Annotated in this window: 36 protein-coding genes, 1 tRNA gene and 1 pseudogene (1 of these 38 only partly in view); 14 read left to right on the plus strand and 24 right to left on the minus strand. The window is 60.6% G+C overall.

Going from position 1 to position 44596, the window contains the following annotated elements; translation table 11 throughout:
- Nucleotides 1–845, minus strand: the 5' portion of a protein-coding gene (locus tag ABID58_RS31435) for an LLM class flavin-dependent oxidoreductase (protein WP_354036754.1). 613 nt of this gene lie to the left of the window's left edge; only the first 845 of its 1458 coding nucleotides appear in the window; it begins with the start codon at nt 843–845; the stop codon falls past the left edge of the window.
- Nucleotides 846–1359: 514 nt separating this feature from the next.
- Between ABID58_RS31435 and ABID58_RS31440 the strand changes: the two genes are divergently transcribed.
- A complete protein-coding gene (locus ABID58_RS31440; RefSeq protein ID WP_354036756.1) occupies nt 1360–2583 on the plus strand; it encodes an acyl-CoA dehydrogenase family protein in 1224 nt (407 codons plus the stop codon).
- 77 nt (nt 2584–2660) lie between these two features.
- Nucleotides 2661–4031: a styrene monooxygenase/indole monooxygenase family protein gene (locus ABID58_RS31445; RefSeq protein WP_354036757.1), complete on the plus strand. Its 1371-nt coding sequence runs from the start codon at nt 2661–2663 to the stop codon at nt 4029–4031.
- 84 nt (nt 4032–4115) lie between these two features.
- Here the strand turns inward: ABID58_RS31445 and ABID58_RS31450 are convergent.
- The 4 genes and pseudogenes from ABID58_RS31450 to ABID58_RS31465 all read right to left on the minus strand — a co-directional run.
- Nucleotides 4116–4258 (minus strand): annotated as a pseudogene (locus tag ABID58_RS31450) (transposase); the annotation flags it as partial.
- Between the two features lie 173 nt (nt 4259–4431).
- Nucleotides 4432–4860 (minus strand): NlpC/P60 family protein, encoded by a 429-nt coding sequence (locus ABID58_RS31455; protein ID WP_354036759.1) that lies wholly within the window; start codon nt 4858–4860, stop codon nt 4432–4434.
- Nucleotides 4861–5029: 169 nt separating this feature from the next.
- Nucleotides 5030–5572 carry a 2'-5' RNA ligase family protein gene (locus ABID58_RS31460; protein ID WP_354036760.1) on the minus strand — a complete coding sequence of 181 codons (543 nt, stop codon included), beginning with the start codon at nt 5570–5572 and terminating at the stop codon, nt 5030–5032.
- A 754-nt stretch (nt 5573–6326) separates the two neighbouring features.
- Nucleotides 6327–6860, minus strand: coding sequence for a TonB-dependent receptor domain-containing protein (locus ABID58_RS31465; RefSeq protein WP_354036817.1), 534 nt, complete (start codon nt 6858–6860; stop codon nt 6327–6329).
- Between the two features lie 191 nt (nt 6861–7051).
- On the opposite strand from ABID58_RS31465, the gene ABID58_RS31470 reads away from it, so the two are divergent.
- Genes ABID58_RS31470 through ABID58_RS31490 form a run of 5 tightly spaced genes read left to right on the plus strand, consistent with a single transcriptional unit; the run spans nt 7052 to nt 11531 of the window.
- Complete coding sequence (locus ABID58_RS31470; RefSeq protein WP_354036761.1) at nt 7052–7624, plus strand: carboxymuconolactone decarboxylase family protein; 573 nt, start codon at nt 7052–7054, stop codon at nt 7622–7624.
- Nucleotides 7621–8730: an acyl-CoA dehydrogenase family protein gene (locus tag ABID58_RS31475; RefSeq protein WP_354036762.1), complete on the plus strand. Its 1110-nt coding sequence runs from the start codon at nt 7621–7623 to the stop codon at nt 8728–8730. Before ABID58_RS31470 ends, ABID58_RS31475 begins: the two co-directional genes overlap by 4 nt.
- Nucleotides 8727–9521: an ABC transporter ATP-binding protein gene (locus ABID58_RS31480; RefSeq protein WP_354036764.1), complete on the plus strand. Its 795-nt coding sequence runs from the start codon at nt 8727–8729 to the stop codon at nt 9519–9521. The genes ABID58_RS31475 and ABID58_RS31480 overlap by 4 nt, the downstream gene beginning before the upstream one ends.
- Entirely contained in the window at nt 9511–10701 is a 1191-nt protein-coding gene (locus ABID58_RS31485; protein ID WP_354036766.1) for an ABC transporter substrate-binding protein, read from the plus strand. The genes ABID58_RS31480 and ABID58_RS31485 overlap by 11 nt, the downstream gene beginning before the upstream one ends.
- Nucleotides 10698–11531, plus strand: coding sequence for an ABC transporter permease (locus tag ABID58_RS31490; RefSeq protein WP_354036768.1), 834 nt, complete (start codon nt 10698–10700; stop codon nt 11529–11531). The genes ABID58_RS31485 and ABID58_RS31490 overlap by 4 nt, the downstream gene beginning before the upstream one ends.
- A gap of 188 nt (nt 11532–11719) precedes the next feature.
- Here ABID58_RS31490 and ABID58_RS31495 read toward each other — a convergent pair whose 3' ends face one another.
- A complete protein-coding gene (locus ABID58_RS31495; RefSeq protein WP_354036770.1) occupies nt 11720–12484 on the minus strand; it encodes a phosphate/phosphite/phosphonate ABC transporter substrate-binding protein in 765 nt (254 codons plus the stop codon).
- A 66-nt stretch (nt 12485–12550) separates the two neighbouring features.
- On the minus strand, nt 12551–13582 hold the full coding sequence (locus ABID58_RS31500; protein WP_354036771.1) for a fatty acid desaturase: 1032 nt from the start codon (nt 13580–13582) through the stop codon (nt 12551–12553).
- 363 nt (nt 13583–13945) lie between these two features.
- Here ABID58_RS31500 and ABID58_RS31505 point away from each other — a divergent pair, with 363 nt between their 5' ends.
- A complete protein-coding gene (locus ABID58_RS31505) occupies nt 13946–14461 on the plus strand; it encodes a hypothetical protein (RefSeq protein ID WP_354036772.1) in 516 nt (171 codons plus the stop codon).
- A gap of 65 nt (nt 14462–14526) precedes the next feature.
- Here ABID58_RS31505 and ABID58_RS31510 read toward each other — a convergent pair whose 3' ends face one another.
- The 4 genes from ABID58_RS31510 to ABID58_RS31525 form a co-directional block, all read right to left on the minus strand.
- Complete coding sequence (locus ABID58_RS31510) at nt 14527–14907, minus strand: DUF3363 domain-containing protein (RefSeq protein WP_354036774.1); 381 nt, start codon at nt 14905–14907, stop codon at nt 14527–14529.
- Nucleotides 14908–15052: 145 nt separating this feature from the next.
- A complete protein-coding gene (locus ABID58_RS31515; RefSeq protein WP_354036775.1) occupies nt 15053–15997 on the minus strand; it encodes an amino acid ABC transporter permease in 945 nt (314 codons plus the stop codon).
- 129 nt (nt 15998–16126) lie between these two features.
- Nucleotides 16127–17236, minus strand: a complete 1110-nt coding sequence (locus tag ABID58_RS31520; RefSeq protein ID WP_354036777.1) for an ABC transporter permease subunit — start codon at nt 17234–17236, stop codon at nt 16127–16129.
- A 96-nt stretch (nt 17237–17332) separates the two neighbouring features.
- Entirely contained in the window at nt 17333–18292 is a 960-nt protein-coding gene (locus tag ABID58_RS31525) for an amino acid ABC transporter substrate-binding protein (RefSeq protein ID WP_354036818.1), read from the minus strand.
- 1217 nt (nt 18293–19509) lie between these two features.
- Between ABID58_RS31525 and ABID58_RS31530 the strand changes: the two genes are divergently transcribed.
- Nucleotides 19510–19585, plus strand: a tRNA-Arg gene (locus ABID58_RS31530).
- Between the two features lie 239 nt (nt 19586–19824).
- Here the strand turns inward: ABID58_RS31530 and ABID58_RS31535 are convergent.
- The 10 genes from ABID58_RS31535 to ABID58_RS31580 form a co-directional block, all read right to left on the minus strand.
- Entirely contained in the window at nt 19825–21474 is a 1650-nt protein-coding gene (locus ABID58_RS31535; RefSeq protein ID WP_354036779.1) for an ABC transporter permease subunit, read from the minus strand.
- A 97-nt stretch (nt 21475–21571) separates the two neighbouring features.
- On the minus strand, nt 21572–22681 hold the full coding sequence (locus ABID58_RS31540) for an ABC transporter substrate-binding protein (protein ID WP_354036781.1): 1110 nt from the start codon (nt 22679–22681) through the stop codon (nt 21572–21574).
- Complete coding sequence (locus ABID58_RS31545) at nt 22671–23756, minus strand: ABC transporter ATP-binding protein (protein WP_354036783.1); 1086 nt, start codon at nt 23754–23756, stop codon at nt 22671–22673. The genes ABID58_RS31540 and ABID58_RS31545 overlap by 11 nt, the downstream gene beginning before the upstream one ends.
- Before the next feature lie 9 nt (nt 23757–23765).
- Nucleotides 23766–24920, minus strand: coding sequence for a M24 family metallopeptidase (locus tag ABID58_RS31550; protein WP_354036785.1), 1155 nt, complete (start codon nt 24918–24920; stop codon nt 23766–23768).
- Nucleotides 24921–25280: 360 nt separating this feature from the next.
- Complete coding sequence (locus tag ABID58_RS31555) at nt 25281–26450, minus strand: SfnB family sulfur acquisition oxidoreductase (protein ID WP_354036787.1); 1170 nt, start codon at nt 26448–26450, stop codon at nt 25281–25283.
- Between the two features lie 68 nt (nt 26451–26518).
- A complete protein-coding gene (locus tag ABID58_RS31560) occupies nt 26519–27457 on the minus strand; it encodes an arginase family protein (protein WP_354036789.1) in 939 nt (312 codons plus the stop codon).
- On the minus strand, nt 27454–28581 hold the full coding sequence (locus ABID58_RS31565; protein ID WP_354036791.1) for an ABC transporter substrate-binding protein: 1128 nt from the start codon (nt 28579–28581) through the stop codon (nt 27454–27456). The genes ABID58_RS31560 and ABID58_RS31565 overlap by 4 nt, the downstream gene beginning before the upstream one ends.
- Nucleotides 28582–28592: 11 nt before the next feature.
- The gene (locus ABID58_RS31570; RefSeq protein WP_354036794.1) at nt 28593–29372 is read right to left on the minus strand and encodes an ABC transporter permease; all 780 of its coding nucleotides are present in this window, start codon (nt 29370–29372) and stop codon (nt 28593–28595) included.
- Between the two features lie 47 nt (nt 29373–29419).
- Nucleotides 29420–30223: an ABC transporter permease gene (locus ABID58_RS31575; protein ID WP_354036796.1), complete on the minus strand. Its 804-nt coding sequence runs from the start codon at nt 30221–30223 to the stop codon at nt 29420–29422.
- A gap of 83 nt (nt 30224–30306) precedes the next feature.
- Nucleotides 30307–31434, minus strand: a complete 1128-nt coding sequence (locus ABID58_RS31580; RefSeq protein WP_354036798.1) for an ABC transporter ATP-binding protein — start codon at nt 31432–31434, stop codon at nt 30307–30309.
- A 564-nt stretch (nt 31435–31998) separates the two neighbouring features.
- On the opposite strand from ABID58_RS31580, the gene ABID58_RS31585 reads away from it, so the two are divergent.
- Nucleotides 31999–32766 (plus strand): MBL fold metallo-hydrolase, encoded by a 768-nt coding sequence (locus ABID58_RS31585; RefSeq protein ID WP_354036800.1) that lies wholly within the window; start codon nt 31999–32001, stop codon nt 32764–32766.
- A gap of 76 nt (nt 32767–32842) precedes the next feature.
- On the opposite strand, the gene ABID58_RS31590 is transcribed toward ABID58_RS31585, so the two are convergent.
- Together ABID58_RS31590 and ABID58_RS31595 are read right to left on the minus strand one after the other, a co-directional pair.
- The gene (locus ABID58_RS31590) at nt 32843–33412 is read right to left on the minus strand and encodes a TetR/AcrR family transcriptional regulator (RefSeq protein WP_354036802.1); all 570 of its coding nucleotides are present in this window, start codon (nt 33410–33412) and stop codon (nt 32843–32845) included.
- A 174-nt stretch (nt 33413–33586) separates the two neighbouring features.
- Nucleotides 33587–34558 (minus strand): helix-turn-helix domain-containing protein, encoded by a 972-nt coding sequence (locus ABID58_RS31595; protein ID WP_354036803.1) that lies wholly within the window; start codon nt 34556–34558, stop codon nt 33587–33589.
- A gap of 276 nt (nt 34559–34834) precedes the next feature.
- Between ABID58_RS31595 and ABID58_RS31600 the strand changes: the two genes are divergently transcribed.
- The 4 genes from ABID58_RS31600 to ABID58_RS31615 all read left to right on the plus strand — a co-directional run bounded on the left by ABID58_RS31600 (nt 34835) and on the right by ABID58_RS31615 (nt 43548).
- Nucleotides 34835–36325: an MFS transporter gene (locus tag ABID58_RS31600; protein WP_354036805.1), complete on the plus strand. Its 1491-nt coding sequence runs from the start codon at nt 34835–34837 to the stop codon at nt 36323–36325.
- A gap of 675 nt (nt 36326–37000) precedes the next feature.
- Nucleotides 37001–38242: an aldehyde dehydrogenase family protein gene (locus tag ABID58_RS31605; RefSeq protein ID WP_354036806.1), complete on the plus strand. Its 1242-nt coding sequence runs from the start codon at nt 37001–37003 to the stop codon at nt 38240–38242.
- Nucleotides 38239–39891 carry a thiamine pyrophosphate-binding protein gene (locus ABID58_RS31610; protein WP_354036808.1) on the plus strand — a complete coding sequence of 551 codons (1653 nt, stop codon included), beginning with the start codon at nt 38239–38241 and terminating at the stop codon, nt 39889–39891. The genes ABID58_RS31605 and ABID58_RS31610 overlap by 4 nt, the downstream gene beginning before the upstream one ends.
- 21 nt (nt 39892–39912) lie before the next feature.
- The gene (locus tag ABID58_RS31615; RefSeq protein ID WP_354036810.1) at nt 39913–43548 is read left to right on the plus strand and encodes a LodA/GoxA family CTQ-dependent oxidase; all 3636 of its coding nucleotides are present in this window, start codon (nt 39913–39915) and stop codon (nt 43546–43548) included.
- A gap of 208 nt (nt 43549–43756) precedes the next feature.
- Here ABID58_RS31615 and ABID58_RS31620 read toward each other — a convergent pair whose 3' ends face one another.
- A complete protein-coding gene (locus ABID58_RS31620) occupies nt 43757–44446 on the minus strand; it encodes an IclR family transcriptional regulator (protein ID WP_354036812.1) in 690 nt (229 codons plus the stop codon).
- Between the last annotated feature and the right edge of the window lie 150 nt (nt 44447–44596).

A 44596-nucleotide genomic window follows, 5' to 3' on the forward strand; every position in this document is an offset into this window, starting at 1 on the left:
GTGACCAGAGTGTAGGTCAGAATCTTACGTGGATCGCGGCCGGCTTCAGCCGCGAGCCGTCGTACCTCCGCCACGTAGGATTTCAGAACCTGCTTGATCGGCGCGGCAACGAACACGCATTCAGCGTGTTCCGCCGCAAAGGCTTTGCCGGCCCCAGACGCACCGGCCTGGTAGAGGACCGGCGTCCGTTGCGGCGACGGCTCGCAGAGATGATAGCCCGGCACCTCAAAGTATTTTCCCTTGTGCTCGATCTCGTGGACCTTCGAAGGATCGGTGAATATCCGCTTCCCGGCATCACGCAGGACGGCCCCCTCCTCCCAGCTGCCTTCCAGCAATTTGTAGAGAACCTCGACATATTCGGTCGCCACCTCGTACCGATTGTCGTGGCGGCGCAACCCGCCCTGGCCGATGTTCTTGGCCCCGCTCTCCAGATAAGAGGTCACGATGTTCCAGCCGAGGCGTCCCTTGCTGTGGTGATCCGCAGTCGAGAGCCTGCGCGCGAAAGTATAGGGATGCTCGAACGACGTCGATGCGGTGATGCCGATGCCGAGATGCTCGGTCGCGAGCGCGATAGGCGCCACCAGCTGCAACGGATCGTTGACGGGGATTTGTGCCGCCTGCTCGAGCGCATGGGATAGCGAGTTCTTGTAGACGTCATAATACCCGATGACATCGGCAATAAAGATGCCGTCGAAGACTCCCCGCTCCAGCGTTCGCCCGAGATCCTGCCAATAGTCGAGGTCCTTGTACTTGTAGGAACGGTCGCGCGGGTGCGCCCAGACGCCGGGAGACTGATGGCCGACACAATTCATGTCGAACGCATTGAACCGAATCTGTCGCGCCATTCACACGTCTCCGTCGCGTCGCCCTTGTTCATCCACGCAGCCATCTCGCCACAAGACGCAATCGATCGTCCATCGCGTTTATCGGTCGTTTTCGAGACGCATCTTTCGTCGCATCTCGTTGCGGGATGAGAAACCAGCTCTTGGCCCAGTCTCATTCGCTGCCGCAAGCTCTGGTCATGCAGCACACTCGATGCGGTCCAAGGCAACAATTAAGCTTCGATCCGATCGCGTCTCGACACGATTCGCCGCATATATCGCACCTCGGAGAACAGTCCTTTCGAGTTGGAAGCGATTGCGAGCATCGCGATCTTCTGCAAGCGGCGTTGACCTCATTTCTCGAAACATCGACCGGCAGGATCGCGCAGCAGATTTTTCTTCGTGCGATGTTCCGCTGCAAACGATCGTGTTCTATCCAAGCAAAAATACAGTCTGGCTCTCGCGGGAGAGCAGACTATTCTTCGAGACAACAAACTCTGTCCATCCAAGGACGCAAAGAACGAGCGGACGCAGTGCGATGACCATTCACTCTGGCAGACCGAGCATCAGCGATGACGAACTTCACAAGCGCTTCGCTCCGGTCTTTGAGACGATCGCGGCAGGTGCGGTGGCGCGCGAACGAAGCCGCACGCTGCCGATCGAGGAGATCAGACTGTTGAAGGAGGCTAGCTTCGGAGCGCTGCGTGTGCCGATCGAGTTCGGAGGGCTCGGCGCCACGCTCCGCCAGACGTTCGACCTCCTTATCGAGCTTGCGGCCGCGGATTCCAACCTGCCACAGGCGTTACGGGCACACTTCAACCTGGTCGAGGACTTGCAGCTGAACAAGGATGAGGCAGTCAAGGCGCGGTGGCTCGGAGCCATCGCGAACGGCGCGCTCGTCGGCGTCGCCGTTACCGAGCCGGGCCTTGGTGCGGTCGATCGCTACCGGACCGCCGTCACATCGGAAGGAGCTGCGCTGCGGCTCGACGGGCTGAAGTATTACACGACTGGCACACTTTATGCCGATCACCTGCTTGTCGCGGCCGACCGGGATGGCAAACGAATTACCGTCCTTGTCGACACCAGCCAGTCTGGCGTCAACGTTGAGGACGACTGGGACGGCTTCGGCCAGCGGCTCACGGCAAGCGGCACAGCAACGTTCAAGGATGTCACGGTCACCCAGGACCGGATCATCGGTCCCGGCTATGGAACGGAAGGCCGGGTGTTTGGAACGGCCCACGTTCAGCTGATCCTGCTCGCCACGCTCGCGGGGATTGCGAAACGTGCCGCGGCGGATACGACCGACTGGATCAAGGCGCGAACCCGCACGTTCACCCATGCTGTCGCTGACCTGCCACGCAACGATCCCCTGGTACAGCAGGTCATCGGTCAGCTCTTCAGCGCGGCCTTTGGTGCACGGGCAACGGTCCTCGCCGCGGTCGACGAACTCGCGCGGACGCTTGATGGTGGCCACCAGGACCCGCAGCGGCTCGATGCCTCCGAACTTGCGGCGGCGCAGGCGCAGGTGACCGTCATCAAGCTCGTGCTCGACGCCGTGACCACGCTTTTCGAAGTAGGCGGCGCCTCTCTCAGCTCGGAGAAGCTCGCCATCGATCGGCACTGGCGTAACGCGCGTACCATCGCTTCCCACAACCCCGCGATCTTCAAGCTCCGCGCAATCGGTGCGTACGAGTTGAATGGCGACACACTTCCGTATGCTTGGAGTGCCGGCGTTCGTCAGACCGGACAACAGGGCAGCTAGCACCCCACCTTCTAGCGAGCTTCGTGCGTCAAGATCCCGCCTTCGGCGCCGAGTCATTCTTCCTTCAGGAGAGCCACGTGTCCAACACCAAACGCAAAGTCGCGATCATCGGCGCTGGTCTTGCCGGGACAACCGCCGGGCTTGGCCTTGTCAATGCGGGATTTGACGTCACCATTTACAGCGATCGAGACCGCGCGTCGCTGCGCAACGATGTGCCTCCGACGGGGACGGCTGTCTATTTCGGCAAATCCCTCGAATACGATGCCGAGGTCGTCGAGGATCTTTATGACATCGGGACAAGCACCGGGATGAGCGTCCGGATCTTCTCCGGCACCGGCGAGACCCGAACTCCCGTTATCGAATTCGACAGTGCCTTCAACTATCGGGCTCAGGCGGTCGATACCCGGCTCCGCGCCGACGACCGCCTCAGTCGTTTCCTGGCGCGAGGCGGCAAATTCGTCGTGCGCGCGGTCAGCCCGGAAGACCTGGACGCGATTGCGGCGGACTCCGATCTCACGCTCGTGGCGACAGGCAAGGGCGGCTTGTCGGCCCTATTCCCCGTTGACCCGGATCGCACTGTTTACGCCGAACCGCAGCGGCACCTGCTGCTCGCAACATTCAAGGAGCTGGATCGTGCCGATCATCAGTTGGCCTATCGCAGCTCGGACGGCGCCAGGCACAACTGGTTCAACATCCATGCCGATTTCGGCGAGACCTTCTTCGGACCTTATCTGCACAAGGATCTCGGCGCCACGCGGGCGTTCATTGGGTTCGCCAAGCCTGGCAGCCCGTGGCTCGACATCTTCAACACCGTGACCGATCCACAGAGCGCGCGTGACGCCGTGGTGAAACTGTTCGCGACTTATTTTCCAGAAGATGTGGAGCTGATCGATCAGCTGGAGCCTCTGCACGAGGATCCGCACTCCTGGCTCCTCGGCGCAGTCCCGCCGACTGTTCGACGCGCCGTAGCCCGCACCAAAAGCGGACACGCTGTTGCTGCAATCGGAGATGCCGCAGTCTCCTTTGATCCGCTTGGCGGCCAGGGCGCGCAAAATGCAATCGTCCAATCCGTGCTTCTGATCCGAGCGCTCAGGGAGCAGAAGGGCAAGATCACCTACGAATGGCTGCAGGATCAATTCAACAGGCATTGGGACCATCGCGCCGAGGCAGCGACGGAAGTTACCAGGCTGTTTTTGGGTGATGAAAAATACAAGACGCATGCCGAGCTGCTATTCCCGGCCGCGGCCGTCAACGCAAAGATCGGAAGCGCGTTCTTCGATTTCCTCTCTGAGCCACAGCCCTTGCTCGGTATCCAGAGCCGAGAGCAGATAGACAACTTCATCGCGAATTTGGCAGGAGAAGCGGCCGAAACCGTCCTGGCGAGGTTCAAGGCACCGAGCCAACTTGCGCGGGCGAAAGCGCTCGAGCGTGTGATTGTGGTGTCTTAAGCCACCTGGTCGTAACAACGCTCATGTGCATATCCTTGCATGGAACGAACAGCTTCCGGCGACCGATTACGTGCGGCGTGAACCATCCCGCCACGGTGCTCCGGATCGTAAGACCCAGAAGATGCCATTGAGCACACGGCGTCGTTTGCCCGAGGAACGCCGCGCGGCTTGTTGGGCAGCATCGGCTTTATGGCAGCCCATTCAAAATCGGCGAGTTCATAGCGCATGATTCGAGCCCCCAGTTTGGGAATTTGAATCACAAGCGTCCGGATGCTCCTTGCCAGCGCGGTTCTGCACCTACTGGGCAAAAGCGGACATAAATGGGCCGATGGTCTCCGCTGAATCCGTCGAAAATGCCCCTCGTCGGATACTCACCGACATCCGCACTTCGGGAAAGATTCTAGTTTGTTCCACCGAATTTCCGTAGTCGCTTCGCCCCGATGAAAATCTGATATTCGGCAAGCGTCTGGAATTGGGCGGATGGCCAGATTACGGCCGTTGATTCTTTCTTGCTTAGATGGATTGCCTTGCCGCCGCCCAGGTAGAGCGCAACGTGCGCTCCCCAAGGGCTGGATGTCCGATTGAATAAAAGCAGGTCCAGTGCCCGTAGCTCCCCCGTTACGACGACAGTTTCCTCGACGTCTTCCCAAAGGTTGCTGGAGCGAAAAGGCGAGATTTCGTGGCCGAAGTGCTTAAGCAAAGCGTATGCAAAGTTCTGGCAATTTGGGCTCTCTGAAATGCTCGGTAGAAGCGGCGCACTACCATCGTGATCTTGATCGTATTTGATGCGCCAGAACTGCGCCGGTATCGTATCGGTCGTGTATTCCATCTAAAGCCTCCCCGCCCAACCTTGGCCTTCTCGGTTAGCGGTCGCTGCTATATTAAGTCAAGCCAGCAATGTCGGCTAGCGTGAAGGTTTGCGGATGCCGGCCCCGTGCGCGCGGCGCCACCGTCATGGGGCCGGCATCCGAAAACCTTCACAGAAGCGGCCCTCATGCCTAGGGCACGGCAGCCCGCAGCTTCTGTTTTGCAATTACCCGCACGGGTGGGAAAACGACGCAGTCCGCAACGTCAAACAACACCGAGATGCTTCGGTTGAACGAGTCCGCGAATGCCATGGCGTCATGGCACCGTTCATCAATGATGCGAGTGCCAAGCGTACAATGAGGTGTCCATTGTCCCGGCCGATAATGGGGCCGGCAATAGGCTGGGTCGATAGCTGCGCTGACCGAAGCGTGCCACCTCCTGAGGGCTGCATCGTCCACAGGCTTCATCCAAAGGACAAGGGGCGGCCCTACAAACCATCGAACGCACCTAAACTCGATGCGCAATTGCACTTCGCTCGCGGCGACGCGCAGCATTGCTTGCCGTGCGGTCTCCTCCTCAATTTCAGGCGAGTCATAGATCGCGAACGTAAAATGTGGCCGGTAGCCGAGAGTGCGCATTGAGGGCTCGTCTTCGAATGCTGCAACCTGGTCCCACAGCTGTTCGACCTCACTTGCGGAGTCGCCATCGGCTCGTATGTTGATCGCGATTGCCATCGATCGCTCTGCCCGTAGAAATTCTTACAACTTTACCTGCGCGTCTGAGGTCTGCAATGGTAGAGTCGAGGATGGGCGCGGTAGCTTGGGGCCTATGGCCAACGCCCCGTTTCCCATCCCCGCTCATCAAACCGGGCGTGCCGATTTCCGGCACCCGGCTTTCCGACTGGCTTCACCGCGCGGTCACGGAAAGCACACTAACCGCACGCGGCTTTGGCACGGTCAGTAGCTCTCCTTTGCCGCTCGACACAGCAATCTCCGGCGGCGCCTGTCATTGATGGTGTTTGCAGGCTCATCGCCAATCACCACGACCTCGCCATCTTCAAAAGCGCGCCAGAAGTCGGGGCCCTTTGCTCCACCGGCGTTACCCGGCATCAACGCTCTTACTGCCCCGTCCGACTCCCGCCATGGCCGCCGCCTTTCGCGACGTTGAGGCCGCTACCCTCGCCCTTGACGGGTCTCCCCCTGTAACTACGAACCACCTTTCCGACGTGCCGTGCCCACTACCCCGGCGGATCGCGTGGGTGCGCGTGTCGATTGCTTCCCCACGCGTGCGGCCTTCCCCAAATGACCGGAGGGTCAGCATCCGCATTAGAACTTTCGAGGCCTGCTCGGGCTTCACTTTGTTACGGCCCATCGGATCGCTCAGCAGCCCAAGGCCGCCTTTGTCGCAGGGCTCCGACCCACCAGTTACCCCGTCGTGCCGCCTGCCAGCTTCCGGACCAATCGACAATTATCCGGGTGAGACCCTCCCTCACTGATAGTTCGTGCCCTCGGGGCGCACGGTCATTCGCGTCGATCTGCCCTGATTCGCGACTTCCGGGCTACCCCCGGCTGCGCCGGTCTCGTAGGTCCGCGATGTCGTCAGCAGCAACGGCACCGACGGCGCCAGGATGAAGATGTTAGCGACCGTCGGATCGGCCGCGGTCGCATACTGGCTGTACAGCATCACGCCGGGCGCGATGTCCCAAGTATAGCCGATGCGGCCGGTGATGGGATTGAACGTCGTCGAGAAAGGATATCTCTTGGCAGATTCCAGGACGCCATTGGGATCGAACCGGGTCCGGTCTAGCTTGATATTCTCGAACCGGATGCCGCCGATCAGCGCGAAAGTCGAGGTCAGCTTGAGGCGGTCCTCGAACGACAGCGAGCCGGTGTCGAGGTGAGTGTAGATCTTTTCGTCGCTGCGGGGACCGTAGAGCCCGCGGGCCGGGTTGAGCAGATCGACGTAATCGTTGAAGAACAGCATGTCCTGCCAGACGTTGAACTGGTTGCTGCTCGGCGCCACCGAAGGCAATCAGCCTCCCAACCGCCCTCTCAGCAGAGGAATATTTCCACGCTCGCGTTACGTGCACGACGATTCTTGCATTCTCGCAAGGCGATCTACCCAAGCATCAAATCGTTGCTTAGAAAACACGCAGAGCGCCGACTTTTCGCCAAGCTCAGCACCGAAACCGTTCGCCTTCGTTGGAGATTGCCATGTCGCGCTTGCCGCTTCGCACCATCGATGATGCACCAGCGCTCGCGAGGCCGCGCCTAACCGCGGCTCAGCAGAACAATGGCTATCTGCCAAATCTTCTCGGACTGCTGGCAAATGCACCCGTCGCGCTGGAGGCCTACCAAACGCTTTCCGCGATCAACGCGAAAGCAAGCCTCAATCCGGCGGAACGTGAGGCGGTTCAGATCACGGCTGCGGCGATCCACGGCTGCGGCTTTTGCGTCGCCGGACATACCGCGATCGCATACAAGAAGATCGACTTGGACAAGACGATCGTCGACGCGCTGCGGGGTCTCGACCATGGACCCGATGCGAGGCTCAACGCAGTGGCGGAGTTCACGAAGGCCGTCATCCGAAACCGCGGTAATGTGGCCGATCGCGAACTGGCGGACTTCCTGGCTGCAGGTTTTGACGAGGCCGCCGCGCTGGAAGTGGTGCTTGGCGTCAGTCTCGCGACGTTGTGCAACTTCAGTAACAACCTCGGCCGACCGGAGCTCAATCCGGAACTGGCGCCGTATGAATGGCGTGGCGCTGAAGTGGAGGCTGCGGAGTGACCGCGGTTGCGATTGGTGGCTCGATCCTGTCGAGCGAGATCCGGGCTTGGCTCGATCATGACGCACTGCTTTTCGACAGAGTCGCCGACGATGCCTCTGCGATCGTTCCGATGCTTGGCAGAGCCGGCCTGTTTGGAATCGGCGTGCCGCGCAACCTTGGTGGCGACGGAGCCACTTTGGCGGACGGAGTTCGCGCGATTGCGGCCGTATCAGCGCGATCCTTGACGGCCGGTTTCGTCTTCTGGGGCCACCGCACCTTCATCGAATATCTGCTGCAAAGCCCGAACGCGCGTTTGCGCGAAAAGCTTCTGCCCGACCTGCTGGCCGGCCGACGAGCCGGCGCGACCGGCCTGTCGAACGCCATGAAGTTCCTGAACGGGCTCGAAGCGCTCCAGGTCACGGCGTCGCGCCGGGATGGCAAGCTCTGCCTCGACGGCAAATTGCCGTGGGTAACCAATCTGCGGAAGGAAGGGTTCGACGTCGCGGCTGCCGTCCAGGATGACGACAGCAAGTCTGCTTTCATCGTCAGTCTGTCTTCGGACGATGACGGCCTGATACGCACCGCCGATCTCGATCTCATGGCGATGCGCGCGTCGAACACGGCCGCGATTGCGATCGATCGCCTCGCGATCAATGAAGACAGGATCATTCATCCGAACGCTGGCGAGTGGCTTCCCCGCGTTCGTCCCGCATTTCTGGGCTTGCAATGCGGCATGTCGATCGGCCTCGCCCACCGCTCGCTCTCGGAGGCGGACAGCCTGATGGGTAACGGGCGCGGCGTGCTCGCGGACTCGGTTGCAGGGCTTGCCGCGGAGCTCGCGGCCCTCGAAGAGCAGTTGCTGTCGCGTCTCGACGGGCCCTTCTTTATTGAACAGCCTGTTGCGCTGTTTCAATTGCGCATTCGGCTCGCCGAAATCGCCAACCAGGCGCTTCAACTCGAGCTGGGCGCCACGGGTGGCAAAGCCTATCTCTCAGTATCCGGCGAAGGCTATCAGCGCCGTCTGCGCGAAAGCGCCTTCATTCCGGTGGTGACCCCAAGCCTTGTGCAGCTCGAAACCGTGATCGAGGCGCATCGGCGACGTGTAGCTGAGCGCGAACTTGCATGATAGGCCAAAGGATCCTCGAAGCCAACGCGGTCACGCTCCGCTATGATGGCAATCAGGGCAATGTCCTCGATCCCTTCGATTTTGCGCTGAAGCCAGCAGAGACTGTGGGCATTCTCGGACCGAGCGGCGTCGGCAAATCCAGCCTGTTGCGCGTGCTCGCTGGTCTGCAGCAGCCGAGCAGCGGCGTCGTTAGCATTCGCGACGAGCCACTGCGGGGACCACACCCGCGGGTCTCAATCGCCTTTCAGGACCCGAGCCTGCTGCCCTGGCTGACGCTCGAGCGCAACGTCGCATTCGGGCTCGACTTCAAGCATCAGCCGCAGCTCTCCCGCGCAGAACGTGCGCGCCGGGTCGATGCGGCGATCGCGGAGGTCGGCCTCGCGCCGGCGCGCAATCAGTTTCCCGATCAGTTGTCCGGCGGCATGGCGCAGCGCGCAGCCCTCGCTCGCTGCCTCGCCCGCGAGCCCGATATTCTGCTGCTCGACGAACCGTTCGGTGCGCTGGACGAGGTCACGCGGTCGCAGATGCAGCGTCTGCTGCTGAAGATCGTCAGCGACCTGGGAACGGCCGTCGTCCTGATTACGCATGATATCGACGAGGCGCTGCTCGTGTCGGACCGGATTGTGCTGCTGGGCGGATCGCCGGCCCGCCAGATCGGCGAATGGACCGTCGATCTCGCCAAGCCCCGTGACGATGATGTCAGCGAACTCGGCCGCCTGCGCGTCGAGATCGTCAGCGCGTTACGGCGCGCCTCCCCTGCCCACCACAAGGACGAAGCCGATGCCGTTTGAGGACGATTTCTCGCGCCGCGACCTGATGAGACTGACCGCGCTTCTGACAGTCGGTGGCGCGATGCCGTTGCTCCGGGCCCATGACGCACGGGCGCTGGAAGCCGATGCCCCGGTGCGAATCGGCTACCTGCCAATCACCGATGCGACGCCGCTACTCGTCGCGCACGGCAAGGGCTATTTTGAGGCTGAAGGCCTGCGGGCCGAGAAGCCGGTGCTGTTGCGGAGCTGGGCACAGCTCCTTGAAGCCTTCATCTCCGGGCAAGTGAATGTCGTTCACCTGCTGTCACCGATCACGGTCTGGGCCCGCTTCGGCAGCAAGGTGCCCGCCAAGGTGGTCGCGTGGAACCACACGGGCGGGTCCGCCCTCACCGTGCGCCCCGAGATCAGCAACGTCAAAGAGCTCGGCGGCAAGACCGTCGCCATCCCGTTCTGGTATTCGATCCATAACGTCGTACTGCAGACCCTGTTCCGCGAGAACGGTCTCGTACCCGTAGCCAAATGCGAAGGTCAGCTCGCAGCGAACGAGGTTCAGCTCGTCGTCATGGCGCCGTCCGATATGGTACCGGCGCTGGCCTCGAACCAGATCACCGGCTACATCGTGGCCGAGCCGTTCAATGCCGCCGCTGAAAATCTCGGTGTCGGCAAGGTGCTGCGCTTCACCGGTGACGTCTGGAAGGACCACGCCTGCTGCGTTGTCTTCATGCATGAGCGCGATCTGCGGGAACGGCGCGACTGGTCGCAAAAAGTGGTCAATGCGATGGTAAAGGCGCAGCTCTGGACCCGTGCAAACCGCGCGGAGACAGCAGCACTGTTGTCCAAGGACGGTGTCAACCGCTACACGCCGCACGCGACCGCCGTGCTGGAGAAGGTCCTCTCTCCGCCGGGGAGCGACAATGCCGAGTACCTGCAGAGCGGCGCCATTCGCAACGCATCCTGGCTAGAGCGCCGGATCGACTTCCAGCCCTACCCTTACGCGAGCTACACCGAGGAACTGGTCCGTCGTCTGAAGGCGACGTTGATCGAAGGCGATCATGCATTCCTCAACGACCTCGATCCGGCCACTGCCGCTCGGGAATTGGTCGATGACAGCTTCGTCAAAGCGGCGATCCATGCCGTGGGCGGCCTCAAAGCGTTTGGCTTGCCCGACACATTCGAGCGCCAGGAACTGATCGTCGCATGAGCGTGAGCTTGACCACGGCCAATCCGCCTGCGACTGCAGCAGCCGGCCCGTCGATTGCGCCTGCGTACGCCTGGCGCGCCGCGCTGCTGAAGCGCACCATCGGCATTGCCGGCCTCGCCATTCTCCTTGTCCTCTGGTGGAGCGGCACCACGTTGATTGCTGCACCGGGCAGCTTCCTGCGACATTTCTCGCCGCTTGAGGCGTTCACGACGCTCGGCCGTCTTGCCACGGATTCCGACCTGCCGATCCATGTGCTGGTCAGCGTGCGCCGCGTTCTTGTCGGCCTCGGCCTTGCGCTGGCGATCGGTGTGCCGATCGGGCTGGCCGTAGGCAGCTCCGCTTTGTTGAATTCCGCGACATCGCCGACGTTTCAGTTTCTGCGCATGATCTCGCCTTTGTCCTGGATGCCGCTCGCCGTCATGGTATTGGGCATCGGCGACCGGCCGATCTACTTCCTGCTCGCCTTTGCCGCGGTGTGGCCGATCCTTCTCAGCACGGCCGAAGGCGTACGGCAGCTTCAACGATCATGGCTTCGCCTCTCCGCCAGCCTCTCGGCGACACGATGGGAGACGTTGCGCCATGTCGTCTTTCCAGGTGTGCTTGCGCATGTGTTGACCGGCCTGCGGCTCGCGATCGGCGTGGTCTGGATCGTGCTGGTGCCCTGCGAGATGCTCGGCGTGTCGGCGGGGCTCGGCTATTTCATTCTCGATACCCGCGACCGGCTGGCCTATTCCGAACTGACCGCGATGGTTCTGGTGATCGGCCTCCTCGGCTTCCTGCTCGACGCGGCCGCACGTGGCCTGAATCGCCTTGTGACCCACAGGCACTGACGATCGCATCGCTCAAGTGTGATGGACCAGGAACATCTGATCAAATCGACGCCTGACGCTGCAGCTCGATACGGTGTAACGCGGATATAGCCCAAAGCCGTAAGGTCGCTCGGTCGACGCTTCTTTAGAACGGTCGGTGCCAAGCCGGTCGAAATCAGGCGCGTCGACCGGCTCAGAGCGGGATGCGCTTATCGTATCTCGGGATAGCCAAGCTCAGCGGCTTCGCGCTCATATTCGGCCAAACGCTCGTAGGCGGCCACATCGGGCACGGACAGAGCGTTGAGCTCCAGCACTCCACCGATGTCAGCGGTCTGCGGATCATTCACGATCTCGTACAGTACCTCGGCAAGCGCGAGCGCATCTGATTCCGTCGTATTCACCGACGTCACGAAAGGCAGCGACGGGCTCGGTGCGGTTTCGGCGAGTATCCGATATCGCTCGGCGGCGAAGGGACGGAACTTCTTGAAGACCCCCCACGTCACATTGTCGATCGAGCAAACGTCGATGTCCCCTTTATCAAGGCGCTCGAGACTCGTGACGTGCGCGCCTGTCATGACGACCGAGGAAAAGAACGGCTTGCCGCCGGCGATCCGCGCCAGCGATAGCCGCGGCAGGTTCATCCCAGAGTTCGACAGCAAGCTGTTGCAGCCGAATATTCGCCCATGCAAATCTTCCAAGTGCTCAGCCGGGTCATCGGCGCGGACCATAAAGAAGGCCCGATGGCTGGATCCCACGCACCCCGGTATCGTGTAATGCGGCGTGGCCAGCATACGATACTGGTCGCGATAGTGCTTGAACAACGGATAACCGCAAATCTGGGTAAAAAGAGTTCCTGGCCTGCCCGCATCGATGTCCTTGGCACCAAGCCGCCACCGCAATGCGGCCAAAAAGGCGGAATTGGCATCTTCCATCTCGGCAAGGCAGTACATCGGCAGGCTTGCCGCTTGCGTCATTTCGCTATTCGCGCCAGATTTTGATTGGTCAAGCATGGCAGCCGGCAAGGATGAAACACGGTCCCGTCAGGACGTCGAATTCCTGACGAAGCTGGGTGGATGAATCGGAATGAAATTCGGCGTCACGAGCCATCGTCGCGCGATCTCGCCATAACCTCGAAATACGAATCCGCCGTTGTACGCCCGGATGCGCTCACGATGTTGCCACCATACACGAGGGACTTTCCACCAGGGCAGCGTCGGAAAGGCGTGATGAACGACGTGAAGATTGTTCCAGAGAAAAAGCAAACCGAAGACCCAGTTTGATTCGACAACCGCAGTGCGTTCGCTCGGCTGCTCACCCCAGCGATGCTCGGTAAAGCTGCGCATCATGCCCAGGACAAGACCAGGGTAGACGAACTCCGCAAGATATTGCACCGCGGACATGTCAAACACCTCCGCCACGAGCAGCAGGATCAAGGCTACTGCGATGAAGTGGCGAACCCAGATGCCGAGATCTGCAAAGTCTCCGGCGATCATCTTGCCAACTTCCTTGATGAAGAAGTGTGGTGTACGCAGGAACGGACCAATAAACAGGCGGCCCAGGAATGTCTGGTTGACGATGAGAAGCCATCTCGACAGATTGCCGTAGTCCTCCCAATCTTCCTCCTCATGATAGTACGATTCCGTATCTTCCCCCGGATAGGTGAGATGGTGGTTGCGATGGTGGCGCGAATGCGATCGGCGGTACAGCTCGAAAGGGAACCAGATGCCGAGCGGCGGCCAGACGAGTGCGCGACGCAACAACGCCGGTATCCCCCGCAGGCTGTGAATCGCCTCGTGCTGCAACGAGAAATGCCATTGCACGACGTAGCCGGCGAGCGGCGCCGTGATCCACCAAGGGACATAGCGATGCGAAGCGAGCAGACTCAGCCACGTCGCATAGATCGCTGCCGCCACAAGAAGTGTCGGTCCATCATGACGCTCAAACCATGATTCAGACGCCGGGCTGTCGACAGCCGCGAGCAACAGGCGGCGTGTCGCGCGGTTTGAACCAGCAGATCCGACATTGTCATCGTCGGAATTATCTGGATTAAAAGTTGGATCGCCCGACGACATACGTCCTCCGTCATAGACACGACGGAACACGCGCTGACCACGCAGCCCTCGCCTCGCCGTCGTTACCAATTGATTTTAGCGTGAAACGCCCCCAAAGAGACGTGGAGTGCGATCGCGACCTTGAGGCTCGGATTCAGCGAGGTCAACGGAATGAATTTTTGAATGTTGAAAGCGGTGGAGAAGTTCGCTTCACGACTTCAATCGTTTCTGGTCGTTCATTTGCACACAGAAATATATCGGTCGCAAAAGCGGCCATTTGGAAAATAAGCTTCTCTTCAAGCCAATGCGCCCCGATCACGCTACCGGTTTTACACCGTGGCCTGCTCGCCCACGTCATCATTTCAAATCAATTAAGGGCCGATCTTGACCCGGGTGATTCCGAGGTTTGCGGATGGTCCGATCACAATCAACGAGCTGGCGTCAGAAAAATCGGCGAGGTCCAGACTGGCGGAGGGGAAGCAGCAGCGGCTCCAGCCGACGCTCCTGCCGGGCCCTTTGCGCCGCAGCAGGAGTTCCAGGAATGGCCCGCATCTTGCTTCGATGATCCCAGATGAAACGGGACTCGTGAAGGCGACCACCGAACCCAAAGTGCATGTCTTGCAGCATGGAGCGAAAGGAATGAACGATGCGATGGCCGATCTGTTGTTTTTGGCCGCGTCGAGCGGAGACGAGGTGGCTAACCCGGTTCCGGACAAAAATCTGAATCGTCTTGCTGCCAAGGAGCGCGCGTTGAGGAAAGGCTGGATCGTGCTCAAGCGCAAGGTGAGAGATCCGGATTGTGGTGGGCAGGTTGAGGTCTTCCGCGTGACCGACGCCGGCAGAGCGCGCCTGGAGGAGCTTGGTGCTCGCAATGGTGCCGTCAAGCGCGCTTCAAAGTGATGCAAAACTGAGCGCCGCCTGGGCGATTGGCCGCCAGATCACGGATCCCCGCAGAGATCGACGGATCAAAGCGAAAGTCCGCGCTTCCGACCAAAGCTCCAGTCTACGCCTCCGGGACAAGCGATACCGTTCACCTGGCGACCCAGTTCGCGCTCTGGCTTGGGTACCCAAAGCACGAGCTGAAAGCCAAGGCCGTTGTCGATCATGCCAAAGCGGCCCGACGCAAGCGATAACCTCCGGCGATAGATTCCCGAAACGGATTCGTCTGCCTCCGCAGGCAAGTGCGCCAGCCCCGTCTCGGACGCCAAACGCCGACCTTCCCCGTCGAGTTCGCGGCGGCGGAGTGGCTCGATCAAGTTGCGGCCGAGCCTCACCTTGTCTCCCGCCCGGCGTGCCAGCCCCTGTCCTGCCAGCACGTCGATGCGCCGATCAAGCGCATGTTGCAACTACCGCCCGGCGCGTATTTTCGTACAGGAAAAAAGCAAACGTCTCAACGTCCCCAAGACGTGAGGGTCCAGCCAAGACTGCGCAACCCTAGACCTCCCGTGCGGCTTTCTATCGCGGCCCGGGCGCCCGATTTAGCGAGTGCCCTCAACGAGGTGGTGCGAGGCGCCGCTCGAGCCAATGACTGTAACGCGAACCGCCATAGCCGATCGCGAAATAGAGCACGGCCACGATCAAAAACGCCTCCTTGTAGAACCCAAGCCAGTTCGGATCGGTTGCAGCAGCTTTCGCGGCGTTGAGAACGTCAACGACGCCGATCACCGCGAGCAAAGACGTCGCGAGCAGGAACCCGACCGCTTGGTTGACGAAACCTGGGATCACCACGCGCAGTGCTTGCGGCAAGATGACAAGCCGCATCATCCGCCAATAGCCCAATCCGAGCGAGGAGGCGGCCTCCTCCTGGCCGAGCGGAACGGCCTGTAAACCGCCGCGCACGACCTCCGCGATATAGGCGGTCCAGAACAGCGAAATCATGATCATCGCGCGCGGCATCTTGTCGAGCGAGAGGCCAGCTGGCAGCGCCATCGGCAAGATCAAAGTCGCAAAATAGAGGATCGCGACCATCGGGATCGCACGCATGAATTCGATGTAGCCGATTGTCAGCAGCCGCAGCGCGCGCATCTTGGATCGTCTTGCCAGTGACAACAGGACTGCTAACGGTATCGACAGAGCAAAGCAGATCGTCCAGACCAGTAGGGTCACAGGCAACCCGCCCCACTGGTTCGACGAAACTCGCGCCGAACCCGGTAGGCCGGCCATCAATAGCCAGCACAGGAGAATGACGATCGGCCAGCTGATCACGAGTTCACGCCGCCAGACTCGCGGCATGGCCGTAACAGCCAGCAAGCCTCCGAGGAGGAGACATACAAGCGATGGGCGCCACTGTAGTTCGACCGGATAGAAGGCGAAGAGGATGAAGCGCAGCTTCGCTGCAATAAAGGCCCAGCATGCGCCGTCATGGGCCTGGCAGTCGGCTGACGTTCCGTGCCAGGTCGCATCAAGCACCAGCCAGCGGAGCAGCAGCGGCAGCACCCAGAGCGCGAAGAGACCAATCACGACTGTAATGGCTGAATTCAGCCACGTTCCGAACAGGCCTGTCCGCAGTCGCACCACAAGTCGATGATCAGATTTCGGATGCATCCTTGCCATCTCGATTCGCCGTCATGCCGCCCGCTCTCCACGCAGCGCCACCCTGCTGTTGTACAGGTTCATTAGTGCCGAAACGGTGAGGTTCAGGACAAGATAGAGCAGCACGACGATCAGGAGTGCTTCGAAAGCCTGTCCGGTCGTATTGGCGGTGGTGTTGACGATGTTCATGAGATCTGGATAGCCGATCGCGACGGCAAGGCTCGAGTCCTTGACGAGGTCAAGATAGCTCGAGGTCGCCAATGGGGTGATCACGCGCAAGGCTTGCGGTAGGACGACCAATCGAATGACGTTGCCGCGATGCAGCCCAAGCGCTAGCGCGGCGTCCCACTGTTCCCGGCGCAGCGATAACAGTCCGGCGCGAACGATCTCCGCTATATTGGCCGAAAACTTTACGGTAAGTCCGACCAGGAGCGCCGCAAATTCAGGCGTTAGGCTGAAGCCACCGCGAATGTTAAACCCGCTGATCGCCGGCAATTCGATACTGATGCTGGCGTTACCTGCTGCGAACAGCACGCCGAGCGCAACGGTGCTCAAGAGCGACGCAGGCAGCGGAGCCAACAGCCCTACCTGCCTGAGACGCCAGCCACGCCATACCAGCCAAAGCCAGCCTCCGAGCACTATGGTCGAGGCGAGAGCCGTCCCGAGGGCGAGATTGGTTATCACCAATCCCGGCACATACACCCCGCGGTTGCTCAGGAACACCAGCTCAAACGCGGAAATGGCACGGCGCGGCGGCGGGAGGGCGTGAGCAAGCGCGGTCCAGAAGAACAGCTGCAACAGCAGCGGCGTATTGCGCACGATCTCGACGTACCAACGCACGAGGCCGGACAGCATCAGGTTGCCCGAAAGCCGCATGATACCGAGCGCGACGCCCAGGACTGTCGCCAGGCAGCAGCCCAGCACTGCGATCTTGGCCGTATTGACCAGACCCGCCGCGATTGCCCGTGCATAGCTCTCGCCAGCACGGAAGCCGATCATGTTGTCACCGATCTCGAAATTGGCGGCGCGCTCGAGAAACTCGAAGCCCGGCGTTATCCCGATCCGCGCCATGGTCGTGGCTATGTTGGATCCGAGCACGACCACAAGCGCAATAGCACCAATCACGATGCCGAGCTGCAACACGGGCCTCGGCCCAAACCAGCCCGAGACCCGACGCCGCTTACCCGGTTTCTTCGCCGCAGGCGAGCCTTGGGGTGGAATCTTCATCGATGACGGAAGTCAGCGGAATGGCGGAGAATACAACAGGCCGCCATTGCTCCATAGTTTGTTGTAGCCTCGCTCCCAGCCGAGTGGTTTGAGGTGGCGGTCGAAGATCTCGCCATAATTGCCGACGGTCTTGATGATGTTGTAGGCCCATTTGGGATCTAGCCCGATCGCCTGAGCAAGTGACGGATCGACACCGAGGAAGCGCTGAATGGCGGGATCGTCCGACTTCAAGAAGCCGTCGATGTTCTCGGACGTCATGCCCCATTCCTCGGCCTGAATTGTGGCATTGACCGTCCAATTGACAATCTCGAGCCAGCGATCATCGCCGCCGGCCACCGCCGGCGCTAGCGGCTCCTTCGAGAGACGCTCCGGCAACAGAACGTAGTCGCGCGGTTTCTTCAGCTGGGTGAGCTTACCAGCCAGATCCGACGAGTCTTGCGTGATTGCATCAACGCGGCCCGACTCAAGAGCTGAGACGAATTCGCTTGTGTCCTCGATCGTCACCGGGATGAACTTATGACCATTCTTCCGGAAGAAATCGGCAATATTCAGTTCACCTGTCGTACCGCTTTGAATGCCGATCGTTGCGCCGTCGAGTTGAGATGCCGATGTCACGCCAAGATCCTTGCGCGTAAGTATCCCCTGCCCATCGTAGAAGATGGTCGGGCCGAAATGGAAACCAAGTTTGAAGGCACGCGTAGCTGTGACAGTTACACCGGAAAGCAAAACGTCGAATTCACCAGACTGGAGTGCTGGTAGACGCTGCTGTGGCGAGGAACTCGTGAACTCGACCTTGTTGGCGTCGCCGAAAACCGCGATTGCCAAGGCGCGTCCATAGTCAATGAAGAAGCCCTTCCACCGCCCGTTACTATCCGGCGCAAAGAACCCGGGTGTCGTACCAACGCCCACCTTGATGAGGTCGCGCGACTTGATCCTGTCGAGGGTTGGACCGGCAGAGGCAGCCGTGGACATGAAGCCGATCGCGCCGATCAACGACGCAGCAGTCCACCTCCACTGGCGACGGGCAGTCATTTCACTCTCCTGAATGTCCTGGAAGTTCGATGTTTGCGAGCTCTCGCCGTAGCGTTACCGCTGGCGACTGCTAAGCCACAACGATTGGGTTATTGATCATTGCAAGTGTCATTGTCGGAAACCGACACGTCAAGCGTTGAGAACGGCTTGCCGAACATCATATCCGATCGCGGCGACGTTGATCTGGTGACACAACGTGCAGTTAACAAGCGTCTCTTCGTGCTCGCATAAGACCGATCTCTGCATCACCTCTGGTAAAATGACTATCGGATATGCAGCCATGACGGTCAATAAAATAGCTATCTCTTTTCGCTATGCTCGCGGGTTGCACGTTCTCCATTGCCGTCTCCGCAAGGAAGGAGAATGCATGGACATGATCAACCTCCACCCGAGCCGATGTAACTGGTCGAACTGCCTACTTACACTGACGAAATGCTGCTCGTTCAGCCCGGATCCCGCAGCGTTTCGACTCGCTCGTGAACTGCCTCCAAAGAACCGTCGGAGAGCAGAGTGATGCTGGAGCAGATCACTGCGGTTCGTCGATCTAACGGCGGACCAGGCTGTTTGCGATCCTCGAGAGCGATGAGCGATAGGCATCTGACGAGCACCTGCGAGCGCAAGAGCGCTGTCATGACGTGTCCCACGCCCTATTCCCGACGGAAGCATCATTATTGCCGCCATTTGATTTCCCGTCTTTGCCATCCATGTGCTGTTCATCTCCTTCGATGCGCAGGTTTTCGGATCGCCTCGCGCGATCCGCCTGGGTATGATCCCAACGGTCAGTCGAGTCGGTCAGCGCGCCATGCTGGACCTTCTCCATCCGCTGTATGCGCGGGATGTTTACGAGTTGCCGCAGTCGATGATCGGTGAGCGTGCCAGAGTTTATCGTTCCGCACGGTCAACGGTTCCTAAGGTAAACGTCATCACCTGCTGGCATGAAACGGAACGCGCTATTTTGCGTCCCCGACATTGACGCGGCTTGACCCCCATGCGCTCCTAGCTATCGTTGGAAGTCTCAGAACTGAAGCATCTGTCGCAGCCGCTTGCTGCTTCAGCAAGATCGAAACCGACGCTCTACGTTTGCGACTCGGGACTCGATAAGGGGGTATGATGATGGCCTTCTTTCCTGCACAGATTCAGTCTAGGCGAAATGAGATGCACCCGTAGCTCAGCTGATAGAGGGCCACCCTCCGGAGGTGGAGGCCACACGTTCGAATCGTGTCGGGTGCGCCAGTTCTGCAATGCTGCACGATCATGCCGGTTGACGCGCAGGATCCGCGTCAAGCCGACAATACCTCTTGTCGACTTGCCGCCAATCGCCTCGGCAGAAGGCGCCGGTGTAGCAACCAAACTGCGATCGCCATGCTCATTCCAGGCGATGCCATTGACCAGCGCCGCTGCATAGGAACCGGGCCGGTCGTAGATCGCACTCACCAGCCAGCATCGACACAAACAACGCGTGAGAGGACCAATCAGAACTTTTCTATCGAAACTTCGGATTTCCTCAGGAAGATCGCGAGCATCGATACCACCAACAACACAGCCAATTGGAGAGCGCCGACTACGGCTGTCTTTGGGCTGATTTCCAGATGGATATCTTGCCACATCAACATAGCGAGCGGCGTTTTGGACGGTGAACTCAAGAACATACTCAGGACGAGATCATCGAATCCGGCGAGAAAAGCGAAAAGAAAGGCGCTGGCGAGGGCTGAAACGAGAAGTGGCAGCGTAACCGTCAGGAAGGCCGTCATCGGCGCGGCGCCCAGACCGACTGCCGCTCGCTCGACATCCATGTCGCTGTTTTGCAAGGCGGCCGTCATGATGATGACCACGTAGGGAAATCCGAGAACAGTAAAGCCCAGCCAGAAGCCAGCGATTGTACCGTTGAGCTTCAACGCAACAGTGAGGAAGAACAATCCGATCCCAAGCACGATTTGGGGCAGGATCATCGGGACGATTGCGGCCAGCCACATGACCCTGCGCGCGGGAAAGCCACCTCTGGTTAGAAAGACGCTATAAGCTGTCCCCACCAGCGATGCCGTGGAAGCGGAGAGTGCGGCCATGCTGAAACTGAAGAGTGCTGCGTCGCGCCAGCGCTGATCGGCGAGCAGTGACTTGAACCAGCGTGTAGAAAGGCCCGGTGGTGGAAACATGAGATAGGGCGCATTGCTGAACGCGATCATGATGACGACGATCATCGGCGCCAGCAGGAACAGCAGCACCAAGATGAAGAGGACGAAGAGACAAGGACTGGCAACAAAAGCCATTGCGTCGCACAAAGCAAGAAGCGCTACCGCCGCCTGGCCGATACCCAATCGCCGATACCAGGTACCACTGCGCAGCCCGCCTTCTCCGGACCGCCACCGATTGTGCCCGACAGCTCCCAGAGCGACAATGTTCCGGCGAAACAGCACCAGGAACGCGCTCACGCCGAAAAACAGCATGCAAGCCAGGGCGGCTGCGAAATCGAAATCCGCCAATGTCGAGACGCGAACGTCAATAGCCTGGGCCACCATATAGTCGCCAGGGGCCCCAAGCATGGCTGGCGTGATGTAAAAGCCAAGGGCGGATAGAAAGACCAGCGCGCATCCGGCCGCCAGTCCCGGAAGCGAGAGCGGAAAAACGACCGTCCAGAAGACGGTCGCCGGGCCGCCGCCAAGACTCTGCGCGGCCTTGATCAGCGCCGGATCAAACCTCCGCAACGCGCCGTAGAGCGGCAGGATCATCATCGGCAGAAGGATGTGGACCATGCCGACATAGCTGCCAAAGCTGCTGAAGACCAGCGGCAGCGGCTCGCTTGTCAGACCGACGGCAATGAGGAGCCGGTTCGCAATGCCGGAGCTGCCGAGAATCGCGATCCAGCTATAGGAACGGATCAGGATGCTGGTCAGATAGGGAATCGCCACCAGCATCATGACCGGAACGGCATAGCGGCGGATCCGGGTCGCTACGAAATAGGCATAGGGATATCCCAGCAACGCACACAGCCCGGTGACGGAAAACGCCATCCATAGGGTCTTGAGGAAAATTCCCAACAAGACGGGCGCGTGAATGATCTCGGTGTAGGCTTGAATGCTCCAATGCCCCTGATGCCGCAGGCTTATCCAGACGACGATGGCCATCGGCGAGGCGTAGCCAACAATCAGAAGCGCAACTCCGGGCAAATAGAGAGCTATCCGTCCCGCCCGCCCACACCGCCCGTCGGAGAGTTTGGTTATCTTAGCCTCCGGCAATCCACCGTTCCCACTCAACGATGGCGCGTCGCAGGCCAGTTTCTCCCGTGGTATCCATCGCATTCCAGAAGGCATAGTCTTGGACAATCTGTCGCTCTTTGAGCCCGGGCGCCGTAGGCATCAACTCCGCCCGCTCTTTCGAGAGGTATTCGAACGCTCGAGCGTTGGTGGGTCCATAGGTGATGAGCTCCGAGAATCTCGCCTGAGGCTCGGGACGGCTCATATAGGCGATGTATTTCTGCGCGTTCTCAACATTCACGGCTCCCTTTGGAACAGCCCAGGCCGCCCATTGCAAAATACCCTGGTTCCAGCTCTTGCCGATCTTTGCTCCTTGATCATTTGCGCCGTCGATGCGCCCATTCCAGGCGCTTCCAACAGTTGCCTGTTGGTCGACCTGGAGCTGCACCGATTCGGCTCCGCTGGCCCACCATTTGACGACATTGCTTCGCAGGTTGTCGAGGCTCCGAAAGGCACGCTTCCAGTCCAGCGGATAAAGCTTTTCGGGTGGAACACCATCGGCTAGCAGCGCGATCTCATAAGTCGCGCCGTCTGCGGCATTGGTCCCGGCGGCAAGTGTCCGCCTTCCGGGAAAATCCCGAGAATTCCACAGATCGGCCCAACTCGAGGGAGTCTTGCTCCCGAACTTCTCGGCTTCGTACGCAATCAGCATCGAGTAGATCATCGCCGGCGCGTAGTTCTTCTCGGCAACAACGACGTCATAGCCCTCTCGGTCCTTGCTCGCCCAGAGATCGTAGTCGATGGGGAGCAGCAGTTTGTCCTTCTCGAAGTTGGCGATCGCGCCTCCGGAGAGCAGAGAGACGTCGTGCTTGGGAGCCCCTGCCAAGACTGCCGCCAACTGCACGCCGGACGCCAGGCCTGGCTGATGAATGACCTTGATTCCGGTTTCCGCTTCGAAGGGTTCAGAGTAGGCCTTCACCTGAGCGGTACCCATGGACCCGCCGCCGTCATGGACGACCACGGAGCCGCTACCTTTTAGGATTGACCCCGCAATGGCTGGCGCCGGAAAGGTGAACCGCGCGCCGCCGGCGAGCGCCGCGCCGCCAAGAAATGTCCGTCGGTTGAGCTTAAGCGGCATGGGACTTCTCCTGATTTGCGACCGAGGATTGGTCGAATAGACGAACGCTACCCGGACGGAAGCGTAGAACGGCCACGTCGCCCGGCCGCCAGGCGCGCTCGCGCGCTGGCTGTTCGGCAATCAGCCGGTGTCCGGCCGCCTCCACCAGCACAGTTTGGGTCGATCCGCTGAATGCTGTCTCGATGATGCGGCAGGCCTCGCCCTCCTCATGTTCGAGGCAAAGCAGGACGTCTTCCGGGCGAACCCCCGCCCTTGCGCCTGTTCTCGGACTATTTGTCGCAAGCGCATGTGCCAGCCCCGACGCAAATCCGGCAACGCGCAGACTGCAGCTGGCGAGCGGCAGGAAATTCGTGCGGCCGATGAAGTCAGCGACAAATGCATCGGCCGGCTGGTGATAGAGAGCTGCCGGCGTACCCACCTGGCGAAGCCGGCCATGATCCAGCAGCGCGATCCGATCTGCCATTGACATCGCCTCCTCCTGATCATGGGTAACGAGAATAACGGTGGTCCCGAGCTCTCTCTGAAGCAGCTTGAGCTCGAGTTGCATGTGCTGCCGCAGCTTCCTGTCCAACGCACTCATCGGCTCATCCATCAGCAGCACCGTCGGATTGGAGATCGTCGCTCGCGCGATCGCGACGCGCTGCTGCTGGCCGCCGGACAGTTCGCCAATCGATCGCGCACCAAGACCCGTCAGCTTGACAAGATCGAGGGCCGTCGCGACCCGCTGCCGGATTTCCTGGTCCGGACAGCCCCGTCGCCGCAGCGAATAGGCGAGATTCTCCGCGACACTGAGATGGGGGAACAGCGCATAGCGCTGAAACACCATACCGATGCCGCGTCGATGGGCTGGCACACGGTCGATGGCTTGTCCGCCGATCAGGATCTGGCCGCGGTCGGCAAATTCGAAGCCGGCGATCGTCATGAGGGCGGTCGACTTCCCCGATCCGCTCGGACCAAGAATTGCAAGAAACTCGCCTGCCTGCACGGTGAGGGACAGATCATCGAGCGCGACCGTCGGACCATAGGTCTTACTCAGCGATCGAACCTCGACGCTTTGCCCCTTAACCGTGCTCATATCGGTCTCTCACCTTATGAGCGGAAGGGAATGATCGAGCGCCGAAAGACGCTCAGGAGCTTCATCGGTCACGATGAAAGTTTCCCCAAGGCTCATCGCAAGACGAGCTTCGCTGTCAAGGAGGATCATGTGCAGGAAGATCACCATTCCGGGCGTAATGGACACTGGATTGCCCGCATAGGCCATCGGCCACTCCATCCAGGTTGGTGGATAGGAAGTTCCGAGGCTATAGCCGCATGCGTTGAGCCTCGCGTGCTGGAACCCGTGGCGATCGAGCACCTCGGCGTGAGCATCGAACAAATCACCGAAGGTAAATCCCCGCTTCAGCCGCCGCTGGCAGGCGGCGAGAGCGTCGACCGCCGCAGCATGCATGCGGCGTTGCGTGGCGCTCGCCTGCCCGACCAACGCCGTTCGCATGAGGACCACATGGTAGTGACGATAGGCTGCTGCGAACTCGACCGTCACCTGGTCGATCTCGCCGATCGTCCCCTTGCCGGTGAAATAGCGGCACTGCAGGGCGTTATCGCCGGCCCCGCAAACGAAACGTCCCGCCGCCGGATCGCCTCCCGCCCCAAGGACCGTGCCGTACAGTTCGGCCAGGATGTCGGACTCGGAATTTCCGGGCACGCACTTGGCCAGTCCGTTCCGCCACGCCTGATCGGCAATGCGGCCGGCGTCGCGAACATAGACAAGCTCAGCGGGAGACTTGATGAGGCGCAGGGCCGAGATCAGCTCGGACGCATCCTCCAATTTGGCATCCTTGGCAAATGCCGCGTCCACGAGCTTGCCGCGCTGCGCATTGAGCGTCGTGGCGGCATATTCGACGCCGATCCGGCTGCCGAACTTGAAGCGATCGCGGATCGCGCCAAATAACGTCTCCGCGGGGTTCGCGCCATGCTGATCGACCCAGACGCGTACATCGTCGACTGTCGAAGTCAGCCGTGCCTGCCGAATGTCCGCAGAACGCGTCAGCAACACCATATCGCCGCTAACGCCGAACCAAAGACACTGAAACTGCGAGTATCCGGATGTGTCATAACCGGTGAGCCAATACATGCTTTCCTGTCGAAATATCAAAAGGCCCGACAGGCCAAGTCGGGTCAATTCATTCTGCAGTCGCTGCTGTCGTCCCTCGAACTCAGAGCGCGTAAAGTGAAGTGCCATTTGATCCCCGCATCATACCCGCCATTGTGAACTCCCCTCAAAGATCGACCGTTGCTACCCGATGTCAGGCGTCCGAATGCGTCAGCACCGCTCGGAAGCTCATCATATCGATGGTATTTGGGCCGGATCGAAATTGACCAGGAGCACGAATGACAATTGTCGTGAAAATCGCGCCAAGCGTGGCCGTCTCGTTATTCTCTTTAGTCGGTTGTCTCCCTCAAAACCTCCCCGTCGTAAGATCTTCGACGCCTCCTGCCTCACCGGGCGACTGCACGGCTTGCGGCATCGGGGTTCTCGCAAAGTTGGCGAACGGCAGTTCATGGTCGTCAGGTCTGTTCAACGCATCATGTCCCCGCATTCTCAAGCCCAGTTGTGCAGGGGCGGATTTCGTTCGTTCAGCACATAGTCGCCGATCAAATGATATTTCCACCGCACGGGATCATGCAGCGTATGCGTGCGCGCGTTGCGCCAGTGCCGATCGAGGTTGAGGCTTGTGCGAGCACTGCTCGCGCCACCGAACTCGAATAGCTTGGATGAGGCGAACAGCGCCGTATCGTTTGCCAACACTTTTCCCTCGGCGACCGCCACGGAGGCGCGCGCAACATCCGCCTCAGCATGATGGTCCCGCACCGCATCCATGATGCGAGCGGCTCGCTCGACCATCGCGCTGGCGGAGTGCACCCGGATTTGGAGATCACCGAGCGAAGCGATCGTATGGGGATCATCCTGTGGACGTTCCACTCCACTATCGATCCAGGGACGCGAAGCCGCGCGCGCGAGCCGCACCGCCTCTGCAAAGGAAGCCCGCGCAATTCCGAGGTCGATCGCAGCATGCAGGAGCTGAGCGAAAGGACCGCTCAAGCTCGGTCTTGAAAACGATTTGTGGCGCTCGACGATATGCGCGGGATTGACCTCAACGTCGTGAGCAATCACCGTGCCGCTTGCCGACGTTCGTTGCCCGAATCCGTTCCAGTCATCGACGACCGATAACCCGACAGCATCGCGCTCCACATACGCGTAAACGACGTTGCCATCATCGTCGACGCCGGAGATGGGTATCCAGTCCGCGAACAACGCGTTGGTGCAATAGACCTTGTGGGCGTTCAGTCTCAGCCCTTTGGCCGTTCGGCTGATGCGACTGCGAATATCCTGCACATCCCTTCCGCCGGCCTCGGCGAACGCATTGCCGATCACTTTGCCGCGCAGCACTTCAGCAAAGACGAACCGCTTCTGCTCTTCAGTGCCGATGCGATGCAGGTTCTCGAGCAACAGATAGTTGTTCTGCGGAAGTTGCCCAATCGACGGATCGGCCTCCGAAATCGTCGCGACGACCTCGATGATGGTCTCGAACGAAACCCCGGCGCCGCCGAACTCGGGTCGGATGCCGATACCCCACAATCCGCTTTGCACAAATTGCCTGACTTCCTGGTGCGGCAGGCGGCGCTGACTGTCGCGCTCGGACGCTCCGGCGGCTAGCGCGGGGGCAAGCTCTCGTGCGACCGCAAGCGCTTCCTCGGACGTACGGATCACACGAGCGGCAGCATGCGAGGACGCTCGATCCAAGTGCGAGATGGGGGGCGCTACATTCATGGCGGTTGCTACCTTTCAGACGCTCTGTGCGACGTGGCGAGGCCAACGAGAAATTCAAAGATGATCCGAGCGCAAAGAAAAGCAGCGAGACCTGCGGCATCGTGGGGTGGGCTAACGCAGTTGATGTCGATCGCAACGATGTTGAGGCGGCGGAGCGATCTTGCGACTTGCAACCCCTCGCGAGCCGTGACGCCCTCCCAGCTCGGGGTGATGACGCCAGGCGCCACCGACGGATCGAAGAAATCCATATCCCAGCAAATGTAGACCGGACGATCGGCGAGTTGCAGGCTCACTTCGTCGAATACCGCCGCAATGCCCCGGTCCAGAAGCTCCGTTATTGTTACTAGCTGATAGCCAAGTTGGCGAGCATGCGCATAGAGCCCCGTCGAAGAGACTGGACCGCGCAACCCGATATGGAACGATGTCGTCGGGTCAACCAGCCGTGCCTCGACGGCTCGATGGAAAGCTGCCGGCCCCGCATTTCCAACCAGCGGATAGGCATCGGTGTGTGCATCCAAATGCACCACCGCGAGCTCCGGGTAGCGTCGTGCCACCGCGCGGAGCAGAGGCAGCGTGACGCTGCCGTCCCCTCCGATCATCACTGGAACCGCATTCGTGTCGACGAGAGTGCCGGCGAAATCGGCGATGGCGCGCTGAGAGGCGTCAAGGTCGCCATGCTGCACGCGCGCGTCCCCGACGTCGACCAGTCCCAGTGCCGCCAGGACGTCGCAATCGCTGTCGGGATCCACCGCGCGCAACTGGATCGACTGTTCACGCACGCTCCGCGGTCCAAGCCGCGAGCCCAGGCGCGAGGCGTGTTGACCGGCATCAAACGGAAGTCCGCCGATCACGGCTCGGGATTGCGGCGGTACGCGAGCCACAAAGGGCGCGCCCATGAAGGTGAGCGGGGCCGCAGCGTCAATTGGAGCGTCGTCAGCCATGCTCATGACGCAAGCGCATCGAGATATCGGTTCTGAACCTCGAAATAGTTGCGAGCGTACCATTCGGCATCAACCGCCACCTGACGCGCGAGGTTTTCAGGTGACCCGGGGTTTTGCACCTGCAATTCGGCCGGAACGAGCTTGTTAGCAGCCGGATTGATCGGCCCCCAACCCAGCCTGGTAAGCAGCGCCACCTGAAGCGCCGGATCTTGCGATAGCGCCACCCATCGCCAGGCGTCCTTGGCGTTCTTCGTTCCCTTCAGAACGTTCCAGGCGGCGATCAGGAGAATGCCCTCATTGAAGTGATAATTGACCCGTCCCTTCGTGTCCTCCTTCACGCCTTGCGCACGGGTATTCCAGAGGCTGCCGATCGATACCTCTCCCGATCGGAGCAACTGCTGGGCTTCCGACGTATTGCTGTAGAAGATCGTGTCCTTCTTGATCGCACGCACCTTCTCCAGGCCGCGATCGACGTCCAGCGGGTACAGCTTGTCCCGTTCAACGCCGTCCGCCAGCAGGGCCGACTCCAGAACACCCTCGACATTGTTGCGCAACGCGCGCGTTCCCTTGAAATTCTGCGTGTCCCAGAAATCCTTCCACGTTCGCGGCGGCGTCGCTCCAAAGCGCGCGCTATCGTAAGTGATGACGAAAGAGAAGAAGTATGAGCCGACGCCCCATTCGGTGCGGAACTGGCTTGGCACCGCGTCGAGGTCGACAATGGATTCATCGACCTTTTCCAGCAGACCTTGCCGGCCGAGCTCCAGCGCGGACAGGAGATTTCGGTCGGCCACGTCCCATGCAACATTGCCCGACTCGACCATTGCCTTGATCTTTCCGGGCGTGGGACCCGTCGTGTCGAATGCGACACGGCTGCCCGGATAACGTTTGGCGAACTCCGCCGCGAGGACGTCGCGCTGGGCGGGCAGTGCGTCCCCACCCCAATTGGCAACGACGAGGTCGTTCTGCTGCGCATTCGCGGAAGATGAGAAAGCCAGGGAGCCTGTACCGACGCCCAGCGCTGACAAGAGCTGAAGGAAGTGGCGGCGATGGACGGTCTTGCCTTGCGTCGCCGCCCGGAGCGACGACTCGAGGTGCTGCATATAATCGGTATCTTGCGAAAAGTCGGGCATGACATCTCCTTTCAATTCAAGCGATCCTCTTGGAATCCAGCAACAGCCAAAGGGCGGGCGCCGCGTAACGACAGGGCTGAAAGCACCAGCAATGTTGCGACCAACGCCAGAGTGCCTAACGCCGCAACGATGGGATCGAGATTCAGGAAGAGGCTCTGCCAGATTTGCTTCGGCAAAGTGTTCACGTTGCGGCTCGTGATGAACAGCGTCACAACGATCTCGTCCCAGGAGGTAACCAACGCGAGCACAAAGCCCGCCGCGACGCCGTAGCGAATCTGCGGCAACAGCGCCTTCAGGAGCGCTTGTCTCGGCGAGGCCCCAAAGCTACGGGCGAGTTGCAACGTTTCCGGACGCACCGAGGACAACGCGGCGGAAATCGAGAGTATGACGAACGGCAGTCCTTTGATCGCGTGAACGAGTATCGTTCCCGTGAAGCTGTCGAACAACCCCAGGATCGACAAGGCGCGATGGTAGGCAACGGCATGAACAATCCCGGGCACGATTAACGGTCCGAGCATCAGTACCCGCAGGAGGCGAACCGCGCGGCCCTGGCACTGCCATGCACCGAGGCAGAACGCGAGACCGAGCAGGACGGCAAGACTTGCAGCCGGAAACGCGATGCCGAGGCTATGCAGCAGGCTATCGCGCCAGGCCGGGTCGCCGAACAGGCGCTGATAGTGCACCGTGGACAAGCCATTGTGCGGCAGCGACAGGAAGCGGGTGTCGCTGAACGACATCGGCACGATCGCAATCAGCGGCAACACGAGGAATGCCACCACCAGAAGGGACATGTAGCGCGCGGGCCCGAACGGAGCCGCGGTCAGGGGTGATCGCGTGCTCATGTCTTCGGCTTGGCCGTGGCCAGGTCGAGCAGGTAGCTAAACCGCCATACCAGCCCGCCTGTGATGAGGAGGAGCAATGTGCTTAGAGTCGTCGCGATGTCCCAGCGCAGTGTTTCCGTCACCTGGACGGATATGAATTCAGCCACCATGACAGTCTTGCCACCGCCCAGAATGGCGGGCGTCAAATAGAAGCCCAGCGACATGATCGAGGTAATGAACGCCGCGGCTGCCAGGCCGGGACGCGACAGCGGTAAGAAGACGCGAACGAAAGCCTGGAAGCGATTTGCACCCAGCGACCGCGCCACCTGCGGCAGAGTTCCTTCGATCTGCGCCATCTGGGCGTAGATCGGCAGGATGGCGTAAGGCAACATGTAGTGCACCATGCCGAGTACGACGCCGGACGTATTGCGCACCAGCGACAAGGGGTGCTCCAGCCAGCCCCAGTGCAGCAGAATGCTGTTCGCGATTCCGCCGGGCGCCAGCAAGGCTATCCATGCGTAGTTTCGGACAAGTACGGAAATCCATAAAGGCATCAGCACACTGGCGAGCATCAGTTTTCGAGCTGCCGGACTGGCCTGTACCAACCCGTAAGCGGTCACGTATGCCAGGAGCAGCGTAATGCCCACAGTCAGGCAACTGATCCAAAGCGTGTTTCCGACGACCGAGCGAACCGTTGGGTTCAGAAGGATAGCCAGATAATTTCCAAGTCCCGGCTTCGGCGCCAGAAAACTCAGGCCAACCACTCCCGCCAACGGAACCAGGTAGGCCGCCACGAGCACAAAGGCGGAGCCAGCCAACATCCGATCTTGCACGGACCAATCGCGAGCCGATGCAACCGGAAGGCACGAGCGTGGCAGCCCTCTCTGTGCCGTCAACGCAGGGCTCACGCGGCCAGCTCCGACGAAACCGCGGAGAGCTCCGACGAAGCTGTATGGCTTTTCGGTAGACACCACAGTCGCTCGCTGTCGAAGACCAGCCAAGCGTCTTCGCCGGGCGCTATCGGCGATGCGGCAGCAGGCAACGTGACCGCCAGGGTGTTATCGCCTATAGCAACGACAATGTCGGTCGAGGCTCCCAGAAAAGTCCGGCTGACGACTTTGCCGCGAATTCGGTCGTCGGAATGCGATGCTCCGCCTCGAACCGCCTCAAGGGTGATGCTTTCGGGACGAACCGCAAGAACGCAGGGACCGGCAGTCAGCGGCACACCTCCGGGGCTCGCCGCAATCCTGTAGCCGTGCCAATGAAACTGGAGCCGGCCGTCGGCTCCGACGAGCGCCATCGCATTCAGCAAATTATTTTTGCCGAGAAAGCTCGCGACAAAGCGGCTGGCTGGCCGGTCGTAGATCGCGCGCGGCGAACCAACCTGCTCGGCGCGGCCTCGATTCAACACGACGATGCGGTCGGACAGGGCGAGCGCTTCCTGCTGATCGTGCGTGACATGGATGACAGTTGTCCCAACCTGCCGATGAAGCCGAACAAGTTCAGCCTGCAAGTCGCGCCGCAAGGACGCGTCGAGCGCGCTCATCGGCTCGTCCAGCAACAACAGATCCGGCTCGAAGGAGAGTGCGCGTGCCAACGCGACGCGCTGCTGCTGGCCGCCGGAAAGATGCATTGGAAGGCGGTTGCCCACGCCTTCAATTTGCAGAAGCTCCATCACCTCCTGAACGCGGCTGTCGATGCGTGTTCTGAGGGTACGGCGCACACGCAATGGGAAGGCGATGTTTTCGTAGGCCGTCAAATGAGGAAAAAGGCCGTAACCTTGTGGCACGACGCCAAACCGGCGCGTCTCAGGTGGGAGATGCGTGATATCCTCCCCGTCCAGATAGACGCAGCCGCGGTCCGGCGCGGCAAAGCCAGCAAGAACCGCAAGCAGCGTCGACTTGCCGGACCCGGATGGTCCCAGCAAGCTCAAGAATTCGCCGCGAGCAACGTCGAGAGAAACAGACTCCAACGCATTCAGCTCGCCGTAGCGCTTGCAGATGCCATTGAGCTCCAGAAAAGTCGATGACATCACGGTTCACTTGCCTTCGTGCGTTGGTCCGGCCGGAAGGATGACCCAGGCGACATTCTGGTTGTCTCGAGATGAATTCAAAAGCTGGTCCAAGAGGCGCGATGATGTTGTCGATGATGTGCAATGTCGAGTGCCGCCGGGAAAAAACGATAAACCCACCATGCAAGCGGCGCCGACATGGGTTCTGTTTCGCGTTCGATCTAGTTGTTGGAAATGCCATTGCGCATCGATATCCCAACACATGCCGGGCTGAGTCAGCCCGACGCGATTCTTGTGCAGAAGGAAAGCTGCTCCCGCCGGCCGTGCGCTCCCGCATAACGATGCTCACGACTCCGGTCGTTATGTGCCGCCCACTGTGGTGACGTCGCATTGTGATTGTCCAAACAGGAATGGCATGATTTTCACGTTAACTGTCATCCCTGGCACTGGCCAACGTGCGTGCTCGCGCTAACGATCATTGATCAGTGCAGGCGCGCCCAACGTCTTTCCAGACGATCCCGGCACCGCCCGAGCAGCAACCTCGAAATCGATCTCAGAAGGAGTACATCGATGAAACTAAGGCTTTTGCGCAATGCCACCCTAAAACTGGAGGTGGCCGGCCGCACGATCCTGATCGATCCCTTCTTTGCGCCGAAACACAGTCGGCCAGCCTTTGCAGGGCGCTCGCGCAATCCGCTGGTGGACCTTCCGACCAGCACCGACGAGATTCTCGACGGCGTTGAGCTTGTCATCGTCTCCCATCTACACTCGGATCATTTCGATTCGCTCGCTCAGTCCCTGGTGCCAAAGCAACTGCCGCTGATCAGCCAGCCGGGCGACGAGGACAAAATTCGCTCCTTCGGCTTCGAGAACGTGACGCCATTGATCGATACCATCGATTGGCAAGGCATCAGGCTAACGCGGCGCGACGGACGGCACGGTTTCGGCGCGGTTCTCGAGAAGATGGGCCCCGTGATCGGCTTCAGCATCGAGGCTCCGCACGAACCGACGCTCTACTGGTCGGGCGACACGGTATTGTATCCGCCCGTCGAAGCGACGATACGTAATACCCGTCCCGACATCATTGTCGTCCATCCCTGTGGCGCTCTGTGGGAGGGCGAGCAGATCGCCATGGACGCCGAGCAGGCTGTTGCGGTGTGTAACGCCGCGCCTGAGGCCATTGTCGTCGCGACTCATCTCGATTCGCTGGATCATGCAACGATCGGTCGCGCCGATTTGCGGCAGCATGCGCTCGCTCGCGGAATATCTGCCGCGCAACTCCGTATCCCCGACGATGGACAGATCCTGGAGTTCGGTGCCGCCGTCGCGGCCCCCCATGCCGCAGCGAGGTAGCCAGGAGCCTGCAATCGCGCCGATAATTTCGGAAGCGTGCTGCGGGCGCCGGCTTTTGCGGGCAGGCCGCCGTACTTCAAACGGCTACGAGAAGCTCGCGCGCCTTGAGCGAGGGTTCAAATGCTTCCCATGCCTTGATGGCCGCGTCGCGCTTGCCGCACACATAGGCCATCGCGGTCGCTCCTTCGACAAGAAGCATGATCCGCGTTGCCAACCGCTTGGATGACGTAATGCCCTGGTCGGCCAGGACAGAGGCGATATATCGTTCCATGTCACGCTTGTAACGAAGCACCACGCGACGGACCGCGGAATTTCCGTCGTGAATTTCGCCTGCAACGTTGTTGAACACGCAACCTTCAAAATTGGCACGACGAAACCATTGATCATGCCAAAGGAATATCGCTCTCACCTTGCCGCGCGGGGAGCGGCTGTTGTCGACAAACGCCTTCAGGGAATGCATGGAGCGCCGCGCGCACTCCTGGAGGGCCTCGACGATCAGCGATTCCTTGGATCCAAACTGATTATACATCGTCATTTTCGTAGCGCCGGACTCCGCGATGATGCGCTCGATACCGACGGCTTGAATGCCTTCGAGCTCGAACAGGCGGATGGCCGCTTCTAGGATTTTTTGTCTCTTCGACTGCATTGGACAAGAATGGTTTGGTTTCGTTAGCTCAAGACTAGAGTAAGAGCGCGCCAGACGCCATAGTGGGCCTGGAGCGTCTCCGAGTGCCCTGCGACGGGGTATGGGTGTGCGTCCGGAAGGAAGACGGCGGGCGCGTTCCGACGAGACATTCTCACCGTTATGCCGCTCTCGCAGTCAGTAGCTGCGGCGCTTTTCCGGGAAGGTCTTCTGAAAGCAGGCCCGATAGCGCGTCGGGTTGGTCGCTAGATGCGCGCGAAAGTGATGCCGTAGCGTATCGACCGAGCCGAACCCCGACATCTCGGCAACCTGTTCGATAGAGGCCCGCGTATCCTCGAGAAGCATCTTTGCATGGTTCATCCGCTCGAGCGTAATCCACTCTCCCGGCATGGTGCCCGTTGCATCCATGAACCGTCGGATGAAAGTCCGGCGGGACATGCGCGCCCGCTCTGCCAGCCTATCGATCGCCAGGTCTTCTTCGAGGTTCTGCTTGATCCAGACTAAGAGATCGCCCATGGCATTGCGCACCGGCCGCGTGCGGCGCGGAATGTACTGGGCCTGACCTCCCTCCCGATGAGCTGGAACGACCAATCGGCGCGCGACATCGTTGGCGGCGCGGGTCCCGAAATCACGCTCGACGATGTGAATACAAAGGTCCAATCCGGCAGCGCGGCCCGCAGAGCTCAGAATGTCCCCATCGTCGACGTATAGTACGCTGGAATCGACTTCAATATCCGGATACTTCCGCTTGAGCGCCTCGGCCTGAGCCCAGTGCACCGCCGCGCGCCGCCCCGACAACAGGCCCGTCGCCGCCAGCACGAACACACCTGCACAGATCGTCGCAATCCTGGTGCCGCGGGCATGCGCCGCCCTTAAGCGCTGAAGAATGTTGCGCGGCGGCAGCGCGTCGATATCCTGCCATCCCGGCACGATCACGGTCTCTGCATCGTTCAGCGCATCCAGCCCTCTGCTGGCTTTGATTTGAACGCTGCACGAACTCGATGTCATTCCGCGCTTTCGATCGCCGCAGACCGCCACGTCGTACCAGCCGGGTCCCATGTTGGGCAGGCCAAAAACCTCCATGGCGATCCCCAGTTCGAAGGTGTTGACCCCGTCATAGGTCAGAATAGCGATCTTCCGGGAGTTCATGCCAGGTCACTGCGCGGTTGACACGATATTCATCATAATCGGCATTCGTGCCAGTGGTCAATCGAGCAGCACCGCGTCAGGATCATCCGCAAATATGTTGCTCGGCACTGATCGCGTGCGGCGCACGTTCACGCGCGACCAACGCTCGGCGCTGCGCATAACGCCAGCCGGCGAACGGCGAGACCCGGCAATGCATCGGGCGTCGAGGGCAATCGAAAGTATTCGCAGACGTCCTACCAACAGCAATCTGACGAAACCGCAGCCAGGGAGCTCCCAATGAAACTCGCGTCGCCGGCCGACCAGAATGCAGCCCAGGGACAGCTCGTTGGCGTTGGCCTTGTCCAGGTCCCCAGCGAGCCTGCACGTGATCGCTGGTACTCGCTAGCGGTGCTGGTATCGGGGATATTCATGACGACCCTCGACCTGTTCATCGTCAACGTCGCGCTGGAGCGCATCCGGCAGAATCTGCATGCGAGTCCCGCCGATCTGCAATTGGTGGTGGTCGCCTACAGCGCGGCCTACGGCGTGTTTCTCATGAACTGCGCACGCCTCGGCGACCTATATGGCCGAAAGCGGTTGTTCCTGATCGGAACGGGCGTCTTCACCGTCGCATCCGCCATGTGCGGCGTCGCACCGTCAGCGGCGTTCCTGATCGCTGCGAGAGTCCTGCAAGGCATAGGCGCAGCGCTCCTGATGCCGCAGATTCTGGCGACCATCCGTGTGTTGTTCGAAGGCGAGGCGCGGCCGAAAGCCTTTAGCATCATGGGTATCGTCCAAGGCCTGGCTTCACCGATAGCGCAGATCGGCGGAGGCATGCTCGTCACCTACGACCTGTTCGGCCTCGGGTGGCGCCTCATCTTCTTGATCAACGTGCCGGTCGGCCTGGTGATGCTCCTGCTCGGCTCAATGTGGATCATCGAAACCCGAGCCCCGGTTCCCGCTCGGTTGGACGTCAAGGGGGCGATCATCCTTGCCTCGGGTCTTCTGATCTTGTTCGTTCCGTTCCTTGAGGGCCAAGATCACGGCTGGCCGTGGTGGTCGATCGTTCTCCCCCTCAGTTCGGTGGCCATCTTTTATCTGTTTGCGCGCTTCGAGGCCGCACTCGTGCGCCGGGGCCAGGTTCCGATTTTCGATATCACCATGCTGTCCAATCGCCGCCTGCTCGCCGGCGTGATCGGCGTATTTTTGTTCTTCGCCTCCATCAGCTCCTTTTTCCTGTCCCTGACATTGCTCCTGCAAGCGGGCCTCGGCTACACCCCTCTGGTCGCCGGGCTGATCTTCACTCCTACCGCGCTCGCGTTCATCACCGCCGCGCGTCTCAGCCCCGCTATCGTGCGCCACATGGGCGGCCGATCCCTGCTGCTCGGCGTCGGCGCCTTCTTCACCGGTCTCACGCTGTCCGTACTCGTCGCCTTCATCGTCCCGACCAGCGCGCCGCTGTTGGTAGCTTCGTTGATCTTCAATGGTTTCGGCCAGGGCCTGACCATTCCGCTCGCGCTCAACGCCAACCTTTCCACGGTTCCCGAAGCGCAGGCCGGCATGGCCTCCGGTATGGTCGGCACCATGCAGACATTGGGAGCGGCGTTTGGTGTAGCGATCGTCGGCGTGATCTTCTTCGCCGACTTATCGGAACCACTTGCACTCACACTGGAGGCCAAGAGCTACCACTACGGACACGCTCTGGGCAGGGCGACCTATTTCAACTTGTTCGCAACGGCGCTGAGCGCGCTTTGCTTTCTCTACCTCACCCGCACAAAGCGAGCCTGAGAGCGGACCGCGGCACGCGCGCATAGAGAAGGCACTCATGACAGCGCGCGATGCGACGCGCGCGATATATTTATATGACAGTCAGCGGATGAATTTGTGTCACTCGCTCTCATCGCGGGCCTGATGCACGACAAAGCAGCAATGTGCTCCGCCCGATTGGGATTTCCGCGCCGCTCACCCGAGCAAGAGACAAGGATATTCATGCTGCAGCCACACGGTCTCGCAGCATTAGATGTGCAGCGAAGCACGGTGCGATTGGAAGCATCATTGCATTCTCTCTTTGATTGAACATAGCGCCTTGACTCTAGGCATTGCCGCCATAAAGTTAGACTGACCGGTCGATATAGATCCCTTCAAAAAGCAGAACCGGACTGCAAATCAGATCTCTTATCAACGAATCGAAGCAAGCCTGTTCCGAACAACGGATGGGCCGGCGGCGGCGTGTTTTGGTCGCCGACAGACGTGCCATGCGACGATAGGTGGACGATGCATATTGGTTGGCGCAACAGGTTCAAGCCACAGGCGCGGCGCGCAATGCGTAGCGCTGGGCGGTTAAGCTCATGGCATTTATCACTACGGATGATCGATGGAATCTCGCGCTACGCTGCGCAGTAGCACCCGACATCTGACGAAGACCGCGTTCGAATCCCCTGGAAACAGCGAAAGGGACTATCCATGAATCGTCTCAATGATGCCTTCCCTGCGGTCGACAATGTCGCAACCGCGCCTCCGATTCTCGAGACCGACCGACTGGATGCGATCGACAGGCTTCGGGACTATCTGCGTTCCGAACGAGCCGCGGTCCTGGACATCCTCACCGAGACGGCAACGTTCCAGGCGGCCGAAGCCGAGATCCAGGCGTCCGAACGCGCGTTGTCGGGCGCCGCGGATGAAGTGATCAACAATCGCCCGAAGACGCTGAACCATCTCGCCGCCTTCATGCCGTCCAATGTTCTGCTCTACTCTTACGTCCTGTATGCTGTCGTTCCATCACTATATATTCGCAAGATCTCGCTGCGACCGTCGAGCTATGTGAAAGAGCCGATGGAGCGGCTGCACCGGCTGCTCGCCCCGCATCATCGATTGCCGATCGATGTTGTGACCTACGAGCAGAAGGTCTTCGTCGAACGGGTCGCGCGGGACGCGGATGTCGTCGTGTTCACCGGAACGTTCGGCAATTCGGAGAAGCTGCGAAAATCGCTGCCACGCGAGCAACTGTTCGTCTTCTTTGGGCAAGGAGTGAACCCATTCATCGTTGGCCCCTTGGCGGATTTCGACAAGGCGATCCGCGATCTCATCCAGGTCCGGCTGTTCAACTCGGGGCAGGATTGCATGGGTCCTGACGCCATCTTCGTGCCGAGAACCCACAGCACCGTCTTTCTTGAAAGGCTTCAGTTGGCGCTGGAGAAGCTGAAATTCGGATCGCGCAAACATGCCGACGCCGATTACGGGCCGCTGTTCTACGGCTCGGCGCTGGATGAAATCTCCAAATACCTCCTGGAGAACGAGCAGCGGATCGTGCATGGCGGTGCCGTGAGATACTCCACGCGGCACGTGGAGCCCACGGTTATCTTTAGTTCGCTGCACAATCGTGCCGACATCGTCGAGTTCTTTGGGCCGATCTTCAACGTCATCGCATACGACACCCCGGAGGATCTCGTCCGCGAGTTGTCGCTCGACATCTACACTGAACGCGCGCTGGGCGCGAGCGTCTACGCTGTGCCGGAGATAGAGGACTTCCTGCGCAAGCGGCACATGGTGTCCGTCAACTGCACGCTTTTCGACATCGAGGACGGCAACACGCCGTTCGGTGGCTATGGCCGAATGGCGAACTACGCGTGGCGGAACGGCGATCTCCGTATCGAGCCGATTCTGCTGTCGCGAACCATCGCCCGCATGGTGGGGCAGCGGCCATGAGTCAAGCGCTGGCGGCGTGGACGGAGGTCGCCCGGTTCATCGAAGCCTCCGGCACCAATCCGGTGTTCGGAATTCCGGGCGACGACCTGAACATCCTGAAGGCACTGGAGGGGCGCAACATCACCTTCGTCGTCGCCAAGGACCAGCGGAACGCGATGTTCATGGCGACCGGCTATGCGCTGGCTTCACGCAAGTTGGGCATCTGCATCGTTGGCAAAGGACCGGCGGTCACCAACACGCTAACTGGTGTGCTGGAAAGCCGCGCCTCGTGCGCGCCTGTGGTGGTGGTCGCGGTCGGCACGGCACGCCATCGCCTCGGCGCGCGCGCGTTCCAGGAGTTCGAGCAGACCGCCGTGATCAGACCGCTGGTGAAGTGGGCGTACCGGATCGAGCATGCGAGCCAATTGCCGTGGGCGATCCAGCGGGCCGCCTTCCTTGCCACAAATGACAGCCCGGGGCCGACCTATATTGAAATCCCGGAAGACCTCGCCGACGTCACGGCGACGGGCATCGCGTATGATCCGCCGGTCCGACATCATCCCCATCTGTCCGCCTCGGCTGCCGCGGAGGTCGAGAGGTTCATCAGGCGAGTGGAGCGGCCGATCTTCCTGCTCGGTGGCGGCGCGCTCGATGGAAGCAGGACGGTCGCCTACGAAGAATTGGCGGCCAGAGTTGGCGCTGCGGTGTTCACCACCGCATCGGGCCGCGGCGCGGCCAACGAGCGGCATCCGCTGTTCTGCGGCCTGGCCGGCCTCTACACGGCAAAGCCCCTGCGCGAGCTATGGGAGCACTGTGACGGCCTGGTGAGCTTCGGCAGCCGCCTGGAGGAGACAGCCACGTTACTCCTGGATTCCAGGCGCCTTCACGGGCGGGTACTACAGATCAACATCACGAGCGAGGAGATGTCGACGGCGTACTCCGGCCCGAAGATTGTCGCCTCGTGTGACGGCATCACCGATCGGCTGTCGTGCGATGATACCTTCGGCAGTCGGCCGGCGTGGTCGGACCAGATCCGGCGCAGCAAGGCCGCCGCCTTCCAGACACGAACTGCCTCCGTCGAAGAGGGCAGGCAGAGCGACGCTATTTTGCTGCCGGCGCTGATGGAGCAACTCGAAGCCGCGCTGCCGCGCGACAGCATTCTGGTGCAAGAGAACGGCCTCCTCGACATGTGGTCGTATTTCTATCCGTCCTTCACGCTCGGCGCCGACCAGCGATCCATCGTCCCGAGCGAACAGACCAGCCTGGGCTTCGGCGTCGCCGCAGCGATCGGCGCGAAGGCCGCGAGGCCGGATCGGCCGGTCGTCGCACTGGTGGGCGACGGCGCCTTCAATATCGCCCGCGCCGACCTGTTCACGTCGATCGATTACGGCTTGCCGGTCACCTACGTCGTGCTCAACAACCAGGGCTTCGGCTGGCTGGAGTATCAGTGGCGCAAGCACGGCTTCGAGAGCACGCGGTTCGGTTTGGAGAGCAGCTTCGCCACGATCGCACGGGGCATCGCGCACCTGCCCGTGGAGAATATCGGAAATTTTCGCAGTCAATTCGCCGCGGCACTCCAGCTCAGCAGCCAGGGGCAGACCGCGATCGTAGACGTGCGCGTGACCAGCCTCCAGCCCGCGCCGGGCGTCGAGGATTTTGAAAGCACCTAGCACCAACCGAGGAGCAAGGATATGGCAGGAACAGCGAGCACCGGCTACCCGTTCTCGAAGGTTCATAGCTGTCGGATTCATCCGGGCATCGGAATCGCGCGAGTTGGCAACAGCCCGGACAGCTTCTATGTGGCCGCGGACACTCTGGAGGGCGCCAAGAATGCACCGGCCGGCGGCTACAAGGATTCGAGCGGCCGCGTCCGGCGGCAGGCAGCTGTTTTCCAGCTCTATGGCTACGACAAGGATGGCAATAATCTCGGCGAACTGCCGCTGAAGCCGGCCGGCGACGAACCCACGGTCGAAGTCGAATGGAGCGCTCATCTCGTCAACAAGAAGGGCGCCTCGCATCGGTTCCATGATGGCCTTGCCAGCAACGCGCCACCGCGGCTGCGCAACAGCAACGGGGCTTCCCATCAGTACCCAGACACGCGCGCCCCCGACGAGCGCACCGAACTGATCATCGATCCCGGCGCGCGGACCATCTCGTCCTCGGGTGCATCCGTCAATCCACGCTTCGACACCGGCGCATTTCTTGGCATGCCCGTTTACCTTGGCGAGCTCCAGGTGGACGAGGATGGACGGCTGCTGGTGCTTGGCGGCCTCGGGCGAGCGGGATCAACGATTCCTGACAATCCGATTGGCGCTGACGCGCGAAGCACGGACTACTGGGCCAACAACGATTACTGGTACGACGACGTCTCGGATGGCCCGGTGTCGGCGGCCGTCACACTGCCCGACGGACGCCGGATCGAGGTGTCCGATCCCAAGGATGCGGCATGGGTGGTGGTGGGGCCACCGAACTATGCGCCGTCCATTGATGCACTGGTCACGCTCTACGATGTCGCGGAGGAGATCGCGATCGACGCCGGATGGCTCGCGGAGAGGACCGATGTCGACAATGAGCGCCTTCAGTCCCTGCTCTCCCGCATGGACAATATCGGGTGGGTGAACAATGACGCTCGGAGGGGCCATAAATTCTCGTTCGCGCATTGCCAGTCCGCTGCCGAGCGCGCTCGCATTTTCGCGATGCTGCGCAATCCGACGGCGGAAGGCAATGCCGCTGTCAAGCAGGCCACCGCGCGCTATATGCCGCCGCTCTACGGCGATCGAGGGCCCGGCCAGCCCGGCGTTCCGGCGAGCTGGTTCTCGCTGCTGCCGCAGCAGTATCGCCTGCTTGAAAAATGGAAGCACGCGACGACCGCCACCGCTGAAGCAGCGGATCAACCACTGCAACCGCCGGCGAGCCAGACCTCGGACGGGCGCGTGAGTGAGTTGCAGCGGGTGGTGCTGGACCAGGCAGTGGGCGGTCCGTTCGCACCGGGGGTTGAGGTCGGCCCACTGGCCAAGGACCCCGCCACCTATGCCGGTGCCTTTCGGATCAACCGCGGTCCGATCAAAGCCGGTGACCTGACGTCGAGCCTGAGCGTGCCCTGGCAGGCCGGCCTCTATCTGCGGCGCGGAAACTGGTGGCCATCCGCGCGGCCTGACGACGTCATTCCGCAGCAGGTATTCGACGAGGTCAATTCACTGTGGTCGCCGGGAGGCAAAAGCGTCCGCGAGGGCCTCGAAGGGCGGGTGAAGTGGGACCGGGGATTGGGTGTCAGCACGCTGCTGCGTCGGCCTTGGCAGAACCCCGCCGCGACGCGCGATGATCCGCGAGACTCGGCGCGGCGCGGCGCCGACGACATGATTCGCTACTGGCACGAGCTCGGCTTCGTCCGGCGGATCCGCTCCGCCAGCGGCGAGGACGTCCATGTGGAGACCGAGCGCCTGCCATACGCGGGTATGGACATCCGATATCTCTTTCATACGCTGCTTAACCTGGAGGACCACCGCGGCTGCCTCGGCAAGGCGCAAGAGTATGTGGAGAGTGTTCTGCAGGCAGCGCGCGACGTGCAGAAATTGCCAAGCGCGTTCAATTTCATGAACAATGTCCGGCCTTTCCGGTACTCGGAGGACGTGTTCGAAGCGCGCATGAAGGATATCTATGACGATTGCATGGAGTTCGGTCTGACCGAGAACGGCAGGCCCTACAACGCTGCGAACGAGGAGCACAACCCCTACTTCTTCACCCGTGAGAACGTCATCGAGCGCGTCAAGCAGCTCACGCCCTTCAATTTCCTTGACGGGGCCTGGCTGCGCAACGTGCACCGCATGGGACCGATGGATGAGGTGAACTCGACGCTGTTCTCGATCTTCAACGAGGAACTCGGCGACGGCGAGGTCTCGCAGAATCACGCAAACGTCTACCGCGACCTCTGCCATTCCTTCGGCTTCTATCCGGCGCCCGTGGCGAGTACCGCGTTCGCCTTTGATCCCCAGTTCCTGGATGCCGCCTTCGAGAGCGCCACATTTCAACTCGGAATCTCAGAGTTTCCGAGCCTGTACTATCCCGAAATCATTGGCATGACACTCTGGCTGGAATGGACTGCGCTCGAATTGCACCGAGCTGCCTCGATCCTCGAGAATGTCGGCCTCAGTTCCAAGTTTCATCGTCTCCACATCGCCATCGACAATGCCGAGGACGGACACGCTGGGCAGATCCTCCGGGCGGTGAAGATCTATCTCCACAACGTCATGCTGCATGGCGGAGACGAGGCGGTGCAAGCGCAATGGTCTCGCATCTGGGATGGCTACGTCGCTTACGCCCTCACCTTCGCCATCCTCATGCAGCAGATCATCCATGTCCTCAGAGAGCCGGGCACGGTCGAGGATCAATTGCTGCAGTTGATCAGCTCGAAGAAGAGTTACGGACAATATAACCACGGCACCAAAAAACTTGGCGGCGTACCGATCAACCAGTTCTTCAACGATCCGAAAGCGTTCCTCACTGGCCTGATCGAACATGGCTATATCGTGCCTGGCGATCCTGACGGAAGCCGCTTCTTCAAACTGCTCGAGTTTGAAGGCGCCATGTTTCGAGTATTTACCGAGGCCGAGATCAAGCTATGGCGCGACTGGGTGCAGGATGAAGCGCCATCTTTCAAGCAGCGAGACCGGCAGCGGCCCAAATCCCTGGACGAACGCCGCCTCGATGAGGCATGCCGAACCAAATTCAAATTCGTAGCGCGGATTGCCGGCGAGCGGTTTGGAAGCCTGCGGCAAACCGCGTCGCCGCGGCGGGTGTTTCTCTGGCTTGACGGCATCGACAAGGCGCATCGCGCAGGAAGTGGAAACGGAGCCTCGCCTCACAAGGAGCTGGTCCAGGCCCGCGCAGTCATCACGAAATACGATACCTGGCTTGCCTGGGCGATGGTGCGGTCCGTCTATCACATGACGACTCAACTGCGCGTCACTGATCGGCAGTCCGGGCAGGACGATCTCGTGAAGGCCCTATTGGATATTCGGGACGCATCCGACTTTTCGGTGGCCGCCGGGCGCTTTCTGCACTTTCTCAAGGCGAAGCTCGCTAGTTCAGCGAATGACGAAGTGCTGTCCGAGCTGGAGGCCAGTCCGGCCGGTCAACTATTCGACGCAGTTCCCCCGGGCTGCGACGGCAACACCATTCGCACGTTGTTGTCGGCCTGGATCGGACAAGGCATGCCACTGCCGAATGTCGCCGACAAGAACCCAAAAGCGCTGCGGCTGGAAGCGACCGTCGAGGAGGAGGAGTTTCATCCAACAGGTATCGCTCTCGGATATGGTGCAGTTCATTAGGGCCAAAAGGCACGCGGTGGCACGAAGTATGGAGCAGACGCTTTCCACGCCGACGCTCGCGGCAATACGAGGGTCAACGTTGGGCGCCGATTCACACCAACCCGGTCGATGGGACGAGGATCGCACGATCGTGCAACGGCCTGGTTGTCGGCTGACGCACGGTGAGATCGTCAACAGTGCCGACTCAAAGCAGACATTCGCGTAGTCGCTAACTTTCGCTCGCGGGCAATAAGCTCGCCAAGGCCTTTGCTTCCGATTTAAGAGCGTCGAGCGCGGCCTTCCGAGCGTCCGCATCGAAACGAGTCCTGATAGTTGAAACCGAAAGGGCCCCGCGCAGCTTGCCGTGCACGTCCGTCAAGGGCACGGCCGCAGCAGCAACCTCCGGATCCCGCTCGCCGATTGAAACATAGAACCCTCTGTCCCGGACCTTCTTGCCTTCGGCGCTTGTCGGCTCGCCGTATGCAGTGAGGACTCGCCCGGCGGCGCCGCGGTCAATCGGCAATCGCTGGCCCTCTTCGAGGTGATGTCGAACTGAACGCGGAGAATTGACGCGGTAAAGGCAGATGCGTTCGTCGCCATCCGCAACATAAAAGGACGCAGTCTCCCCCGTTGCCTCAACCAGGCGACGAAGCGAAGGCCGAATGACTTCGCTAAGGTCAACGCCGCGTTGATAAAGCGCACCAAGTCGCGATAGCTCCGGTCCCGGCCGAAACAGTCTGTCAGCGCCCCGAACCAGGAAGCTGTCAGCCTCTAACGAAGAGGCCAGTCGCAACACCGTGCTCTTGTAGAGGTCGGTCGCTTGCGAAATTTCAGTCAGCGTCATCGCGGCGCGTTGCGCGCTGAAGGCTTTCAGGATTGCGAGCGCCCTGCCGACCGCGTCTACCCCTGTCTTGCTCATGCCAGCTCCAGTTCTGCTACGTAGAACTATTGTACGAAATCCGCTCCAAAATCTACTAGACGACCGATTCCATGAAACCTGCGTGGTGGAGCGGGTTGAATTGGTGGAACGGACGGGTTGTTGGCGGATTCCTCGTTTGCGGTCGGCGAA

Source organism: Bradyrhizobium sp. S3.2.6, from assembly GCF_040546885.1.
Taxonomy (GTDB): domain Bacteria; phylum Pseudomonadota; class Alphaproteobacteria; order Rhizobiales; family Xanthobacteraceae; genus Bradyrhizobium; species Bradyrhizobium cytisi.

What these genes read in the sequence shown, in the direction of transcription:
- ABID58_RS31440 (WP_354036756.1), top strand. Translation starts at nt 1,360, where the DNA reads ATGACCATTCACTCTGGCAGACCGAGCATCAGCGATGACGAACTTCAC.
- ABID58_RS31455 (WP_354036759.1), bottom strand. Translation starts at nt 4,860, where the DNA reads ATGGAATACACGACCGATACGATACCGGCGCAGTTCTGGCGCATCAAA.
- ABID58_RS31460 (WP_354036760.1), bottom strand. Translation starts at nt 5,572, where the DNA reads ATGGCAATCGCGATCAACATACGAGCCGATGGCGACTCCGCAAGTGAG.
- ABID58_RS31470 (WP_354036761.1), top strand. Translation starts at nt 7,052, where the DNA reads ATGTCGCGCTTGCCGCTTCGCACCATCGATGATGCACCAGCGCTCGCG.
- ABID58_RS31480 (WP_354036764.1), top strand. Translation starts at nt 8,727, where the DNA reads ATGATAGGCCAAAGGATCCTCGAAGCCAACGCGGTCACGCTCCGCTAT.
- ABID58_RS31485 (WP_354036766.1), top strand. Translation starts at nt 9,511, where the DNA reads ATGCCGTTTGAGGACGATTTCTCGCGCCGCGACCTGATGAGACTGACC.
- ABID58_RS31490 (WP_354036768.1), top strand. Translation starts at nt 10,698, where the DNA reads ATGAGCGTGAGCTTGACCACGGCCAATCCGCCTGCGACTGCAGCAGCC.
- ABID58_RS31495 (WP_354036770.1), bottom strand. Translation starts at nt 12,484, where the DNA reads ATGACGCAAGCGGCAAGCCTGCCGATGTACTGCCTTGCCGAGATGGAA.
- ABID58_RS31500 (WP_354036771.1), bottom strand. Translation starts at nt 13,582, where the DNA reads ATGTCGTCGGGCGATCCAACTTTTAATCCAGATAATTCCGACGATGAC.
- ABID58_RS31525 (WP_354036818.1), bottom strand. Translation starts at nt 18,292, where the DNA reads ATGTCCACGGCTGCCTCTGCCGGTCCAACCCTCGACAGGATCAAGTCG.
- ABID58_RS31535 (WP_354036779.1), bottom strand. Translation starts at nt 21,474, where the DNA reads ATGGCCATCGTCGTCTGGATAAGCCTGCGGCATCAGGGGCATTGGAGC.
- ABID58_RS31540 (WP_354036781.1), bottom strand. Translation starts at nt 22,681, where the DNA reads ATGCCGCTTAAGCTCAACCGACGGACATTTCTTGGCGGCGCGGCGCTC.
- ABID58_RS31545 (WP_354036783.1), bottom strand. Translation starts at nt 23,756, where the DNA reads ATGAGCACGGTTAAGGGGCAAAGCGTCGAGGTTCGATCGCTGAGTAAG.
- ABID58_RS31550 (WP_354036785.1), bottom strand. Translation starts at nt 24,920, where the DNA reads ATGGCACTTCACTTTACGCGCTCTGAGTTCGAGGGACGACAGCAGCGA.
- ABID58_RS31560 (WP_354036789.1), bottom strand. Translation starts at nt 27,457, where the DNA reads ATGAGCATGGCTGACGACGCTCCAATTGACGCTGCGGCCCCGCTCACC.
- ABID58_RS31565 (WP_354036791.1), bottom strand. Translation starts at nt 28,581, where the DNA reads ATGCCCGACTTTTCGCAAGATACCGATTATATGCAGCACCTCGAGTCG.
- ABID58_RS31570 (WP_354036794.1), bottom strand. Translation starts at nt 29,372, where the DNA reads ATGTCCCTTCTGGTGGTGGCATTCCTCGTGTTGCCGCTGATTGCGATC.
- ABID58_RS31575 (WP_354036796.1), bottom strand. Translation starts at nt 30,223, where the DNA reads ATGTTGGCTGGCTCCGCCTTTGTGCTCGTGGCGGCCTACCTGGTTCCG.
- ABID58_RS31580 (WP_354036798.1), bottom strand. Translation starts at nt 31,434, where the DNA reads ATGTCATCGACTTTTCTGGAGCTCAATGGCATCTGCAAGCGCTACGGC.
- ABID58_RS31590 (WP_354036802.1), bottom strand. Translation starts at nt 33,412, where the DNA reads ATGCAGTCGAAGAGACAAAAAATCCTAGAAGCGGCCATCCGCCTGTTC.
- ABID58_RS31595 (WP_354036803.1), bottom strand. Translation starts at nt 34,558, where the DNA reads ATGAACTCCCGGAAGATCGCTATTCTGACCTATGACGGGGTCAACACC.
- ABID58_RS31600 (WP_354036805.1), top strand. Translation starts at nt 34,835, where the DNA reads ATGAAACTCGCGTCGCCGGCCGACCAGAATGCAGCCCAGGGACAGCTC.
- ABID58_RS31605 (WP_354036806.1), top strand. Translation starts at nt 37,001, where the DNA reads ATGAATCGTCTCAATGATGCCTTCCCTGCGGTCGACAATGTCGCAACC.
- ABID58_RS31610 (WP_354036808.1), top strand. Translation starts at nt 38,239, where the DNA reads ATGAGTCAAGCGCTGGCGGCGTGGACGGAGGTCGCCCGGTTCATCGAA.
- ABID58_RS31615 (WP_354036810.1), top strand. Translation starts at nt 39,913, where the DNA reads ATGGCAGGAACAGCGAGCACCGGCTACCCGTTCTCGAAGGTTCATAGC.
- ABID58_RS31620 (WP_354036812.1), bottom strand. Translation starts at nt 44,446, where the DNA reads ATGAGCAAGACAGGGGTAGACGCGGTCGGCAGGGCGCTCGCAATCCTG.